A 57,671-nucleotide genomic window follows, 5' to 3' on the forward strand; every position below is an offset into this window, starting at 1 on the left:
CATCGAGATCTCCTCGCCGCGCACCGCGACCGCGTGCCGCTCCGAGTCGAGGCGCACGCCGAGCTCGTCGAGTACGAGGGCGTCGAAGTCGTCGACGCGTTCCTCTTCGGCGGATCCCGAGCGCCGCAGCGCCGCCCGCACGCGGGCGAGCAGCTCGCGGGTCGAGTACGGCTTCGTGATGTAGTCGTCGGCGCCGAGCTCGAGGCCCACCACGATGTCGATCTCGCTGTCTTTCGCGGTGAGCATGATCACCGGCACCTGCGAGGTCTGGCGGATCGCGCGGCAGACTTCCGTGCCGGGCAGGCTGGGCAGCATCAGGTCGAGCAGCACGAGGTCGGGCTGTGCGGCTGCGAAGGTCGTGACCGCTTCGGCGCCGTCGTCGACGACCGTGACCCGGTATCCCTCGCGCTCGAGCAAGAAGGAGAGCGGCCGGGAGATCGACTCCTCGTCTTCGACGAGCAGGATGTGTTGTGCCACTACTGTGGTCCCTTCTCATGGTCCGGCTCCGTGGGAACCGGTGGAATGGTGCGAGCCGCCTCGTTCGCGCGCACGGCCGTCTTGAACGCGCGCTTCGCCTTCTTGACGCGCTTCGCGCTCTTCGTCGGATCGTTCTCGAGCTGCAGCGGGAAGGTCAGCGTGAAGCTCGAGCCGACGCCCTGCTGCGACCACACGTCGACGTCGCCACCGTGCGCCCGCATGGTGTGCCGCGCGATGCTGAGGCCCAGACCCGTGCCGCCGTCGACGCGGGTGCGCGCCCCGTCGACCCGGTAGAAGCGTTCGAAGATGCGGGGGAGGTGCTCTGACGGGATTCCCTCGCCCTGGTCGGTCACCGTGACGATGAAGCGGTTCTTCTCCCGTGCCATGCCGACGCCGACGCGTCCGCCCTCGGGGGAGTGCCGAATGGCGTTGCTGAGCAGATTGGCGACGGCCGAGCTGAGCGAGGTCGGGCGGCCGAGGATCACCGCATCGCGATCCTTCGAGTTGTCCGCCGTGATGACGAGGTCGACCCGGTGCTGCTCCGCGAAGGCGCGGTGGGTCTCGACCTCCGCGCGCACGAGGTCGATCAACGAGACCGACTCGCGATCCTCCGGACGCAGCGTCGACTGGGCTTCGGAGAGCTGGATGATGTCGCGGGAGAGCTCGCCGAGCCGGCGGGACTCCTTCACCAGGCTCTTCGCGAAGTCTCGCACCAGCACCGGCTCGTCGGCGGCCTCCTGCACCGCTTCGGAGAGGAGCCCGATCGCCGCGATCGGCGTCTTCAGCTCGTGACTCACGTTCGCGATGAAATCGCGGCGCATCGCGTTGACGCGCTGCTCCTCGCCCATGTCCTCGGCGAGGATCACCACGAAGCGCTGCTGCAGGCGCACGATGTGGATGCGCACGGTGTCCGACGGATCGCTGGGATCGGGATCGTGCGTGTCGGGGATGCCCGACGACATCACCCGGCGCACGCGAGCGAGGAACTCGGTGTCCATCAGCTCGTCGTCGCTCAGGTGCCGCTCCTGGCGGGCGACCGGGTTGACGTAGACCGGCGCGAGGGCCGAGTCGAGTACCACGGCGAAGGTGTCGACTTCGTCGAGGATGGCGGTCGCCACCTCCGGCAGTTCCGGCCGCATCTCCTTGGCCCGCCGAACCCCTGCCGCGCGAGCCCCCACGATTGCTAGGGTGGTGCCTACGCCGATGAGTATGCCGAGTGCTGTCGCAGCGAGTACGAGCAGGGTCGGGTCCATGTCTCTCATCGTAGATGCGCGCACAGAGTCGGGACCCCAGAGTTCAACTGTTGTTTACCTGTTGGTGCGCCGTGGTTCATCGGTCCCGCACAAACTGGTTGAGGTTGCGCGTCTGCGCAGACAGAGAGGAAACCCCATGCGTGAGGTCTTTCAGCAGTCGCTTCGCGATGTGCAAGATCGCCTGGTACTGATCGCCGAACTGGTCGAGCAGGCCATCACCGAGGCGACTACCGCCTTCGGCAGCTCGGACGTCGCGATCGCCGAGAAGGTCATCGACCGCGTCGACGAGATCGAGATCCTGGCCGCCGAGCTCGATCAGCTGACCATCGACATCCTGGCCCGCCAGCAGCCGGTCGCCTCCGATCTGCGCCTGATGGTGGGGTCGTTGCGCATGAGTGCGTCGCTCGAGCGCATGGCCGACCTGGCGCAGCACATCGCCCAGCTCGCCCGCTACCGGTACCCCGAGAGCGCGATCCCCGCGGGGCTCACCAAGACGTTCGCCCGCATGGGAGAGCTCGATGTGGAGATGGCGAGGAAGATCGTCGATCTGCTGCGCACGCAGGAGCCCCGCATCATCGCCGAGGTGCGCGACCTGGACGATGATCTCGACGAGCTCCACGCGAAGGTGTTCGAGAAGGTGCTCAGCGACAACCTCGCCGAGACCCCGGCGAACGTGGTCGATTCGACGCTCGCGAGCCGGTATCACGAGCGCTTCGGCGATCATGCCGTCGGTATCGCACGTCAGATCCAGTACTTCATCAGCGGCTCGCTCGACTGAGACCCGCTATCATCCGTGCCCCGTTCGGCTCTGCGCCGGACGGGGCGCAGTCGCTTCTGCGGCGGGCCCAGCATACGGCCGCCGTGCGACGGCAGCGGGCCGCTCGCGAGCACCGGCGGTAGGCTGATACCCGTGACTCAACGCATCTACGACTCGCGCGCGCAGGCGATCGTCGACTTCATCCCGCTCGAAGCCGGCAGGGTCGGTCTCTACGTGTGCGGCCCGACCGTGCAGTCCGCGCCCCACATCGGGCACCTCCGCAGCGCACTGGTCTACGACCAGATGCGGCGGTGGTTCGCCGCGACCGGGCACGACGTCACCCTCATACGCAACGTCACCGACATCGACGACAAGATTCTCGACAATGCGCGGCTCGCACAGGCGGAGCAGGGCTCGAGCGAGGAGTGGTGGGCGCTGGCCTACCGCGTCGAGCGGGTCTTCTCCGCAGCGTACGACGCGATCGGCGTGCAGGCCCCCACCTACGAACCGCGCGCGACGGCCAACATTCGCGAGATGGTCGAGCTCATCGAGCTGCTGATCGAGCGCGGTCACGCATACGCGGCAGCGGACGGCTCTGCGAGCGTCTACTTCGACACGGCGAGTTGGCCCGACTACGGCGCCCTCACACGGCAGCAGAGCGATCAGATGGAGGACGCCGCAGACTCCGAGCCGGTCGGCAAGCGCGACCCCCGGGACTTCGCGCTGTGGAAGGCGCACCGCGACGGCGAACCGCTGACGGCGGCGTGGCCGTCGCCGTGGGGTCTCGGACGGCCGGGCTGGCACATCGAGTGCTCGGCGATGGCGACGCGCTACCTGGGTGAGGAATTCGACATCCACGGCGGCGGGCTCGACCTGCGCTTCCCGCATCACGAGAACGAGCTCGCGCAGTCGCAGGCAGCGGGCCACCCCTTCGCGCGGCACTGGATTCACAACGGCCTCGTGAACACGGGCGGCCAGAAGATGTCGAAGTCGCTCGGCAACTCGCTGTTCGCCGAAGACCTGCTCGCGCAGGCGCGCCCCATCGTGCTGCGCTATTTCCTCGGCTCGGCGCATTATCGCTCGGTGCTCGAATTCTCGGAGACGTCACTCGCCGAAGCCGAAACGGCGTTCTCGCGCATCGAGGGATTCCTCGAGCGGGTGGCGGAGCTGCCCGGCTTCGACACGACGACCGGGGACTCCGACGCGGGCGGCGCCGCCGACCGCCTTCCCGCTGCGTTCGTCGCTGCGATGCTCGACGACTTCGCGATCCCGCAGGCCCTCGCCGCAGTGCATGACGCGGTGCGCGCCGGCAACTCGGCGCTGGCGGAGGGCGATGCTCAGCTCGCGGCACACCACGGCGGCGAAGTCTCGCGTATGCTTGACGTTCTCGGCTTGCATCCGCGCGACCCGCACTGGGCTGCGAGCAACGCCGACACGAGCAACGCCGAGTCCGCACTCGGCACCCTGGTCGATGACCTCCTCGCACAGCGCACCCGGGCGCGCGCCGATAAAGACTTCGCTACGAGCGACGCGATCCGCGACCGGTTGCTGTCAGCCGGCATCGCGCTCGAAGACACCCCGAACGGACCCCGCTGGAGCCTGACATGACGAATAAGAAGAGCCGCACTGGCGCCGTACGCAAGAAGGGCCTCGGCAAGGCCGTCGGTTCGGGTGGTCAAGGGCGCCAGGCGCTCGAGGGTCGCGGCCCCACGCCGCGCGCCGAAGACCGCGAGTACCACGCCAAGTACAAAGAGAAGAAGGCCCGCGAGCGCTACGACGCCGCGAAGGCCCGGTACACCGAGCGCACCGGCCGCCCGGCCGAGCGCGGGGGCCGTAACAAGAAGGATGAGAGCGAACTCGTCACCGGCCGCAACGCCGTGCTCGAGGCGCTGCGGGCGAAGATTCCTGCCACCACGCTCTACATCGCGGCGCGCGTCGAGATGGACGATCGCATGCGCGAGATCCTGCGCAACGCGACGAACCGCGGCCTCGCCGTGCTCGAGATCATGCGCCCCGAGATGGACCGCATGGTCGAGCGCGACACCGTGCACCAGGGCGTCGTGCTCAAGGTGCCGCCGCTGGAGCACGCGCACCCGATGGAGGTGCTCGACGAGGTGATCGATCGCGGCGAGACACCGCTGTTCGTCGCCCTCGACGGTGTGACCGACCCCCGCAACCTCGGCGCCATTATTCGTTCGGTCGCCGCGTTCGGCGGACACGCGGTCATCGTGCCGCAGCGGCGTTCGGCGAGTCTGAACTCGGCGGCGTGGAAGACGTCGGCCGGCGCGGCAGCGCGCGTGCCCGTCGCGATGGCGTCGAACCTGACGCAGACGCTCAAGGAGTTCAAGAAGCAGGGCGTGTTCGTCGTCGGGCTCGACGGCGACGGCGAGGTGTCGCTGCCCGGTCTCGAGCTGGCGGATCGCCCGGTCGTCGTCGTCGTCGGCAGCGAAGGCAAGGGGCTCTCCCGTCTGGTCACCGAGACGTGCGACGCGGTCGTGTCGATCCCCATCTCGTCGGCAACCGAATCGTTGAACGCGGGCATCGCGGCGAGCGTCTCGCTCTACGAGATCGCTCGTCTCCGCGCCGAGCGCGCCGGAGCGTAAGCCGCGTCGCGCCCCCGTGAGCGGTCACTTTCGCCCGGGCGCCTCGTGCCGCCGGTGAGCGGTCAGTAACGTGCACGATTCGCGGGTTTGGTGCACGTTACTGACCGGTCGCGCGTCATTGGGGTCCAACCGCGTTCGCGCAGCGCCGATTCCACGCGCGAACGGAGCACGGGCGCGCGACCGTACTGCAGCGATCCCGTGATTCGGATCGCCCGCCAACCCGCGCTCTCATACGCGTGGTACTTGTCGATATCGCGGTTCCACTGCGCTGCGTGCACGCGATGGTGCGACCCCTCGTATTCGAGGGCGATCTTGTACTGCGGATACGCGAGTTCGCTGGCGCCGAGTAGGCGACCGGCCGCGTTGTACACGTCGACGTCGAGCTCGGGTTGCGGCAGGCCCCACTCGTGCAGCTTGAGGCGCAGGTGGCTCTCGGGGGCTGAGGCGCTGCCCGTGACCAGGAGCGGAAGCGCCTGGCGCAGTGCCGCGTTGCCGCGGCGGCGCATCGCGGTGATGACCGCCTCGAGGTCGGCGAGCGTCGCGAGCGGTGCACGCTCGAGTCGCTGCGTTCCGGGAATGCGCGGGCGGCGGATCACGGCGTCGCCGAGGGCGACGAGGTCGGGGAGCGAAAGCTCGTCGCCGAGCATTGCCCAGACGTCTGCGGGCGACGCGGTCGGAAGGCCGCGAGCGATACCCACGCGCACGAGGCCCGGCGCGAGACGATGACTGCGCACCCCGGGGGCCCGCGACACCCACCGGTCGGCGCTGCAGGCCGCATCGATGTCGTTGTCCGCACGGTGCGGCACGGGCAGCCCGAGGATCACGGCAGCGGTGGCGTGACTGAAGTACTGGCCGTGGGAAAGCGCCCTCAACACGGCGCAAGCTTTCGTGAACTGCAGCTGGCGCCAGCGCTCCGCAGGATGGAGGTCTGATGCATCGCCGGCACCGAAGTCGATGCGGCGGTACACGCCGCGCACGACTCGTTCGATATCGGGACCGGCCAGACGCCGCGACGAGACACCGGCAGCGCGCGCTTCCGAGGTGGTGAACGTCGCCCCCAAACACCCGGGAAGCGGTGCGTGGGGCCGTGCCATGCATTCAGTCTGCCGTTCGGTGTTCGCTCAATCAGGAGTGGTGCTCGATCTCTGAAGAACCCGGCGCCCAAGGCGTTCGCGGGCCCCTGTGAGCGAAGCAAACGCGCTGCCATGCCCTGCCCTTCCCTTCCCGTGCGGTTGTCGGAGCCCGTGCACCCGCTCCCCGCGTGAGCGGTCATTAAAGTGCACGATCCGCGGGTTTGGTGCACCTTACTGACCGCTCACGGGGGTGGAGGGAAGGGAGCAAGGGGAGCAGGAGGAGCAAGGGGCAGGGCCCGGGGCCAGGGGCCCGGTGAACGCCGCGCGCTAGGGTGGATAACGTGCCGACCGCCGATTTCTCCCTGCTCCTTCCGGTGTACGCCGGTGACGATCCCGCATTCGTGCGAACCGCGTTCCGAAGCTCGGTGGGGGAGCAGACGCTGAGTCCGGCCGAGGCCGTGATCGTGCAAGACGGGCCGGTGCCCGACGCGCTCGCGGCCGAACTCGACCGCATCGTGGCCGAGAGCCCCATTCCCGTTCGGCTCGTGCGCCTCCCCGAGAACCTCGGCCTTGCCGAAGCGCTCAATCGCGGGCTCGACGCCGTCAGTCATCCGGTCATCGCCCGCATGGACGCCGACGACGTCTCCGTGCCCGAGCGCTTCGCCCGGCAGTGGGAGCTGATCGAGGCGGGATTCGACCTGGTGGGCACGGGGATGGCGGAGTTCGAGTCCGATCCGGATCGCCCGGCCTCCGTCCGCACCCCGCCCGTCGGTGCCGCCCGCATCCGGGAGCACGCGCGCACCCACAACCCGTTCAACCACCCGACGATGATGTACCGCGTCTCCGCGCTGGAGCGGATCGGTCGGTACGAGCCCTTCGGGCGAATGGAAGACTATTGGCTCGGTGTGCGCCTCATCGACTCGGGGGCGCGCGTCGAGAACATCGCGGAGCCGCTGCTGCGGTATCGCGTCGGCTCCGGCTCGTTCGCGCGCCGCGGCGGATGGCGCGAAGCCCGCACCGAGTGGAAGTTGCAGCGGGAGCTGCTGCGCATGGGCTTCGTGACCGTGCCGCAGTACGCGCGCAACGTCGCGATGAAGGGCGCGTACCGCCTGCTGCCCGCGGGAGTGAAGCGCGTGCTGTTCAGGCGCCTGATCAGCCGAGGGCTTCCCGGGGATCGCGCGTAGCGTCTAGTCGCTCTCGAAGATCTGCCCGGCCGCGTTGCGCTTTTCTGCCTGGAAGCCGTCCTCAGCGCGGCCGAGGGCCCAATACGCGGAGAGTGACAGCGCGCGTCGTTCGATGCCCCAGGTGTCGTGCAAGAGAACGCGAAGTTCTTTCATCGCTCCTCGTTCACCGTGGGCGAAGACCTCGGGAGTGACCTCGGGGGCCGGCAGCTCACATGCCGCTGCAACCAGCGTCGTACCGTGCACTGCGCTGCTGCCATCGGCGTGTTCGCGGAACAGCCATCTCACCTCGATCCCTGCGGGGCGACGCAATTCGATCCGATCTGCTTCGCTTCCCACTTCGAGGAGCACGAGTCCGTGCGCGCTCGCGGGCGTGGCTTCCAGTGCTGCCGCGATCGCGGGGAGCGCTGATTCGTCCCCGAGGTACAACCTGGGCACGAGGGAGTTCATGGAAGGTTCGAACACTCCGCCCGGGCCCGAGAAGCAAAGAAGATCACCCGGTTTCGCAGATGCCGCCCAGGGCCCTGCGATGCCCTCGTCGCCGTGCACGACGAACTCGATAGCGAGCGTCTGGGTCGCCGCGTCAATCGAGCGGATCGTGTAGGTGCGTCGTACCGGCAGGTCTGCGAGCGGCAGCCGCTCCCGGAGCGCTTCGAGATCATACGGAGGCTCGAGACCGAGTTCGGGCTTCGCGAACAGCAGCTTCACGTACTTGTCGGTCTTCGTAAGGCGGGCGGGATCGGCTTCGCCTATGAACGCGGCGAAGTCCTCGCCACCGAGGTGAACGCGCACGAGGTGCGGGCTGACGCGTTCGGTGCGTTCGACGGTCAGGACGCGCGGTGGGCCGACCCGTCGACGGGCAGTGGTTTCATTCATCCCTTCACCGTATCCCTGCTGAGCTGCTCTGCTCTAGCTTCGTCGGACGAATCACAGGCTCGACCGTGCACGCGCAGTCACGAGTACGATGAAGATCGATGATTGAAATATTGAACGACGACCAGTTGAGCCGCGCGCGACGCGCGGGGGCCCTTGTCGGTGCTATTCTCCAGACGCTCCGGGAGCGCGCAGCCGTTGGTACCAACCTGCTCGAGCTCGACCAACTGACGGGGGAGATGATTCGCGACGGAGGCGGCGTCTCCTGCTACGTCGACTACGCGCCCTCGTTCGGCAATGGGCCGTTCGGTCACTACGTCTGCACGGCGGTCAACGATGCTGTCCTGCACGGCATGCCACACGACTATGCTCTGGTCGATGGCGACTTGCTCACCCTCGATCTCGCGCTCACGGTCGACGGCATCGCCGCCGACTCAGCCATCAGCTTCATCGTCGGTGAGACGCGCGACCCCGCCGATGTCGCCCTCATCGAGACGACCGAGGAGGCGCTGCGCGCTGGTATCGCTGCGGCGCGACCCGATGCACGCTTGGGCGACATCTCGAACGCGATCGGCAGGGTGCTCAAGGGCGCCGGGTACTCCGTCAACATGGAGTTCGGCGGTCACGGCATCGGGTCCACGATGCATCAGGATCCGCACATCGCGAACAACGGTCGCGCCGGCCGCGGTTACCGGCTGCGACCGGGCCTGCTGCTCGCGATCGAGCCGTGGGTGATGGCGGACACCGACAAGCTCGTCTTCGATGCCGACGGGTGGACGCTGCGCAGCGCGACGGGAAGCCGCACGGCTCACTCCGAGCACACGGTTGCGATCACCGAGAACGGCGCTGAGATTCTGACGCTTCCGCCGAAGTAGCCTCGAGATCGTCGAGCGCCGCGACGAGGTCGCGGCCGATGACGGGTTCGAGGGTGTCGAGATAGAACGTGCTCAGATGGTTCTTGTCGATGTAGACGACCACATTGCCGATCACCGCAGGGCAGCGATCGGGGCAGTAGTATGCGCTGAAGTCGAGTGCGGCGACGTGCCCTGACTTCAGCTCGTCGAGTGGATTCGTTCGAGCCAGTGTCTGGTGCGCCTGAATCCCGCATTCGGCGTTGACATCGCGGTTTCCCTCTTCGGCCTCCTCAACGCACTGGTAAACGTTGTACGTGAAACGCGGATTGTCGCGCACCAAGATCGTCGGAATCCCCATGCGTCCGAGGCGCTTGACGGCGCGCTCGAGCCCGTCGGGCACCGATTCGCTCTCCCCGGCTGTGCTCGGACTCTCGGAGTTAGCCGCCACGGTCCGCGTACCGATGGTGAAGACAACGTCGGGGTCGATCTCCTCGATGAGGTCCATGACATCTTCGTTCCAATCCCGGCATTCCTGCCGGGAGTACCCGTCGGTGTCCGGCTGCACGTCTCGCAGGCCGAACGCGCATGCGCCGAGGAGAAATGAGACGACGCGCCAGTTCTCACGTTTCCCGATGGTGTCGATTGGTGCGAGCATCTGCTGTGCGTGCGAATCGCCGACGACGACGATGGTGCGATCGGCCTCGCGCTCGGAGATCTCGTTGTCGAGGCAAGCGGGCACGCTCGAAGGAATATCGACGATGCTTCCGTCTCCGCAGTTACGGGACAGTGTGCCCCACTGGTCGGCTACTTCAGCTGGGCGGGGGCGCAGCGGGACGTTCGTCGCTATCCTGCCCGTCCAATCGTCAAAGAGCACGCGGGCGCCCGGGTTGCGGTACGTGCGCTGCTCCTTCGCCCGCTGTTCAGCCTCCGCGAGCGCGGTCGCTTCAGTTTCTGCTAAACTGCGCGCCTCCAACTGCGCGGGCGCGATGATTGCAGCGACGAGCGCGATGGAGAGGACGATGACTCCAGCACCTCGCCAGTTCGAACGATTGACCCACTCGAGTCGGCGCAGTGGAGTATCGACGATTGCGGTGAGTAGGCGAGCGACGGCGATAGCGCAGAGGATCACGATCAGGCCCTCGATGAGATTGAGCGGTGCACCGTCTCGGGCCGCCAGGATGAAGACGAGTGCTGGCCAATGCACAAGATACAGCGCATATGAACTCCTTCCGAGTGCCAGAACGAGCGGCTTCTCGAGGAGCATCGCGGGCCCATAACGACGGTCCTCGTCGTTTCCGGAGACAATGACTGCGGCAACGCTCACCACGGGCCATAGGGCGAGATACCCCGGAAACCCACCCTGCACGTCGAGCACGAGGCCACAGGCGATGAGGGCGGCGAGTCCCATCCAGCCGATGACCGCGCGTGCGATCACGGGGAGCCGCAGTCGGTGGATCGTGAGGGCGAGGATCGAGCCGGCCGCGAACTCCCACAGCCGCGCACCTGTGTTGAAGTACGCCAGGGTCTGGTCGGCGGCCGTGCTCAGGATCGAGTACGTCAGCGAGATCGCGAAGATCGCCCCGAAGACAGCGAGGGCGATGCGGCGCGCAGGGATCCTGCCGCGCGCGAACCTCGCGATCAGCGCGATCAGCACGAACAGCAACGGCCACACGATGAAGACCTGCCCCTGCACGGAAAGGGACCAGAAGTGCTGGAGGGGGCTCGCCTGGGAGTGGTCGGCGTAGTAGTCGGCGCTCTCGAAGGCGAGCAACCAGTTCTCCGAATAGAAGAGCGACGCCCAGGCATGGTGCCAGAGCGACTCGTGCGTCGAACCGGGCAAGATCTGTACGCCGATGGTGACCGTCGCCGCGATGACGATTGACGCAGCAGGCAACATGCGTTTGAAGTTGCGGATCCACTGCGTCGGGGCCCGCACACCGCCGGTCGACTCCAACCGGCGCATGAGCGAACCTGTCAGCAGGAACGCTGAGATCATGAGAAAAGCGTCAACGCCTCCCGAGACCCGCCCGAGCCAGACGTGGTACACCACGACGAGCAGCACCGCGATGGCGCGGAGGCCGTCAATGTCGTCGCGGTATGCTGGCACGCCCAGGCCGCGCGATACTTCCACTGCGGGTGGCGCGCCCGCTCGGCCCATCGCGGTCGGTGAGTCTGATCGCCGCTGCACGGGCTGCGATCCGGTCAGTTCTTGGTGAACCGCAGACCGCCCTCGATGGCGAACCCTGCCGTTCCGTTCTGGAATTCCATGGTGCGCACTTCGAAGTTCTCCAGGATGCCGGTCGGCGCGCCCGCCATGAACCCCCATGGGCCAGCGGGTCCGCCCGCCCTGCGGTATGCGGCGAGGAAGACGCCGTTGCCGAGACCGACGGTGCCGTCTTCGATGCCTCGTCGCGACGCAAGCGCGTGCGAGGTCGTGATCATGCCGTGGTCGAACTCTTGCACGAAGCCACCGCCGTTCTCCGAGATCTCGATACGAGGTCCGGTCGGGCGACCCCATCTTCGCGGGTCGCGCTGATAGAGGTCGTAGATCGCGCCGGTGATTTCGTGAACATTCTGCTCGTTGTCATCGCGAGGCTTCACGAACTCGACGGCCTCGTCGATCGGGCCGTCGAAGATCATGCGACCGTGCTCGAGGACGATGCCGCGTTCGCACAGCTCCTGCACTTGACTCGCGTTGTGGCTCACGACAAACATCGTCTTGCCCTGATCTTGCAACTCGAGCATCCGAGTCGTGCACTTCTTGCGGAACTGCGCATCGCCGACTGAGAGGATCTCGTCGACGAGCAGAACATCGAGCTCGGTGTGGATCGCAACCGAGAATCCAAGACGCGAATACATGCCGGACGAGTAATGCTTGACTTCTGTGTCGATGAAGTCGCCGATCTCGGAGAAGTCGAGTATGGACTGAAAATGGTCGTCGGTTTCTTGCTTGTTCATGCCGAGAATCGCGGCGTTGAGATAGACGTTGTCTCGACCCGTGAGGTCGGGATGAAAACCGGCTCCGACTTCGAGGAGACCCGCAACGCGCCCGCGCGTCCGCACCCAACCCTGGTCCGGCGCCATAACTCCGGAGAGCAGCTTCAGCGTCGTCGACTTGCCAGACCCGTTCCGGCCGAGCAATGCAACCGATTGTCCTTCCCCGACGGTGAAAGAAATACCGTCGAGTGCATTGAAAGCGCTCGAGAGCGGCTTGCGGCGTATCGAAGCGATGAAGGTCTCTTTGAACGAGTGCGTGTGCTTGATCGTGAAGGTCTTGCGCACGTCTTCGAGTACGATCGCAGGCTTAGTAGTGACTTCAGAGGCTCTGGGCAAAGGAACCCTCCATTTTGCGGAAGACGATCTGACCAATCATGAGAGTGACAAGCGAGATTGCGAAGCCGATCAGCACGTATACGAGGAAGTTGTCGGGCCGGGCAATCGATGGCTCCAGCGGCAGCCAGAAGGCATCGTGGAAGAGTTCAACGGCGCCCGTGATGGGGTTCGACATATAGACGTGATAGAGCCACAGCGGGGCCCGGTCATACACGAGGTTCCAGACGTACAGCACGGGAGAAGCCCAGGTGGAGAACATCAGGATCAGATCCACGAAGTTGCGCGCGTCGCGGTAGGCAACGTTGATCGCGCCGAAGAACAAACCGAGTCCGAGCGCGAATAAGACGATGATGAGCGTGCCGATGACGAAGGCGACGATCTGCAACCAGCCGAAGGTCCATCCGCACAACAGCGCGACGATGAAGAGCAGTGCCGCCTGCGGCAGGAAATGCACCAGTGCGACCCCAGTCGCTGCGACCGGGAAAAGCTCGCGCGGCAGATAGATCTTCTTGATCAGCGACGCATTGTCGACGACAGCGTTCGTCGTGTTGCGCAGCGTCTCGCTGAAAAGGTTCACCGCGACGATACCCGCAAAGAGATACACCGGGAAGAACGACATCCCGTGATCGGCCTGCAGAATAACCCCGATCACGAGGTAGTACATCAAGAACTGCGCTCCGGGCCGCACATACGACCAGACCCAGCCCAACACCGAGCCGTGGTAGCGGGTGGCGACTCCCTTCTTCAGCAGAAGCGTGAGCAGATACCGGTGCCGGAAGACGTCGAAGAGACCTCGACTCGCGCCTGGCACGCGAAAATCGGGGTCATTCAGCAGGGAAGCTTCGCTCACAACGAGATTCTATCTGCGACAGCTGAAGGAACGAGCGCACCGTGCGAGCGCCACCATGCTACTGGGGCGGCGAGCGGTTCGAGGGCCTCCGGGATAGCGCCGCTCACGAGCTGATCATTCCCGCGATAAGCGAGCAGCAGTGCGTCGAGAACGTCCGCAGAGAATCCGGCGCGCTCCAAGCCGACTGCATTGATGCCGGTGATGCGTGGCGGTGTGCCGTACACCTTCGAAAACGGTGGTACGTCGCGGGTAACCGGGGTGCCCATTCCGATCATCGCCCCGTCCGCGATGATGCGACGCTGGTGCACGACGGCGTTCATGCCGATGTTGACTCGATCGCCGATTGCGCAGTGCCCACCGACGCTCACGCCCGCGGAGACTGTGGAATCTGCTCCGAGGAGCACGTCGTGCGCGAGGTAAGCACGGTTGAGCACCCAGCTGCGGGCACCGACGGTGGTCGCACGGTAGCTTCCCTGATGGATCACCGCGCCTTCTCGTATGACGGCGCCGGAGCAGATACGCACTCCCGCGTGCGCCAGCTCCCCGGTCCATGCAGGGTTCTGTCGGAGGTTGCTCATCTCGGGAGGTGCACCGATCAGGGCGCCCGCTCCGATCCACACCCCGTCCTCGATCACGGTGGGACCGAGAATCACTGCGCCGGGGCCGACCGAGACGCCCGCGCCGAGCTCGACGCCCTCGCCGATGAAAGCGTGGGAGCTGATCGCGGTGTCGGGGCCGCTCACGATCCGGGCCTCAGGTTCACGGCAGCACCCGCCTGCGCCGACTCGATCACGGCCTCAGCGACACGGAGGGTCTCAGTCCCCTCTCGCAGTGTGACCGCATCTTCACGGGTGCCGAGAATGGCATCGCGGAACGCCTCGTGCTCACTGCGCAAGGGTTCGCGTTTCTCGAGCGAGAACCGCGTCACCGTGCCCTCGCTCACGCCCCTGAATGCGGCGACGGTGTCCCACGATCCAGCGTGGGTGCCATTCTCGAAGAACGTGAGATCTGCCGTGATCGTGTCGGCGACGAACGCGCCGAACTCTCCCGTGACAACTGTCAGGCGCTCCTTGAACGGGGTGAGCCAGTTCACAAGGTGATTGATCATGATGCCGTTCTCGAGCTTGCCGGTGATCGAAACCATGTCTTCATGCTCACGTCCGGAGCGATGAGCCGTCTGCGCGGAGAGGGTCGCATAGGGAGATTGTGCGAGCCAGGAGGTGAGGTCGATATCGTGGCTGCCGAGATCCTTGACCACACCGACATCCGCGATGCGCGCTGGGAAGGGCCCCTGCCGGCGCGTCTGAATCTGGTACACGTCGCCGAGATCACCGTTCTCGATGCGCTCGCGGAGGCTGATGAGCGCCGGATTGAAGCGCTCGACGTGCCCGACTGCCGCGACTCGCCCGGCCGATTCGAACGCCTCGACGAGGCGTTCGGCAGCGGGCAACTCGTGAGCCACCGGCTTCTCTATCAGCGCGTGGATGCCGGCTTCTGCGAGTGCGAGACCGACCTCCTCATGGTATTTCGTCGGAACGGCGACGACTGCCGCGTCCACCCCTGCGCGGATGAGGCCCTGCACCGAGTCGAACATGGGCGTTCTCCCCGATACACCGTGCGGGTCTCCCATGGCGTCAGCAACAGCGATGAGCTCGATCCCCTCGACCTCTCGGATCACCCGCGCATGGTGGCGGCCCATCATTCCGAGGCCGATCAGGCCGTACTTGATTGTCACTTCTTCTCCAATCGGTTCAGGCGTCGATCGCGATCGACGAATCTGTTCAGTCCGCACGGCACCCGGTGATGCGATACAGCACTGCGCCACCCTCACGGTCGACCTCGGTGAGCGTAGCGGAATCCTCGACGCCAGAAATTCCGAAGTACGGCTCGGCGCGCGGTGTCTCCGGGAAGACGAACTCCCGGCCGAAATCGAGCACGTACTCGACTTCGAGAGCGGCGGCGGCGGCACAAGCCTCGGGGGTGCCCCGGTCAATACCACTCGTGATGTCGGTGATGCGCGGGTCATAGTTTCCGCCTGTGTGCGGCACGAGCACCTCTTGACCCGTCAGCGCGTAGACGAGTGCGCCGCCGTTCCACGGGTTGTCAGCCACCACGGAGTCGGCTGGCACGTGCTCGGGGAGGCGTTCGATCAGCGCCCTCTCATCGGGGCTCAGCAGGGGCGACCAACGGTCGAACTCGTATTTCGAGCTGACGTAGTTCACTCCGGCGAACGCGCCGGCGCCCTGCGTCGCGGCGAGGAGGAAAAGCGCGGCGATCGCGCCCAGGGAGAGACGGCGTGCACGGGCGTTCCGTCCGGGGAACATCCGGGAAGCGCGACGTATCGCTGGCCCGGCAACGGCAGCAACCGTCGAGGCTCCGAAGACCGCGAGTGGCAGGGCGCCTAGGGGGACGAGCGCCGCGAGCCGCCAAGGATCGTTGTACCAGGGGGAGAGGAAGAAGGTGCGCCATTCAGACGTCGGAAAGCCATCGGCGATGACGTAGAACGTGATCAGCACCAGCGAGACGCCGAGGAGCCAACGCTGCCTCTTACGCAACGCGACGAGTGCGGCGCCCAAGATCACGAGCACGGCGATCGGCCAGTTGTGCCCTTCGATACGAGGGGTCGTTCCGACTGCGTCGAGTATGGCTCCAAATGGGGTGGGATGTCCGCCTTCCCATGGGTTCGTGCTTGTGCGCCCGATGTGCCACGCGGCGATGACGATGGCCCCGAATGCACCGAGCCCGGCTGCCGCGAAGACACCGCGGAGTGCGCGACTGCGGCTCGGCAGCACGAGCAGGCCGGAGTCGTTGGCAATCCGGCCCCCGCGCAATGCGCGCATAGCGGCCGTCAAGACGGGTACCGCGAGCCACAGGCAGAGCACATGAATCGCGTTCGGGTGCGCGAGCACTGCGGCTCCGAGCGCGCCGATGCCGAGCAGCCATCGCCCGCCAGAGCTGAGTGGAAGAGCTCGCCTGGCCCATCCGAGGTCGAGCAGTTGCAGCGCCGGGACGAGCACAAACGGAAGGAGTGCCAGCGAGAGCAGATTCGGGTACAGCACACCGAAGCCGGCGAGCGAGAGTGGAAAGTTCGGAAACGCGGCGGCGACGACACCTGAGACGATCGCGACGCGCGTCGCCGGCCCAGCAATAGCCTGCCCGAGAGCCACGACGCCGATCGGCCAGATTACGGCGCAGACGGTGAACAGCACGGCGTTGGTTGCAACGGGGATCGAAGCGCCTGAGAGTTGCGCGACGAGAGCGACGAAGCCGTGCCACAGGGTGGGATAGAACGCAGGGTTTCCGGGTGACGCGAGATCCATCGCGAATGGGGATGCATTCCCACTATCGAGAATGAGCCGCACCGCGTTGAGATGGAAAATCGCGTCATACGTCTGTGAAATCGCATCGGCAGATTTCAGGCTGAGCATGAGCGTCGTCGCCGTGGCGGCGCCCCCGATCGCGGCGGCGCCGAGGGGGAGCCAGAATCGCTGCGCCGGAAGCAATCGGCCGAACTCACGGAACGCACGGGGGTGCCCGACCCATTTGCGCACACTGAAGAGCACGAGGGCGAGCGCTGCAGCTACGGCGACCGGAGACAGGAAGCTCCATGGGATACCGATCGCTCCCGAAATGATCGGTGCAATGGCAAGCACCGCAAATGCTGCGGGAACGGCGACGATCGCGAGAGCGAAGCCGCGAAGCCGGAGTGCGAAGGCGGTCGGGAGACCGAGCACCGCGATGATACCGACCGCGAGAAGAGCCGGCAGGATCAACGGAAGCCAAGCGCTCACGCTTCGCCGCCCCTGTCTCGTCCGGTCTCGTCACGATGCTCAGTGAGGCGCGCCTCCATGAGTGCCACGGCGCGTGCCAACTGGGTCACGCGGGCGTCGCTTCGGGCTTTCGCTCGGATGACGGCCACGGCAAACGCGAGTACGGCGACGATGAAGATGTAGAGCAGGAGGTCGGTACCACGGCCGATTCCGAGCACATTCGCAACGGCGGTAAGCGCATTCGGAAACAGGATGGCGAAAGCCGCGGCTATGACGAAGAGAATCGCGAAGATGCGCTTGAGGGCGAGCGACCGCTCTCCGGGCAGGAAGCGCACGGCGAGAGTCGCGATGCACACGATGCCGAGAATGAGCAGTAACTGAAAGATCGACATGGCCGCCTACCGGATGATGAGGTCGATGAGGATGTTGACCGAGTTGAGCAGAGACTGACCCTTCGCCTTGGAGTATTCGCTGTAGATGACCTCGACGGGCTCCTCTGCGTACGGAAGGCCGGTGCGCCCGAGTTGCACGACGATCTCGGTGCCGTGCGCCATACGGTCTTGTCGCAGATGGATGCGACGAAGCGCGTCCTCTCGAATTACTCGCAATCCGTTGTGCGCGTCGGTGAGGCGGGTGCGAGTCGTCCAATTCGTCACGATGACCGCCGTCTTCAGGACGATTTTCTTCAATACGCCGGCCTGCGTGCGGTCATCGAGGAATCGGGATCCGAAGACAATGGCGAGGTCATCGTTCTGGGCTCGCTCTAGCATGAGCGCCGCGTCGACGACGCGATGCTGTCCGTCGGCGTCGAATGTAACGACGTACTTCGCCCCGCGCTCGAGCGCGTACTGGAACCCGGTCTGGAGCGCCGCGCCCTGACCGAGGTTGATGGGGTGGTTGACGACATGTGCTCCGGCCGCTCGAGCGACAGTGCCTGAACCGTCCCGTGAACCATCATCGATGCAGACCGTCTGAGGGAATACGGGCAAGAGCTCCGCGAGTACACCGCCGATCACGGTCGCCTCGTTGTAGAGAGGGATCACCACCCAGACATCGTCAGCGAACCGCTTCGAGGCGGTCGGGGCAGCGTTCATAGCACCTATTCTGGCAGACGAGCGAGTGACCGCTTATTCTTAACGACTAAGAGTACGTCGAAGCTGAGGCTTCACAACGGGGAGCCTCCATGCGATCGAGTATGAAGAAGTGGGAAGGCGTGCGCGCTGCGATGTTGGGCGCGTTGACGATCATCGCTCTCGCAGCCGCGATGATCGTACCCGGAGTGGGCGCGAGCCCCGCGCAGGCTGCGAACGTGACGGACGGCTTCAGCCCCGGCAATATCGTGTCGGACGCGAATTTCTATGACGGCCGAGCTCTCGACGCGGGACAGATCCAAACCTTCCTCAATCAGCGCGTGCCGCGCTGCACAATCGGAGACCCGGGTCGAACCGCCGGCATGAAATGGGGAGAAACGAGAATCGCCTCTCAATGTCTGCGAAACTTCTCGATGAACACTCAGAGCCGTCCCGCGAATGCGTACTGCGCCGCGTATAGCGGACGAAGCGGCGAAAGCGCGGCCGAGATCATCGCGAAGGTCGGCCAGGCGTGCGGCATCAGCCAGCGAGTTCTGTTGATCATGTTGGAGAAGGAGCAGAGCCTCGTCACTGATTCGTGGCCGACGGTACGCCAGTTCGACGTCGCGATGGGGTATGCCTGCCCAGATTCAGGGCCGGGCAACAGTGCGAACTGCGATCCGACACAGACGGGTTTCTTCCAGCAGGTGTATCGCGCCGCCTGGCAGTTGAAGGTGTACCGTGCGAACCCGAACAGCTACAACTACAAGCCGTTCCAGAACAACCGTATCCAGTGGCATCCGAATGCTGGCTGCGGAACCTCGAATGTCTACATCGAGAACTGGGCCACCGCCGCTCTTTACATTTACACGCCGTATCGCCCGAACCAGGCCGCCCTCAACGCGGGTTGGGGCACCGGCGATGGCTGCTCGAGCTACGGCAATCGCAACTTTCACAATTTCTACAAGACCTGGTTCGGCGATCCGCAGCTTCCGTTCCCTGTCGATGGTCGGATCGCAACCTATTGGCAGAGCAATCGCTCCTGGTTGGGGAATCCGAAGGCTGCGGCGGTAACGAATAACGCGAACGGTGGTGGCCGTACTCAGCAGTTCTCAGGGGGAATCGTATTCGAACCCAAATCCGGGCAGGTGTCTGGAATGCAGCGGACGAGCCCGATTTACATCGCCTATTCACAAGCCGGCGGCATTGCGGGGCCTTGGGGTTGGCCTGCAGCTCCCGCTGTAAATCAAGGGGTGTCCGGAAACAACGTCATGCGTTTCCAAGGCGGCATTGTCGCAGAGGCGAAGGGGTACGGTGCCTACCTCGTGCCGACGAGGCTCCAGGCTCTTTGGGAAAAGGAGGGTGGATTTGGAGGGAGGATTGGTTTCCCGATAGCCAGCGCATTCACGGGTCCCGGAGATATTGTCTCCCAGTCCTATCGGTCGGGTGAACTCGTATACAGTCCGGCCGGCGGCTCTTTGCAAGTCGATCCTGACTTCCTAACTGCTTGGCGTGCGCTCGGCGCAGGCGGAGGGTCCATCGGAGTTCCAATTGGTCCTTCAGTGAGTAGTACTGCGAATGGCGGGGGCAAAACGTACCCAATGCTGCGAGGAACGATGTACCAGAGCCGTGCCGGGGTCTACGCGATCGGTACAGGTCCGTTTGGCGATGCTTATCGTGCTGCGGGTGGGCATACGGGATCGCTCGGCTGGCCTATCGCCCCTGCGGAATGTGGTTTGCACGACGGCGGTTGCGCCATGCCGTTCCAAAACGGAGTAGGTCTTTGGAACCAGGCAACGGGAATGGTTAAAGTCTCACCACAGACATACGAAGCGTGGAAACGACATGACGCGAAACTTGGCTATCCGGAAGTTACAGCCTCTGCGGTCGGTACGGGTGCGAACGGCGGGTTTGTCCATCGTTTCGCCACTGGTGAGGCTTATCAATCGACCGCCGGAACCTACGTGTTGTTCGATGGTCCTCTACGAGACGCTTACCGTTCTGCCGGTGGCCCGCTCGGAGGTTGGGGCTGGCCGACAAGCGATCTGACATGCGCAACGGACGGCTCGAAGTGCGTAATGTCTTTCGCTGAAGGAACGGCGACCACGACACCGAACGGCGGTTTGGAATTCGTTCGAGCCCTAGGAGACTTTCCGAAACAACGCCTCAGCGGTTCCGACCGCTTCTCGACGGCAGTCGAGGCCGTAAGGAACGCCTATCCGAGTCCCGTCGACACGGTGATAATTGCAAACGGTATGGACTATCCTGACGCCCTCAGTGCGGGCGCCTTAGGTGCGAAGTGGAAAGCTCCCCTACTTCTAACCACGTCATCGAATCTGCCTGAGGCAACGCGAATCGAGCTTGCACGCCTCCAACCGAAACGAATTGTCGTTGCTGGCGGACCGGGGGTCGTCAATGCCAACGTGATGGCACAGCTGGGCGAACTCGCCCCGCGCGTCGATCGTGTCTCTGGAGCAGATCGGTACGAGACGTCGCGGGCGATCGCTCAGGCCGGATGGCCGAATGGAACTTCTTCTCAGGTATTTATAGCAACGGGGGCAGAATTCGCAGATGCGCTCGCTGCAGGAGCCGCAGCCGGTGCGACCGGTGCTCCGGTTGTGCTTGTGCCAGGTGCGGCGAGCGCGGCACCCGTGGCTTTGACGGCTGAGTTAGATCGGCTAGGAGCGAAGCAGGTGCGTATTGCAGGTGGTGTCGGGGCCGTTTCAAGCGGCGTCGAACGTTCGCTTGCGCAAGGCCGCGTGGTAGAGCGGTTCGCTGGCGCGGACCGCTACGAGACGTCGTCTCTCATAGCGGAGGCTTTGTTCCCGCAGAACGGAAGCAACCCGTACTGGGCGAATGGTTCGGATTTTGCTGATGCTCTCGCCGGGAACGCGGTCGCTGGTGCACAGCGCTCGCCCTTGTTGCTCTCTAGAGCCTCTTGTGTTCCACCGAGCGTCTATGACTCCACGGCGCGTCTTGCTCGAGACAGGATCCTTATACTTGGCGGGACCGGTGTTCTCTCAGATGCCGTTTATATGGCGAAACGATGTGGAATATGAAAAGTGCTGGCCAGCGCCCGATCCAGATGGCCAGTGCCGGGCGCCGTTGCCAAGTCGGCAACGCGATTCGAACCCGAATTTGGAGTGCGCTTACAATTCGGCAACTCAAGAAAGCGGGAATTCCGCTACCAGCATCTGCCCCAAAGGAACGCGCTGAAGAACGAGTACTTATTGGTCCGGTGAACAGTGCGGGACAGGGGTATCTGTGGGCTCGATCACTTGAGCGGATCCGCCCGGAGATCTCAGCTTCCAACATGAAGATTGCCGCCAGTTCGGACCGCTACGGGTATCCCGCGGATCTGACGGTGCCGAGTGGGTACGCCGCGCACTCGAGAACTTGGCAGAAAGATCAATTTGCTGCGCTCCGTCACTATCAAGGAGTGCTCATCGAATCCGCTGCGCTCGTCCTTGGCGGGGCTTTCAAGTCCGATTGTCTTGCACAAATAGAGGCTTTACGACGAGCTAACCCAAAACTTGCGTTGATCTTCCATGGTAGTGATTTGCGCGACCCCGACTCTCATCTCGCCCGAGAACCCGAGTCCTACTTTCGTGTTGATAGCGACTTCACGGAAGAAATGCGCAGGAAGTCAAGGCGCAGCAAGGAACTTATAGCGAAAAGCGGAACCCGCGTGTTCGTTTCCACGCCAGATCTACTTCGAGAATCCGGCGGCGCGACGTTGTTGCCAGTCGTGGTGAAATCTGAGGCGTGGGAGACAAGGGAGCGACCCCTATCCAGAGGTCGACGTCCTCGCGTTGTTCACGCCCCTTCCAGCTCGCACATTAAAGGCACCGACCTCATCGATGGAAGGATGCAGCGACTGAACGATGCGGGTCTGATCGAGTACCAACGAATATCAGGGATCCGTCATTCTGAAATGCGGAATGTTTACCGTGAAGCGGATATCGTATTGGACCAGTTTCGCGGCGGACCATACGGGGTGGCGGCCTGTGAAGCCCTTGCCGCGGGTCGAATTGTTGTTTCGCATGTCCCCGAGTGGGATCGCAAGTTAACTCGCGAGTTGAGCGGAAAAGAACTACCAATCGTGCAATCCGCGGCTTCTGAACTTGAGGACGTCATAGCCGAGATCCTGTCGGACCCGCAAAAAGCGCGCGAGAACGCGCTGAAGGGTCCCGAGTTTGTTCGTCACTGGCACGACGGTCGTGAGAGCGGCAGAGTCCTCGCGGAGTGGCTTGATTCCGTCACGTAAGCAAAACGAGGGAGAAAAGCTAGGAGCAGCTCCGAAACCCGTCGCAGCTCGCCTTTGGCTGCAGTCTCAGTCAAGTCGACTATTCTTGAAGGAACTGTGCTGGAAATGGCTGGCGCACTGCGCGAGAGGTCGATATAACCATGGCATCTGAGTTCATTCCCCCGGCCAGGCCGATCATCGGCGATGAAGAGCGGGAAGCAGTCGACCGTGTCCTGCGGTCCGGAATGATCGCCCAAGGGCCAGAGGTCGCCGCCTTCGAGCAGGAGTTCGGTGCGCATTTCGCTGAGGGTCGCGCCACGGTTGCGGTGAACTCAGGCACGAGCGGCCAGCATCTCGGCCTGCTCGCCGCCGGCGTCGGGGCGGGCGACGAAGTCATCGTCCCGTCCTTCACGTTCGCGGCCACTGGCAACTCCGTCGCGCTGACCGGGGCGACCCCGGTGTTCGTGGACATCGAGCCCGACTACTTCACACTCGACCCCGAAGCCGTGCGTGCGGCGATCACTCCGCGCACCAAGGGAATCATGCCGGTGCACCTGTACGGGCACCCGTTCCTCGTCGATCAGATCGAATCGATCGCTCGCGAACATGGAATCGCGATCTATGAGGATGCCGCGCAGGCGCACGGTGCGAGCTGGGACGGCCGGCAGGTGGGTGCCATCGGCGACTTCGCGATGTTCAGCCTCTATCCCACGAAGAACATGACCTCGGGCGAGGGCGGAATGGTGACGTGCGCGACCGAGCAGATCGCGCGGAACGTTCGCCTGCTCCGCAACCAGGGAATGGAGACGCAGTACGCCAACGAAGTCATCGGGTTCAATGCCAGGATGACCGATGTGCACGCGGCGATCGGTCGGGTGCAGCTCACCAAGGTTGACGGATGGACGGGGCAGCGTCAGCGCAACGCTGCGGCGCTCGATGAGGGTCTCGCCAGAGTTGCCGGCGTGCAGACGCCGAAGGTACACCAGGCGGCTTCGCACGTGTACCACCAGTACACCGTGCGCCTCGATGCCGGCGAGCGCGACCGTATCCGCGAGGCGCTGAAGCAGGAGCACAACGTCGGCTCCGGGGTGTACTACCCGATTCCGAATCATCGTCTGCCATCTCTCGCGAAGTATGCGCCCGGTCTTTACCTCCCCGAGACCGAGCGCGCCGCCGCCGAGGTCCTGTCGCTGCCGGTGCACCCCTCACTGAGTGAAGCGGATATCGAGCGCATTATCGCCGCGGTGACCCAGGTCGCCGGGGCCGGTGCTTAGGACGCCGTGCGTGTAGCGATCGTCTCGCGCATCTTCCCACCCGAGCCGGCCGCAGCCTCATTTCGGCTTTCCGCACTCGCGGACGCGCTGAAGGACGCCGGGCACGATGTCACTGTGCTCACCGTGAAGCCGCCGAAGTGGCTCGAGGCGACGGTGAAGAGCGGTCGGCCGAAGTACGACGTGCGACGCTTCCCCGTCGTTCGCGATAAGTCGGGGTACGTACGCGGGTATGTGCCCTACCTCAGCTTCGACGTTCCCCTGTTCTTTCGGCTGCTGCTCGGGCGCCAGTACGACCTCATCGTTTCGGAACCGCCGCCGACAACGGGCTTCTTCGTGAGGCTCGCTACGATGCTGCGTCGCATGCCATACGCGTACTATGCAGCGGATATCTGGTCGGAGGCATCGACGCAGACGACCGCGCCGGGCTGGATGGTAAACGCGGTCCGTTGGATTGAACGCTTCGCCATGAAGGGTGCGAGGGTAGCGCTTTCAGTCTCTGACGATGTCACGACGCGCATCGCGGCAATGGGCGTGACTCGCGCTACGACGGTGGGAAACGGCGGCGATATCGAAATATTCCGATCCGCGCTCGCGCAAGCGCATGGCCGAGACCACCGTGTCGCCGTGCCGACGTTCGTCTACGCGGGGACAGCATCCGAATGGCATGGTGCAGAGGTGTTCGTCGACGCCATGCCCGAGCTCCTGGCAGCGGTGCCCACGGCGCGTTTGCGGTTCATCGGGGGAGGATCTGAACGCGATGCCCTGAAGCAGCGTGCTGATGACCTCGGGGTACGCACTTCGGTGACGTTTGAGGACGCGATGGCTCCGGCGCTCCTCGCCCCGATTCTGCATGGCGCCACGGCGGCAGTTGCAAGTGTGCGTCCGGGATCGAGCTATGAGTTCGCCTTTCCGACGAAGCTCTACAGTGCGATTGCGTGCGGTGCTCCGATCATCTACTCCGGGAGAGGGCCGACGAGTGACTTCGTCGAAACGCTCATCGATGGACTGCCCATCGGTGCGTGCGTCGATGCGGATCGTCACCACCTCGCGCAGACCATGATTCGTTATTCGGCGGAAACGAACTCGGATGCACGCCGCGACGCGGTCTCGAAATGGGCGGAGCAGAATGTGAGCCTCCGTGCGGTGTCGAAGCGAGCCGTTCGTCGACTGGAGGAAGCGCTGCGCGTCGACGGGAAAGATCAGATATGAAAAGCCTTTGGCGAACTTTGCGCCAGTTGTTCGACGTCATGCCCTCGGGAGCGAAGCCGTTCTACGTCTGGTACTCGATCGTGACCGGTGCGCTCGCGATTCTCGACACCGCAGCACTTGGTCTCATTGTGCTTGTGGTGACACCGCTCGCGACGGGCGGGCCGGTTACACTTCCATTGATTGGGGAGCTGCCTGAAGAGGCGACAGTTTGGATCGTACTTCTGGTGTGCTTCCTTTTCGTTCTCAAGGGAGTACTCGCGATTCTGCTTCACTGGGTGGCGACGCGACGATTCGCGCGGTACGAGCTCGAAATCGGCAACCGGCTCTTCCACTCGTATGCGCACGCGCAGTGGGAGGATCGCTCGAAGCTCAGCACGGCGGAAGTCACCCGCATCGTTGATATTTCGATGGCCAATACGAACCTCGGCTTCATTTTGCCGCTCTCGCAGGTGCCCGGCAATCTGCTGACGTTTATATCCGTTCTCGCCGTGCTCGTTGCTTCACAACCGCTAACCGCGTTGATTGCTTTGGTCTACCTCCTCCTAATCTCCTTCCTTCTTCTCGTCGTCGTGACGAAGCGCGTGCGTACCGCAGGCGCGCACAATCGGAAGTTCGGCTATCTCGTCGCTCGGATTATGACAGAAATGGTCGATGCTTTGAAGGAAATTACGCTTCGAGGCAAAATCGATGAGGTCGGGAAGGTCATCTCACAGAATCGCCAACGTGCGACGCGAGCGCGCGCCAATATGGCATTTCTGAGTGTCATCCCGAAGTACGCGTTCGAGGCGGCGTTGATCGGCGGTTTTCTGCTCGTCGGGGGTGCGGCGTACTTGTTCAACGGACCTGAAGCTGCGATCGTCTCTGTGAGCCTCTTCGCTGCCACAGGCTTTCGCATGATTCCCGCAATGAACGCGGTGCAGAGCGCTTTCAACTCCGCGTCGGCGAACGAGGTGTATGCGAGAGACGTCGTCCGCTTCCTTAAGGAAGCGGAAGCGAGCCAAGCCGCGGCCGACGAGACAACGGAGGATAGCGCGGTGTTGCCCGACAATCCGCGTGCGCTTAATTTGAAAAGCGTCGACTTCGTCTATCCAGGTTCAGAAGAAGCGGTGCTGAGGGGCGCCAACCTCGAGATTCCTTTCGGGTCGAGTCTCGCTGTCGTCGGTCCCTCCGGTGCGGGAAAGTCGACGCTGATCGACATGGTGCTAGGACTCAGCCGACCGTCCGAAGGGAAGATTGAGATCGATGGACTGGAGTTGGAATCCGTCGTGCGCCAGTGGAGAAGTCGCGTCGGGTACGTGCCGCAGCGTGTGACCCTATTCGACGCATCCATTGCACAGAATGTTGCTCTGACGTGGTCCGATGACTTCGATGCCGAACGTGTCACCTGGGCTCTCGAACGAGCTCAGCTAGGCGAATTGCTCGAGCGCCCGCAGGGCATTCATGCAGTCGTTGGCGAACGGGGAAGCTCGATCTCGGGCGGACAGCAGCAGCGTCTGGGTATCGCGCGCGCTCTGTATACGGATCCGCTGGTGCTTGTGCTCGACGAAGCCACGAGTGCTCTGGACACCGCAACCGAGAACCGAGTGAGTCAGGCCATGCGTTCGCTCCAGGGCGAAGTCACCTTCGTGACGATCGCGCACCGTCTGGCAACGATCCGTGACTACGACCAAGTCTGTTACATGGAGTCCGGGATGATCCGCGGACTCGGATCATTCGATGAGCTTGTCGCCACGGTTCCCGAATTCGCGCATCAGGCGAGGCTTGCAGGCCTCGTGGAAAGGAAGTAGATCCACACATGGTGTCCGGGAAATCGCCTTCGCTCCTGGTCCTATCGTTCTCAGAGATCGAATCGGACGCGCGAGTATTGAAGCAGGTCAGGCTCTTTGCCGAACGGGGCTTCGACGTGTACACATGCGGGTTTGGCGACGCTCCGCCGGAAGCGACCCGGCACTTCCGGCTTTCTCCGCAGGTGCCCCGAAAGCTCGTGCTCGTGCAAGCCGCCCTCTATCGATTGCATCTGTATCGCTCGGCGTACTGGGTGAACCCGTATGTTCGCGCCGCGAGGAAGGTCCTACGTGAGCTGAAGGTTGAAAGAGTGATCGCCAACGACCTCGACACGGCGGCCCTCGCACTTGCCATCGCGCCAGCACAACGTGTGCACCTTGACCTCCACGAATACTGGCCGGGCCGCGATGATAACAATGCGGCTTGGGTCCGCCTGCGACAGCCATTCATGAAGTGGCAGTTGCGAACGTTCGCTTCGAAGATTGCATCCGTGACAACGGTCAGCACGACGATTGCCCGCCGGTACGCCGACGAGTTCGGAATCGCCGCGGGCACCGTCACGAACGCGAGCCCATATCGCAATCTTGTGCCCCGGCAGGTCTCCGCACCGATCAGGCTCGTTCACAGTGGAGCGAGCCGGGCGAACCGACGCATTGAGGTAATGATGCGCGCGGTCGCTGCCAGCAAGAATGACGTGCTGTTCGACCTGTACCTTACCGGTATGGGCACGCCATACCATGACCAGTTGCTTCAGCTGGCCGATGAGCTCGGTGAGCGGATCCAGGTTCTCCCACCAGTGCCCCACGAGAGCCTGGTCGACAAATTGAACGAATACGACATCGGTATTCATCTGCTGCCGCCGACGAACTCCAACAACATGCTTGCACTGCCGAACAAATTTTTCGACTACGTGCAGGCGCGTTTGGGTCTGATCATCGGGCCAACTGCCTCGATGGCGGATCTCCTGCATGAGTATTCGCTCGGAGTGGTGGCCTCTGATTTCACGACCGAGTCGCTCACCGCAGCGATCGACGATCTCGACGTGGCATCGGTGCAAGCGTACAAGTCGCGCTCAGATGCAGCTGCACATGAACTCTCAGCGGAGGCGCAAAACGGTGTGTGGTCGGAAGCGATCGCGAGGTTGGACCGCTCCTAGCTCTTCCTAGCGGCTCCCGCATTCTCTCTGCGTGGCGCGACTATATGCTCAAGCGACTGACGATCGCTTCAACGGCGCGCTGGGCAGCGTGACCGTCGCCGTAGGGCGCTGCATCGGTGGGGCTCGGTGCGGGCCGCGTGAGAGCAGCGAGAATGTCGTCCGGAGTGTTCGCGAGAACATTCCATCCGAGATCGACAGTCTCGACCCACTCGGTCTCGAACCGGACGGTCGTGCATGGAACGCGAAGCAGGAACGCTTCCTTCTGCAGGCCCCCTGAGTCGGTGACCACTCCTGCGCTATCGATTGCTGCAGCAATAAGCTCAGGATAGGGGAGCGGATCTCGCACGATCACTGAGCCCTGCTCGAGTTCTACACCGTGGCTCGCGGCCCTGGCCCGCACCCGGGGATGTGCAAGCAAGACGACGGGCTTGTCGGCTGCGCCGAGCGACGCGATCACTTCGCACAATCGCTGGGGATCGTCAGTGTTCTCAGCGCGGTGGATCGTGGCGAGGTAGTAGCCTTCCGGCGAGAGCTCGGGCAGGAGCGGGTTGGCTGTCTGCTGGTCACCAATGCGATCTCGGACCGTGAAGAGCACATCCGTCATGACATCGCCCACGAGAGCCGATCGCGCGGCGAGGCCTTCCGATGCGAGATGCTCCATCGCCACCTGCGTCGGAGCGAGACAGAGATCAGCCGCATGATCGGTGAGCACCCGGTTGTGCTCTTCTGGCATCCCCCTGTTGAAAGAACGAAGTCCGGCTTCGAGGTGAGCAACGGGGTAGTGCAACTTCACCGCGCTCACCGCAGCCGCGAGCGTGGAATTGGTGTCACCGTACACGAGAACGCAGTCCGGTGCGAAACGCTCGAGCTCCTCATCCATCTGCGCGAGAATGCTCCCGGTTTGGACGCCGTGTGACCCTGAACCCACGCCGAGGTGCGCATCAGGTTCCGGGATGCCGAGATCGCGAAAGAAGACGTCGGAAAGCATGGGGTCGTAGTGTTGACCCGTGTGCACAATGACGTGCTCGTGTCCCAGATCACTGAGCGCAGTCGCGATAGGCGCGAGCTTAACAAACTGGGGTCGAGCGCCAACCACGCTCATGATCTTCATGCTTCTATTCTACGGTCGCAGTGGTGGGGCGCTGAAACGCCGCATATTTCCGCAAGGGTAGTGCGCCGGTAACGTCAACGCGAGTGCAGTAGTCTAGCGCGGGAAAGTGAGCGCGCGGCAGCGAGCCGCGTAATCTGACAAGAGGGGCTCTTCTGAAGCATGGGGACGTCTGACATACATCGGCCGGCGATGATCTTTCACGTCGCCTACCGGTTGGCCTCCGACCCGAAGAATGCGAGCGCGCTGCGGCCAGTTCGCATGCGCCGGGCGTTTGAGGCCATCGGCTATAACGTTCACGAGATATCGGGAACGCACGCCGAAAGGCGCAAGCAAATGCAGCGACTCAAGAGTGAGATTCGCGCGGGATTAAGAATCGACTTCGTCTACAGCGAAGCAGCGACAACGCCCACTGGGTTGGGTGAGCCGGTGACGAAGGCAACGAGTCTCACTCGAGATATCGCGTTTCTCCGCTTCTGTCAGCGAGCCGATATTCCCGTCGGTCTCTTTTACCGAGATATCTACTGGCGGTTCCCGATCTACACCGAAACGGTGAAGTGGCCGCTCTCCGCCATTCTTCGAGCCTTCTACCGGTGGGACCTGCGACGGTATCGCAGGGGCGGCTTCAGGATCTATCTGCCGTCCTTGGAAATGGCGGAGTGGCTGCCGATGATTCCCCGAGAGCGTATTCGAGCGCTTCCTCCCGGGGGAGACGCTCGCGAGATTGACTCAACGGTGGAACATGGCGGAATCCGAATTCTCTACGTTGGAGGTCTCGGTAGCAACTATCGACTGCGCGAGACGATCGCCGAGATATCGCAGACTCCAGAAGTGTCACTCACCCTTTGCATTCCCGAGGCGCATTGGCGGGCCCGATCTGCCGAGTACGCTGACGTCATGGCTGCAAACGTCAAGCTTGTGCATCAGAGCGGTTCCCAGCTCGATGCCCTTTATCGTGATGCTGACGTGTGTCTGCTTGCCGTGGAGCCGATCAAATACTGGGGTTTCGCTGCGCCGGTGAAGCTCTTCGAATATGTGAGTCATGGAAAACCGATCCTGGCGTCCACAGGCACCTACTCGGGACGTTTCGTCGTCGCCAACGATCTCGGATGGTCCGTCGACTACGGATCCGGGGCACTGCGAGACAAGCTCGACGAACTGCTCGCGCAGCCCGATGAGCTGCAGGACGTTGCGCAGCGCGTTCGGACGGCCAGCCGTCAGCACACCTGGGAGGCGAGGGCCCTCCAGGTCGCGAAGGATCTCGCTGGCGCCTCCTGGTCAGCGTCGCGGGCCTCGGACGGGAAGCGGTCGACGTGAGCGGTGTGATCAATACGTTGCTGCGGTTCGCGCCCGAGTGGCTGCTGACGCTCGTGGATGCGATGGTGCAGCGAGACAGCTTCCTGCTCCGTTGGGTCAAACGTCATGCGGCCGCAGGACTCGCAGTTCCCGTTCCCGGACGACCCGACAAGGACGCCCAAGTCCGCGTGTTCTTCGGCCCGTTCAACTACGCAGGTCAGGCCTGGCGGTGGAGCCGAAGTTTGGAGCATGCGAATGCGGGCATCAATGCGCGGAACTTGACGGTCACGTTCCCAAACGATCTGGGGTTCGAGAGTAGCGACCGCGTGCTAGCCCCCGTGTTCGTGGGGTCGCGCGAGTGGAGGAGGCTGCAGCGGGATGCGTTCGACGCGTACACGCACGTGGTCATCGAGTCGTTCACGTCCACACTCGGTATGGGGCGCGGGCGGGGACTCGAAGCGGAAATCGAGTGGCATCAGTCCCAGGGTCGTCGCGTGGCCTTGCTCTGTCATGGAACGGACATTCGCTCTCCCCGCGCTCATAGCGCCCGCAGCGTACACTCCCCGTTTCTGCAGATGGATCGAGCGGATGAAAGGCTCGAGAAGCGGGCTCGACAGAATCAGGGCGTTCTGGATCGTTTTGATGGTCCGGTATTCTTCTCGACCCCGGATCTCGTGCACGATGTGCCGAACGGACAGTGGCTTCCCTTGGTGGTCGATGCCGAGAAGTGGTCGCGAGCCGGAAGCGCGGGCGGAGTTGCCGCCGGTGAGCGCCGAATCCCCGCAGTGCTGCACGCCCCTACGGCTCCTCGGATCAAAGGCACCGCTGCCGTCGAACGCGCTGTTCACCGTCTAAGTGATGCGATCGAGTACCGGGCACTTGCAGGAGTACCCGCATCGCAGATGCCCAAACACGTCGCGGAGGCCGACATCGTCATCGATCAGCTGCTACTCGGATCGTACGGGGCCGCAGCTTGTGAAGCCATGGCCGCAGGTCGTGCCGTGGTGGGAAATATCGACCCGGAAGTTCGCGAAACGGTGGAGCGAGCCTGTGGGCTTGCGCTGCCCATCATTCAGGCTGATCCAGACACGATTGAAGAGGTGTTGCGGCGACTGGCTGCCAACCGCGAAGAGATTCGCGAATCCGCGGCTCTCGGGCCCGCCTTTGTGAAGGCAATTCACTCCGGTCGGCGCACGCTCCCCGTGATGAACGATTTTCTGGGATTCGAGCGGGTGCGCTAAGCGAAAGACGATAGCACTTCTGCGGGCTCCCGACCCGCGGTAGCCGATCAGGAACTCTCACAAGCAGGTGGCGATCTCCCGCCGACCGATCAGTCAGCTAGACTCGACGGCGTGAAGATTGCAGTCGTCGCCACCGGAAAGATCGGGCTCCCGCTCGCCACGCAGTACGCCTCGATGGGGCACGAAGTCGTGGGGGTCGATGTCAATCAGGCTCTGGTCGATTGCATCAATCGCGGCGAAGAGCCGTTCCCCGGGGAGACCGGCCTCGCCGAGAAGCTCGCCGAGCAGGTGCCGGCGGGCAAGCTGCGTGCGACGAGCGACTACGCTGACGCCATTCCCGGGGCGGACGCCGTGGTGCTCGTCGTGCCGTTGCTCGTCGACGAGGAGACCTGGCAGCCCGACTTCAAGTGGATGGACGCCGCGACGCGGTCCCTGGCCGAGCACCTGACGCCCGGAACTCTCGTTTCTTACGAAACCACCCTTCCCGTCGGCACGACGCGCAGTCGTTGGAAGCCGCTCATCGAGGAGGTCTCCGGTCTTTCCGAGGGTACGGATTTCCATCTCGTGTTCTCGCCGGAGCGCGTGCTCACCGGCCGCGTGTACGCCGACCTGAAGAAGTACCCGAAGCTCGTCGGCGGCTTGAACGAGGCCGGTACGCAGAGGGCAATCGAGTTCTACGAGTCGGTGCTCACCTTCGACGAGCGCACCGATCTGCCTCGCCCGAACGGGGTCTGGGACATGGGCACCGCCGAGGCCTCCGAGATGGCGAAGCTCGCCGAGACGACCTACCGCGACGTGAACATCGGCCTCGCGAATCAGTTCGCTCGGTTCGCCGACACCGCGGGCATCGACGTCTACAAAGTGATCGAGGCCTGTAACTCGCAGCCGTTCAGCCACATTCACCGGCCGGGCATTGCCGTCGGTGGGCACTGCATTCCGGTGTACCCGCGCCTGTACCTGTCGACCGACCCCGATGCCGACATCGTGCGCACTGCTCGCAACTACAATGCGACGATGCCCGCGTACGTGGTCGACCGCGTCGAGCAGACGATCGGCGATCTGTCGGGTCAGCGCGTTGTCGTGCTCGGTGCCGCGTATCGCGGAGGTGTGAAGGAGACGGCGGTTTCCGGAGTCTTCCCGACGGTCGAAGAGCTCGTCAAGCGCGGAGCGATCGTAACGGTGCACGACCCCCTGTTCTCCGACGCGGAACTGGCGGGCTACGGTTTCACCGCGCACACGATCGGCGATCCGGTCGATGTGGCGATCCTGCAGGCGGATCACGTCGACTACCTCGAGCTCGTCCCAGCGGATTTCCCGGAGATCAAGCTCTTCGCAGACGGACGCAACGCGACGAGTCCCGCGAAGTGGACGGGAGTGCCGCGCATCGTCATCGGTGCTTGACGGGCTGAGGCACCGTGGCCGGGAGGGGAGTAGCGGTTCGCGACCCCTTCTTCGCACACCGCCCCGGCTATGGGAGGTCGGCGACCGCCTGCTCAAGTTGGGGCTGAAGTACGCCCCAGCCTCCGACGAGGGTGACCCGTTGGGACCCTTGTCCGCTCTGCAGCGCTGAAATGGTCTGCGGGGTCAGAGTTGTAGGCCGTGCGAGGAGAAGCGGGGCCCCGGCTCGACCGGCAAGTACACCGGCTGTAAGCCCGTCAGGGAAATCCAGACCCGGCGCAATGTAGGCGCCGGTCGTGGACACAAAGTAGCTGGAGGCGATCTGACTCGCAGTGTCGAAGCGATCGGATCCGATGATCGTGCGATTCGGCTTCATGCTGGCTTTACGTAAGGCCGTTGCCGCTGGCCCTCCGAGCGCATCGAAGGAGCGGCCGGCGATGTACAACTTTGCCGTGCGTGCCTGGACGGTGTCATCGTAGAGCACAATGGAGCGCCCCTCCGCGATCGCCGCAGGAACTGCCGAGATCGCGTCCGCGAAATCTCGTCCAGTCGCCACAAAGACGTCACGTTTTCCTCCGCCCAGCGTAGCTTCGAGGCGTTTAGCGACCGCCACGGAAGTTTCGTACCGATTCGCGCCTTGAGGACGGTCCCGATCAAGCGAGACCCCCCTCGGCAGCTGGAGCGCAATGGACTCGGGAATCACCCCAGTGCCTCCAACCGGCACGGCTCTGGTTGCGCCGAGCCTGCCAATCTCCGCGATGGTATCGGGCGTGAGCGTGCCGCCCGGTTGGACGAGCAGTATCGGTGCGTCCAGCGCGGCGGCAAGAGGTCCCGCGGAGAGCGCATCAGCGAAATCGTCACCCCGAGCAAGCACTACGGTGCTTGCTCGGTAATAGGATTGTCGAGATATCGCTACGGCTGTCGCATAGCGATTGGCCCCGTCGACACGCGACGGAACGCGCGGCGTTTGCTGCGCAGCGACTCCGGCTACCCCGTTCGCGCCTGCCGAGACATACGCGATGCGCTGCGCAGTTCGCGGCGTATCGGAAAGCGAGATGAAGGAAGGGACGATGCTGGATCCAAAATTTCGGACGTTCGTAAGGGTAACTCCAGAGCGCGTCACTCCGACCTGCTGGACAGTTGACGAGAGATACATCGCAAGATAATCGTTCGATCCCTGCATTGAACGGATGGGGCCGTTCACCTGCTGTTGCCAGAGCACCTCGCCGGTGTCGGGGTCGAGCCCGAGTACCCAACCACGCGCCCCGGTCGCCGGATCAGCCGCGACAATGAGCTGGCTACCTGCTTCGTCATCGACGAGGTGCATTCCGTTGACCTTCGCCACATTTGTGGGAAGTGTCGTGCTCCACACGGTGGTGCCCGTGACTGCATCGCCCCTGGCCTGCCAACGGACCACCTTAGCGCGTTCTCCTGGCAGTGCTGGCTGCGCTTCTCCGATCGTCGAAGTGCCGAGAAAGAAGTCGTCTTCGACAGGCCGGATCACCGAGACCTGATGGCGTCCGACGGGTAACGTGAACACCTGCGGTTTGGAATCGGGTTTAGGAGAAACGAGGCTCAAACCGCCGCCGTATTGACCGTAAGCCGGCGCGGTCGCGACCGCAAGCTTCTGTAAGGTCGAACTGTAGGTGATTGCTGCGGGTCGCATTTGACCATGCCCGAGCGCCGCTACTTTCCGCACGGCAAGCGTGGAATCGAGCTCATAGACCGTCGCTGACGGGTACATTGCCGCGTACATCTTGTCGCCGACGACGACTTGCGCCTTAGGCTCCCCGGGCACGCGTATCTGCTGCACCGAAGGATCGCCGTGCACCTGGTAGCGCCAGTGACCGCCGATCAGCAGGCGATCTCCGAACTCGACCACCCCCTGCGGAATTGTGTCGCGCAGCTCTTGGCTGACTGAGATGAGGTTGCGCCGGGGGAGCGTGCTTTCAGTTGATGGGTTAAAGGTCCAGGCCTCGCTAGTACCGGTCACGCCCCGGACTTTGTCGTCGATCACCTGGAGCGAGCGAGTCTCACTGCCTGGTTCGGGCGAGCCGTGAGCGATCGGTTTCGATGCGGGGTCGGTGAGATCGAGCGAATAGAGTCTCGCATCTGGCCGGACGGCAAACCACGCCTTAGTGTTCGACGGGTCGATCGTAATTCGATCCACGGTGTTGCCGTCGAGCGAATATATCGGTCGCTGTGCAGAAGCGGGAGTGGTGCCCGGAGGTGAACCCACGAAAAGGGAGGCGCCGGCTTCCGAACCGAGGACGACTACGGGTGCTGTCCCATCAGTCCGGTTTGTCGCCGCTGCAGAGTAAGCGAGGGAACGTCCACCAAATGCTTGTGTGGCCTCCGGCCAGTTGCTTATTTGTTGAGACGCCCCGTCGAATCGCCAGACTGAGGCTGGATTCCCCAATCCGACAGTGAGACCGGCCGCATCGGCCGCGAGGGAACGCACGTAGCGGAGAGTTTTCCACTCTCCGGCGGGCGTGTAATCGATTGCGGTACCCGCTGTGAGGTCGACCCGGAAGAGCTTCGCGCCTGCTGCGTGGTAGGTGCCGACCCAGAACCAGCGACCGTTCCCTGGAGCGGCAAGAACGGTGTCCTCGACGACGCTCATGACCATCAACGATCTTGGAAGGACCACCGATGAGCTGAAACTGGCCGTTTGCGTGTTGAAGCCGAGCAAGCGGGTCGATGACTGACCAGACGGCGCATTGGTGCCGACCGCGAGCGTGGTGCCGCTGAGCGCCAAATCCCAGGACCCGGTGCCGAACGGCAAGTCTTTCGTGATGGTCGCGACGGCGGAAGTCGTCGGAGCGATATAGAGTCGGGCCGGTGTTGCCGAGCGAGTCACAACGTAGCTATGCCCGGAGGATGGGTCGGTGATCGCAGCGGTCACGGCGTCGGTCTTGACCGGAATATCTGGGAGCGCCATGCGTGCGTCGCTGCTGAGGGGCGCGGAGTCCATGGGCTCGATCATTCCCTCGAGCAGTGGATCGCCGACGGGTGCTTCACTTTGCGCAAGATTGCCGGGGTCGGAAGTTCCGGGCGTCTGCTGCGGTAATTCGGCATTTCCCTCGACGGCTACGGCTGGTGACAGTGCACCGGCGAGTAGCGCGAGGGCCGCAAATGCTGCCCCGAGCCCGGATAAACGGACAGCACGACGCGCGGAATGAGGGGCAGATGACACCAAGAAGACTCCAAGCGCATCCGCTGCCGACCGGGCGTCGGTGTTGCGACGATGCTAGGTGGAGCCTATGCGACGATCAGCCGAAACTTCAAACTCGGATCCGCGGGGGCGTTACTCGTGTGGGTGATCGTTCAGCGCTGATAGCGCGGATCGTTCGGGAAGCGCGGCTGCGGGTCGAACGCGCGAGCCGCCTTCAGTGCCCGGAACATCCGCTTGCGCACCGGCTTCGCGACCCCACCCTCGCGCATCTCGAGGAAGATCCGCCGGTAGTACAACAGATACGAGACCCGCCCCTCCCGGTGCAGGCGGTACGAGGCTTGGTTGCGTGCGCCCTTCTCGAACTTCCAGACATTGCTCTCGTCGATGAAGCGGTAGTTCACGCCGGCGTTCACGCCCATGTCGTGCACCACTTCGCTGTCGAGCGCGATGATGCCGGGGCCGTACGCGTGGGTCAGACGCTTCGTGTACTCCTTGTCATCGAACCAGATGAAGTACTCGCCGAGGGGCAGCCCCTGTTCTTCGATCGCCCAGCGCGGAACGAGCACCGAGACGAAGGTGCACTCGACGACGAGCAGCGACTTGACCCCGGCCAGGTAGGCGCGCGGCCAATCCCAGGTGGTGATCGGGTTGTTCATCTCGCAGAGGGAGCCGTCGATGTACTTGACGAGCGAGCACGCGAAGGGCACTTCGCGCCCGAGTGCTCGCGATGACGCATCGCGCTGCTCGAGCAGCGTCGCCAGGGCGCCCGGATCGGGGTAGCAGTCGTCGTCCATGATCCAGACGAAGTCTGCCCCGAGGTTCACGCCGTGCGCCATGCCGTGCTCGAAGCCGCCGGCGCCGCCCAGATTCTCATCGAGGTGGAGCACGACGAGGCGCGGGTCGTCCAACCCGTCGAGGTACTCACGCGTGCCGTCCGTCGAGGCGTTGTTGACGACGACGATCCAGTCGCAGCCGTGCGTTTGCGCTCCCACCGTCGCGAGCGTCTGCGGAAGCTTCGGCAGGCGGTTGAACGTCACGATGACGGCAGCGACGCGAGCGCGTTCTGCGTCCGCTGAGAGCGCGGCGCCGACCACCGGAATCGGGTGGGTGCCCGGATGTACTTCGGATTCGGATTCGGTCATGCTTCCGCCTTCGGTGTGTGACTGGTGCCTAATTCGGGCGACGCCGGGCCGGCGTGATCGTCATCGCCCGGCTCGGGAGTGAGACGCTGTTCGGCGAGGTCGAGCAGTTCGGCGACGCGCAGGCTGTCCCGACGATACTCGTCGAGCTCGTTCTCCAGCTGATGCACGCGCTCCGTGAGCGCTTCGAGCTGGGCGCGAGCGCCCGTGGGGCGGGCGCGCATCACGAGACGCTTGATCTGTTGCTTCATCGAGATCTCCTTGCGATGTGGCGGCGGTACTCCGAGTGTGAACCGAACCCCGTACGGTTGTCGATCCCGTTCGTGCGGCTCCGGGGCGATGGCCTCGGTCTCGATGGCGAGGCCGTAGGCCCGGGCCTCCCGAGCGAGATCGATGGTGCTGAGGTGCCAGGTCGTCGGGTCATCGAACGACACGTCGGTGGCATGCTCGCGGTAGATCGTGGCGACGGCGGTGCCGCCCGTGCGCAGCGCCATCCGCATGAGCCGCAGGATGTTCGCGCGCGCAATGTGCCCCACCTGCTCGAGCAGGTGGTTGGCGACGATGTCGACCGGCCCGGCAATGCGCAGTTGGCGGAAGATGTCGAGCGACAGCGTGCGATAGAGATTCAGGTGCGCGGTTTCGAAGCCGCCTCCATCCAGGCTCGCGGCGCGGGATCGCGCGACGGCGAGCGCGTTCGTCGAGTAATCGGTCGCCACGACGCGGGTCTGCCGGCCGCCGCCGGGAACGCCGCTGCGAGCGTCGCTGAATGCGTCGCGAAGCCGCGCGCTGAGGGCGCCGCTGCCCGACCCGAGTTCGATGACGGTCGGCGCGTTCAGCGAATCGCGCTGCCGCAGAATCCAATCGGCGCCGGTTCGCCACCTCGCGTCAGCGTCAGTGTCGGTGTCGTCGCCGCCGTCACCGTCGTGGCTGTGCGCGGCATCCCCGTAGAACTCGTTCCAGTAGTCGCGCTTGAAGTGGAACGAGCCGAACCAGCTCTGGAAGCGTCGCGAGGTGCTGCGAGGTGTTCCGAGGTGGTAGCCGGGAATCGGCGTGCGCCAGTTCTCGTCGTAATTGATGACGAGCCATGCATCTGGATCGGCTGGCGCGGGGAACGGCCGACCCCCGATCAGCACCGAGCCGAACGGTAGCATCTGGTCTACGCGCAGTGGCCCACGCACGTGAAATGGCTGATTGATGTTGCCATCGTCGGTGAAGAACGCGGTGAAGACGTCGACGTAGTGGTCGACCGACCCTGATGCGCTTCGAAAATAGAGCTGCATGTGGGTGGCGCTGTGGCGCACCACTTCATAGCCGAGCTGCTGCAGCCGATGTCCGACCGCGAAGCCCTCGCGCGCGACGTCGGCGGGATTCGTGAGTTGCGATAGGTACGCGACGTCGGCGTCATCGTCGTGCGGGAGCAACGCACCCTCTCGCACGCCGCCGAGTAGCGTGCCCCCCACCACAAAGGGTCGCAAGCCCATCTCGGTGAGGTGCGCGATGATCTCCTCGGTACGGTCGAGAATTCGTTCCTGCACTCCGGCGTTCGCGGCCCCGAGTGTCTTGCCGAGACGGCCCCACTTGTTGATTGACAGCGGAATGCCTTCCGCATCGACGATCTGCGTCTCGTGCGGGTCTTCAGTGAAGGCGACGCGCGATGCGCCGAGTACCTCGTCATCTCCCGAACGCCGCAGCACCACTTCGGCGGAACCGGTGAGATGGGGGTGCAGCGCGGGGGGCCAAGGGAGGGCCTTGGTCGGGGCTTCGTTACGGTCGCGAAGATCGATCGACCACACCCGATGTTCGCCGATGTGGACGTCGACGGAACGCACGTCATCGGAGAGGTCGGGGAGGGTCAGTCCACGCGGGGTCGCTATGAAGGGCATGGCCGAAAGTGCTGCTCATTTCTGCGCCGTTCATCTGACGCTCGCTGAAAGTTTACGCGTATCTCGCACTCGTTGCGGTGGGTGCAGAACGTCGGCGGGTGCCGCCGGTATGCTCGTTGCTATGGATCTTCTTGTCGTCGGATCAGGTTTCTTCGGACTCACCATCGCCGAGCGCGCTGCGAGCGCCGGCAAGCGAGTCGTGGTGATCGATCGCCGCTCGCACATCGGCGGCAACGCCTACTCGGAGGCGGAGCCGGAGACCGGCATCGAGGTCCACCGATACGGCGCGCATCTCTTCCACACCTCGAACGAGACGGTGTGGGAGTACGTCAACCGCTTCACCACGTTCACGAACTACGTGCACAAGGTCTACTCGAACTTCAAAGACGAGGTGTACCCGCTGCCGATCAACCTCGGCACCATCAACCAGTTCTTCCGCGCAGCGTACGGCCCGCAGCAGGCGCGCGAGGTCATCGCCAAGCAGGCGGAGGAGTTCGACACGAAGTCGGCTCAGAATCTCGAGGAGAAGGGCATCTCGCTCATCGGCCGACCGCTCTACGAGGCGTTCATCCGCGACTACACCGCGAAGCAGTGGCAGACGCCGACGACCGACCTGCCGGCCGAGATCATCAGCCGCCTGCCGGTGCGGTACACCTACGACAACCGCTACTTCAACGATACGCACGAGGGCCTGCCCACCGACGGCTACACGGCATGGCTCGAGCGCATGGCCGATCACCCGAACATCGAGGTGCGCCTCAACACCGACTTCTTCGACGAGAGCCAGCCGCTGAACAAGCGGGCCGTCGTCGGCACCGTTCCCGTCGTGTACACGGGTCCGGTCGACCGCTACTTCGACTACGCGGAAGGCGAGCTCGGGTGGCGCACGCTCGACTTCGAGCAGGAGGTGCTGCCCGTCGGCGACTTCCAGGGGACGAGCGTCATGAACTACGCGGGAGCGGACGTTCCGTACACGCGCATCCACGAGTTCCGCCACTTCCATCCCGAGCGCGAGTACCCGACCGACAAGACCGTCATCATGCGCGAGTTCTCGCGCTTCGCGACGCGCGAAGACGAGCCCTACTACCCGGTCAACACCCCGGAGGATCGGGATCGCCTCCTCAAGTACCGTCAGCTCACCGAAGGCGAGAACGGCGTGCTCTTCGGCGGCCGACTCGGCACGTACCAGTACCTCGACATGCACATGGCGATCGGTTCGGCCCTCACCATGTACAACAACAAGCTCGCGGACGTGCTCTAAACGCTCTCCTGATACACGTCGGGCACGCCGTCGCGGTCCGCATCGATCCGATCGCGGCGCTGCACGCGCCCGTAGTGGCGGTTGCGCACGCCGAGGAGCACGGCCGCGAGTGCTGCGGCGACGACCGACGCTGCGAGAATCGCCACCTTGGCCGTGTCATGGGCGACCGAACCCGCCTCGAAGCTGAGCTCGGCGACGAGCAGCGACACGGTGAAGCCGATGCCGGCGAGGAGCCCGACTCCCGCGATGTCGATCCAACGAAGTGCTGGGTCGAGCGCCGTGCGCGTGACCTTCGTCACCAACCAGGTGGTGACGAGAATGCCGATGGGCTTTCCGAGCACGAGGGCCGCGACGATGCCGAACGTGACGGGATTGAGGGCTGCTGCTCGCACCCCGTCCCAGCCGCCGACTGAGACTCCCGCCGCGAAGAACGCGAAGACGGGCACCGCGAACCCCGCCGAGATCGGGCGGAACCGATGCTCGAAGCCCTCGGCGAGACCCGGGGTGGAGCGCTGCTCGTGCTTCCGCGCGTGCAGCACGGGGATGGTGAAGCCGAGCAGTACCCCGGCGATCGTCGCGTGGATGCCGGAGGCGTGCATGAGCGCCCACGCGGTGACGCCGATCGGAAGCAGCACGACCCACGCGGCGAACGGCCGCGTGCTGAAGAACCCGCGGAAGACCTGCGCGATCACCCCGTAGACGGCGATCGCGAGCAGCGCGAAGAGCAGCGGCGCGACGGCGATCGTGTCAGTGTAGAAGATCGCGATGATGCTGATGGCGAGCAGATCATCGACGACCGCGAGCGTCAGCAGGAAGATGCGCAGTGCGGCCGGAAGTTTCGAGCCGATGATCGCGAGCACCGCCACGGCGAACGCGATGTCGGTCGCGGTGGGTATCGCCCAGCCGGCCCGGAGTTCCGGGTTCTGCCAGACGATCGCCGCGTAGATGCCGGCGGGAACGACGACGCCGCCGATTGCGGCCGCGATCGGCAGCATCGCCGTGCGGAAGTGCTTGAGATCGCCGGCGACGAATTCCCGCTTGAGCTCCAACCCGACCAAGAAGAAGAAGACGGCGAGCAGCCCGTCTGCTGCCCAAGCGCCCAGGCTGAGCCGCAAGTGCCACGGCTCGTAACCGATCTCCCAATCGCGGAGGGCGAAGTAGGAATCGGCGGCGGGCGAGTTCGCCCAGATGATGGCGATGGCGGCTGCGCAGACGAGCAGGACGCCTCCGACGGTCTCCTTGCGCAGGATCGTCGTGATCCTGCGAGCTTCGGAGAAGGTTCCGTAGCGGGGTACGGTCTGGTCGTGTGTTGGGGGCGTGGATTCCACAGCGTCTCCGTTGGTTCGTTCGCAGTCTGGACCGTTTCTGAACGGCAGAACGCGACGTCGAGGTGTGCGGTGCAGACCACGTCGACCGCGCGCCGTTCAGGCTGCGACGAATGTGGGAGTGGTGCCCGAGAGCATCGCTCCCCAAGAGGAGACGTATCCGTTGGTGCCGGGGTGCGACAGCATCCACTCCATCGGAGTGAAGGTTCGCGGGAGCCCCTGGGAAGTCATCCCTCCCAGGATATCAAACCTCACGCCTTGAGCGATGCGAGGCTCCTACGCGTCCGCGAGGTAGGCGACGAGCGCGGTTTCGGCGTCTCGTGGCTCGAAGCCGGTCGCCGTGATCTTGTCGAGGGAGAGCGTGCTGCGGAGCGGGCGTGGCGCCGCTTCTTTCCCTGCGAAGTAGTCGGCGGTGCTCACGCCGGAGACCCGGTGCGGATCGTGCCCCGCGAGTTCGAAGACGCGTCGCGCGATGTCAGCCCACGAGACTGAGGGCCCGGCGTTCGTGAGGTTGTACGTGCCGTAGTCGGGTCGCGTGCGGAGCAGGTGCGCGATCCCCGCGGCGATGTCTTGCGTGAAGCTCAGGCGTCCGATCTGATCGTCTACGACGCTCGGATCGATGCTGCGCTCAGCGAGGCTGCGCATGGTGCGCACGAAATTGCCGCCCTCCCCGATGACCCAACTGGTGCGCACGACGTAGTGGCGCGGCACCGTCGCCACGACCGCATCGCCGGCGGCCTTCGTCTGCCCGTATACGCCGAGCGGCGAGAACGGCTGGAGCTCCGAGGCGCTCTCGTGCGTGCCATCGAAGACGTAGTCGCTCGACACGTGCACGAGGGTGAGCCCGTGCTCCGTCGCCGCGCGCGCGAGGCGGCTCACTCCCGCGACGTTCGCCGCCCAGGCGTCGGTGCGCCCCGATTCCGTCTCCGCCTCGTCGACCTTCGTGTACGCCGCAGCATTGATCACCGTGTCGTAGTCGGCCCATCGCACGCCGTCGAACGCAGTGGGGTCGGCGAGGTCGATGCGATCCCGTGCCGCGAAGTCCGCGTCAGGAATCACCTCGCGCAGTGCGCGTCCCAGCTGTCCGTTCGCGCCGAGCACGAGGGTGCGCTTCGGCGCCATCGGCACCACATCGGGGAGCTCGGGGTGCGCGAGATCCTTCCCCGAGCGTTCTGCTTGCTCCAGCGGTATCGGCCACGGGATCGCCGCGGTCGGGTCGGCCAGATTCAAGAATGTGTACTCGCTCTGCGCCTCGGCGCTCCAGTGCGCGTTGACGAGGTACACGTAAGCAGTGTCGTCTTCGAGTGTCTGGTATGAGTTGCCGACGCCGCGGGGCACGAAGATGGCGGTGTCGGGGCCGAGCTCGGCGGTGAATACCGTCCCGAAGGTGTTGCCCTGCCGAAGGTCGACCCATGCGCCGAAAATGCGACCCGTGGCCACCGAGACGTACTTGTCCCAGGGCTCGGCGTGGATGCCGCGCGTCGCGCCGGCCGCGTCGTTGAAGGAGATGTTGTTCTGCACCGGGCCGAAGTCGGGCAACCCGAGCCCCACCATCTTCTCGCGCTGCCAGTTCTCCTTGAACCAACCGCGGTTGTCGCCGTGCACGGGCAGGTCGAGCAGCACCAGGCCCGGGATGGAGGTCTCCTGGATGTTGAGCGGTTTCGTCGCCATGCTCACTGCCCCTGTTCGCGGTACTTGGCCTCGGTTGCGGCCTTCTGCGGGCGCCACCAGTCCTCGTTCCCGCGATACCAGTCGATCGTCGCGGCGAGGCCTCGCTCGAAATCGGGGAATGAAGGTCGCCAACCGAGCTCGGTGCGGAGCTTTGTCGAATCGATGGCGTAGCGCAGGTCGTGGCCCGGCCGGTCGACGACGTGATCGTAGGCGTCGCTCGGCTGACCCATTCCAGTGAGAATCAGCTCGAGCACCTGCCGGTTGTTCTTCTCGCCGTCTGCGCCGATGAGGTACGTGTCGCCGATCCGGCCCGCCTCGACGATGCGCAGCACAGCCGAGGAGTGGTCATCGGCGTGGATCCAGTCGCGCACGTTGAGCCCTTCGCCGTAGAGCTTCGGGCGCTCCCCGACGATGATGTTCGTGATCTGGCGGGGGATGAATTTCTCGACATGCTGCCGGGGGCCGTAGTTGTTCGAGCAGTTGGAGATCGTCGCTTCGACGCCGAAGGAGCGCACCCAGGCGCGAACCAGCAGGTCGGACCCGGCCTTCGTCGACGAGTACGGGCTCGATGGGTTGTACGGCGTCGACTCGGTGAAGCGCTGCGGATCGTCGAGTTCGAGATCGCCGTAGACCTCGTCGGTGGAGATGTGGTGGTATCGCGTGCCGTGGCGACGCACGGCCTCGAGCAAGGTGTACGTGCCGATGATGTTCGTATCGAGGAACGGTTTCGGGTCATGCAGCGAGTTGTCGTTGTGTGACTCCGCGGCGAAGTGCACGAGTACGTCGCTCACCGCGACGAGGTCGTCGACCAGCTCGGCGTCGCAGATGTCGCCGTGCACGACGGAGACGCGATTCTCTGGCAGGCCGGCGAGCGAAGCCGCGTTACCGGCGTACGTGAACTTGTCGAGCACGGTCACCGTGTCGTCGGTGTTCGCGACAAGAAAATGCACGAAGTTCGATCCGATGAAGCCGGCAGCGCCGGTCACGAGAATCTTGCGGGCCACGGAGTTCCTCCAGGGATCGGTTCGTCAGACGGTGCGGGCACCCGCTCACGGCGTGCGCGTAGTTCAGTCTAGCTTCAGGTTATGGGCCGAAGGCATGACGCAACATGCGGCCAACGGCGGCGAGCTTGCCACGCAGCAGCGCACCGGGCGCGAGACTGAGCGCGTGTGCACGTGAGGTGAGATGCAGGCGAGCGGCTCGCCGCGTACGGGGCCACCGGTGTCTCTGCGCGAGCGAAGCCGCCAGCCTGAAGAACGAGCGTTCGCCGGCGAAACGGCTGCCGTCGAGCAGCAGCAGCGATGACGCGCTCTCGTCGTGCCGGCGGTAGGCGAACACCTCGTCGGGAACGACGAGCAGCCGTTTGCCGGCGAAGAACATGTCCATGAGCAACGCGAGGTCTTGAATGACCGCGAACTCGTCGCGGAAGGAGAACGCGCGGATCGCTTCGGTGCGGAACGTGAGCGATGGCCAGTAGAGCCAGTCGCCGTGCATGAGTCCGGCCCCGAGCCGGTCGCCAGCAAGCAGCACCGGCCTCGTGGCGCGCGGTCGCAGCAACCGTTGCTTCACGGAGTCGACAAGGGTGGCCGCGGGGGCGCCCTCCGCGTCGATCACGCGGACGCCAGGCTGAATGATATCCGCCTCCGGGGCGACCGCTGAGGCGCGCAGGATCGTCGCAACGTATTCGGGCAGAAGTTGGTCGTCATTCCCCATGACGGTAACGAGTCCCGTCGACGCTGCGGCGACGCAGCTGCGGAAGTTCGCCGTGATGCCCTCGTTGTGCTCTTTCTTCACGTACGCGATGCGCGAATCGTCGAATGACGCGACGAGCTCGCGCGCCGCGTCGCCCGGGTATGCGTCATCGATGATCGTGAGGTGCCAACGCGGGTCAGTCTGCGCGATGACGCTCGCGATTGCTTCCCGGAGGTAGTCGGGCTCGCCCCAATGGGGAATGCAGATGTCGATCGCGGGGGACACTGCGCCTGGAGTCGTACTCATCAGTCGCACCCGACGACGCGGTACAGTTTGGCCTCGCCCTCATGGTCGATGAGTTGCACAGCAGACGAGTCTTCGAGATCTTCGAGCCCGGGCATCTCGTGCACCTTGTCGTGAACCTCGCGTTCGCCGAAGTCGAGCACGAATTCGATGTTCTCGTCCGCGATCGCCTGGCACAACTCGCTACCGGGCTCGGCGTCGCGCAGCTCTTGGTTGACGAGCAGCGTGTTTTCCGTGAAATCGATCATCACGTGCGGCATGGTCACCCACCGGTCGGCAAACGCGTACGCCATTCCAGCTCCGGTCCAGCCGTTGCCTGCGATGGTCGCATCTTCCGGCACCTGTTCTGGCAGGCGTTGGAGGAGGGCAAGTTCATCGGAGGAGATGAGATCTGAGTCTTCGGCGTAGGCGAAGTTCTCGCGGATGTAATCGGTCGCCTTCTGGATCGCCGGGTCGAGCTGGGTGGCAGCGAGCACCCCGAACGCGATGCCGAGCGTCAGCCCTCCGGCGATGACGCGGCGGTCACCCGCGAGTTTCGCGACGGCGCGAATGATCGTGCTCAACCCCAATACGGCAAGTGGGAGCGTCGCAAGGACGGTGATCGATTCGATGCGCGGAATGTTCTGGTACCAGATACCCGTGATCCAGAATCGCAAGCCCCAATGCGGAATGCCGGCCGCAACGACGTAGAGAATCAGTGCGAGGCCGTACGCGCCGAGCATCGCGATCGACACCCGGTCGTGCCGCACGATCGCGACGACGACCCCGACGAGCACGAGAGCCCCGACCACGTACGGGGTCTCGCCGCGCATGAGCTCCGAGGTGACGAACTGCAGCACCGCACGCATCGGGCTGACCTCGCTCTGCCAGAAGGCCTGCTCGCGCGGTGGCCGTACGATCAGGAACATCGCGAATCCGCCGACGAGATACGCCAGCGACGCTGTGACGACAGGCCACCGAGGCCGGCCGTCTCGTCGGCGATCGCGAATCGCGTTGAACGACCAGACCAGCACGAAGGGAACTGTGCACGCGAGCAATGCCATGAGCGCGCCCGGGTGCGTGATCGCGAGGCCCGGCACCAGTCCGGCGAGCAGCAACCAGCGGGTGGGGAGCGCGAGTGTTGTGGGGATCCGCTCGAACCCGATCAACCCGACGACGACGGCGAGGGCAGCGGGGATGAGAGAGAACCCGAGGAACATCGGGTACAGCACCCCGTACGCGATCATCAGCATCGGGAACGCCGGGAACGCGGCCGAGAGTACGGCAGCGGAGAGCGCAACCGCTATCCCGCGCCCCAACAGGGTGCGTGTGAGGAGCACGATTCCGGCACCCCAGATGAAGGCTGCGACGGCCAGGGTGGCCGCGTTGGTCGCGACGGGAACGCTGGCGCCGCTCAGATCGACGACGAGCGAGACGACGGCGTGCCACCCCGAGGGATAGAAGCCGAGGTTGCCCATCGGTGAGTTCATGAGTCCGATCTTCAGCGGGGAGGCGTCGCCCTGGTCGAGCACGAACTGCACCGCGTTGAGATGGAAGATGTTGTCGAATGTTTGCGAGATGTTGTCGGGAGCCCCGATCGCGCGCCCGATCCGCCCCACCATAATGACGCTCACGAGGACGAGGGTTCCGACGAGCGAGATCTTGGCTCCGCGCGACAGGCCGAGCGGGGCGCCGGCCGGCACATAGTCGGCGATCCGCATCACCGGTTGTTTGAAGACGAAGCGCACGAGCATGCCGATCAGCACCGCGAAGACGAGACTGACAGCGAGCACCGAGAGTGCCCCCCAGCGCACACCGATGAGTGACAGGATGACCGACGACATCGCGATGACGCTCACGGCGATGGGGCCGGCCGCGGCCCACAACCAGAGCCCGCGCAGGCGAAGCGCAACGCCGATCAGTAGCCCTGGGATGAGAATCACCGCGGAAGCGGCGAGGAAGGCGGGGACGATGGAGAACCACTCTGTCATCAGCTGAGCTTTCGCTGGTTCGGAGATGCGCCACGGCGCCGAAGAGCCGTCGCGATCATGCGGAGTACGAGCAGACGCGAGCGGAGCACCTGCGGAATCGCCCGGGGCCGGGCTGAAGACGCGTTGCGGTCGTGCAGACGGCGCAGCGTGGTGACGTCATCGATGTGGGCGATGCGGCCGGCCAGATTCCCCGTGAGCGCGAGCCAGAGATCGTGCGATTCGGTGAGCCACGACGGGAAGGGCAGTACCCGATGTGCGAAGGATCGCCGAAACCCCATGGCGCACCCGAAGTACGGCATCATGCCGCCGAGCACGCCGAGCGTATTGCGCACCGGAGCCCGGCGGCCGACACGCGGCAGCCGCCACTCGCGAATGCCGAAGGGCCCCGAAATGGGGCGGTGCTCACCGAGCAGGTCGAGGTTGCTCGCCACGACGTCGGCGTGCTCGAGCGCTGCGCGCATTGCATCGACGCGACCGGGCGCCCATACGTCGTCCTGGTCGGAGAGCAGCACCAAGTCGCCGCGCGCCTCCGCGAGGGCATGCTCGAAGGTGCGCACGTACCCACGATTTACCGGCTGCTCGATGACTCGAATGCGGTCGTCGCCGATGGCGCGGATCACGGAGACGCTGTCGTCGGGCGACGCGTCGTCGACGACGACGACCTCGTCGTACGGCCCGAGTTGACCGAGAATGCTCTCGAGCTGCTCGCGGACGAAAGCGGCGCCGCGATAGCTCGCCAGGCATACCGACACCCCCGGTACGGGGTCGGGTGATGCTGGGTCTCTCGGCTGCACTTGCGTATCGTCTCCTCGTGACCGGGCGGCGGCCGCTGGTCGTGTCCCGGGCTCCGGAAGCCGGAGCACCCTCCAGGATAGAGTAAACGCATCATGAATGATGCGAAGCACCTGGATGCGGAACGACGGCCCACGGCACAGCGAGTGGCAGCCATCGTCACCTCCTTTCGGCCTGATGCGTCGCTCGTCGAGCACTGCGCCCTCCTCGCGGAGCAGGTCCACCGCGTCGTCGTCATCGACGACGGCAGCGGCGCCGCTGCAGATGAGGTGCTGACCGCGCTCGCCGACGCCGGCGTGCGGGTCGAACGGCAGCCGCAGAATGCCGGCATCGCGAATGCCATCAATCGCGGGTACGCAGCGATGGAGGCCTTCGACCCCGAGCTCGTGATCACCTTCGACCAGGATTCGAGGGTGACCCCTGGCTTCGTCGAGGCACTCGTCGCGCAGTACGATCGCAGCCTCGAGGCGGGGATCCGGGTCGGTATGGTCGCTCCGGAGTACTTCGCGGGGTTCAAGCAGACGCAGATGCCACAGCGCAACGGGTACCTCGAGGCGTATCAGCCCATTCAGTCGGGGTTGCTCATGCCATTGGCGGTGATCCGAGTGCTCGGGCCGCAGCGCGGCGACTTCTTCATCGACTCGGTCGACACCGAGTACTACCTGCGCGCCATCCGGGCGGGTTACGCCTCGGTCTGCGCGCCGAAGCTTGACATGCCGCACAGCCTCGGACACAAGTTGCACGTGCGCGTGCTCGGCCGCACGCTCAAGAACAAGCGGGGCAATCCGCGTTCCATCTCCGTGAGCAGCCCATTCCGGTACTACTACCGTATCCGCAACCGCATGGTGCTCAACCGCGAGTACCTCTCACTCCAATCGCATCGCGCGCTCATGCTGCGCGACACGTTCCGCGAGTATCTGCACTACTGCTTCGCGCTGTACTGCTGCCGTGGCAAGGCAGCGCTCGTGAGCGTGCTCTGGGCGGGCTGCCGTGCCGGTAGGAAGCGCCGCATGGGCAAGATTCCTGATGCCGTGGCCGCTCGCTCGCGCAAGGTCACCTGGCGCAACCCCGCCTGACCCGAGCTACTCCGCTCCCCTCGGAGGCTGAGTGCGCGCAACCTTGCGCAGCTCGACGATCGCCGGCGGCAGCAGCACGGCGAAGATCAGAAACTCGGAGGCTGCGAGGCCTGCCGCGATTCCGGCGGACGATCCGGCGATGCCGAGCGAGATCATCAGCGCGAGGCCGATCACCGCCGCTACGACGGTCGCCACGAAAACCTGACGGAAGCGCGCAGCCGGGATCATGATATTGCGTATCAGCGGCGTCGTTGCCGAGATGAAGAACAGCGACACCCCGAAGAAGAACGACTGGGCGTGCGTAGCGGCAACTGCTTCGCCGAACACGAAGCCCGTCACCGGAGGGCCGAGGATCGCGATGAGCGTACCGCCGACAAGTCCGAGGGCGGAGTGCGCAGTGATGGCCGCGAGGTGCCGTTTGATTGGGCTAGTCGCCGCCGGCTCGAGCACCCACCCCTGAAACGCGTCTCCGAGAGCGGTGACCGCCATGATGGAGATGCGGTAGAGGCGCTCCGCGGAGCTGAAAGAACTCGCATCAGCGGGACGGAGCGTCGCCGTCGAGATCGGAACGGGCGTCGATCCGTAGGAGTTGCCGGTGAAATCGATCAGCGCCGTTGGCATCAGCGAGCGAAGCTCGGAGCGCACGAGCCTCAAAGAATAGCGCTCGCGCTCAGAGCCGCGCAGCACCATGCGCGTGAATGCCCATACGGAGCCGATGCTCACGGCGATGAGCGTGACCGGATAAAACCACACCCACCCAGTTGCGAGTAGTACGGGCACTGCCGCAAGCGAGACGATGAGACGCGGAATGGCGTCGTACTTACCCATGAGCATCGGGCGGCCAACCCCGATGCAGAACCAGTTGGGGCTCAGTCCGACGAGGACTCCGCCCACCGCCATCAGGATCGACTCCAGCCGATAGGCTTCGCTCGTGACGAGCAGCGTCGCGATGACCGCTGCGGGCAGCACCAAGCCGATGATGCTCAGGCGCGTGTGCAGACTGACGCGGTAGATGCGCTGCCGCTCAGCGGCGCCGGTGGCCTTCGCGATCCGAACCGGGCCGATCACCCCCCAGCCGAAGAGTACGCCGATCGCGCCGAGCGTGCCGATCGCCTGACCGGCCGTATAGTTCGCCCAGCCTCCATCTCCCAGGATGCGGGAGATGATCGGCAGGAGGAGGAACGGCGCGATGAGGGCGAGGAGCGGAAAACCGGTGAAGCCCGCGAGCCGCTTGAGTACGGTCTTCATCGCTGCAGCTCAGACGAAGGGCGGCCCTCGTCGTCGCCGGGGGCGTCGTGCGCATCGTCCAAGCGCGGCGCGCGATCTCCGACCCGCTCGAGCGCTGCGACTCGTTCGGCGAGCTGCTCGCACTCGATCCGGTTGATGGCGCCTTCCTCGGCGAGGCGCCGGATCTCGGCTTCGGCCCGCGAGAGCTCCCAGGAGAGGTGCAGCGCGACGCCCACGAGCAGCACGATGGCGCCCCCGAAGATGAGATTGGACGGCAGCTGCACGCGAAGTGCGTCAGTGAGCCGCTCGAGTAAGCCGGGAACCACCGTGACGATGATGGCGGCGATACCGATCACGAGCCACATGACCGCGTACTTCTCGCTCAGCTGGCGCTTTGAGAGCAGTACGAGAACGATCGCGACCATGACAATCGCGAGTGCGGCGCCGAAGGCGATCATGCCTGGTGCTCCTTGACGTTCGAGGAGGCCGGTCGCGTGACGGCCATGAGCAGCGCGAACGCCGAGCGCAGCAGGTAGACCGTCGAACCGACGGCTCCTTGGCTGGGCTGGCCGAAACGGCGCGGTCGCATCGCGACTGGCACCTGAGTGACTGTAAGGCCGGCGCGCAGGGCGCCGACGAGCGAGTCGACGGTGTCGCCCAGGTACTCGGCCGGGTAGTAGGCGACGTATTGCTGAATCGCGCGGGGGCCTGCGGCGCGGAATCCTGAGGTGACGTCGGTGAGGCGCGTACGGGCGATCCGGGAGAGCACCCGCCCGAGCAGCACCATCGCCCACTTACGCGGGCCTCGTGCCGTGTACGTCCCGACGTCGGCGAAGCGCGCGCCGATCGCGATGTCAGCCGAGGCGAGCGCAGCGACGATCTGAGCGATGTCGGCCGGATTGTGCTGCCCGTCGGCGTCGACCTGGATCGCGGCGCTGTACCCGCGACGGAGGGCGTAGTGGAAGCCGGCGCGCATGGCGCCGCCGACACCGAGGTTGAAGGGGAGTACGAGCACGCTCGCCCCGGCGCCTCGCGCCGCGCTCGCCGTGTCGTCGACCGAACCGTCGTCGACGACCAGCACGTCGTAGCGGGCGTCAGCGGCGCGGATCTCGTGTACCGTTTCAGCGACGTTCTCGCCCTCGTTCCACGCCGGAACAATGACGAGTACTCGCGGAGCCTGCTCGTTCATCGGGTTCGGTCGGCCTCGGACGGCGCCGTGGTGCAGGGGCCGTCCGTTCACTGTTCGAGCAGGCGTTTCAGATACGAGCCGTAGCCGCTCTTGACCAGCGGCCCAGCGAGCTCCTCGAGCTGCGCGTCATCGATCCAACCGTTGCGCCATGCGAGCTCCTCGACGCACCCGATCTTGAATCCCTGGCGCTCTTCGATGATGCGCACGTATTCACCCGCCTGCATCATCGACTCAAAGGTGCCGGTGTCGAGCCATGCCGTGCCGCGGTCCAACACCTGCACGCTCAACTCACCGGCGACGAGGTACTGCTCGTTCACCGACGAGATCTCCAGTTCGCCACGCGCGCTCGGCTCGATCGTCTTCGATATCTCGACCACCCGGTTGTCGTAGAAGTAGAGCCCTGGCACCGCGTAATTGCTCTTCGGATGCGCTGGCTTTTCCTCGATCGAGAGCGCCGTGCCCTGCTCGTCGAACTCGACGACGCCGTACGCCCGTGGGTTCGAGACTGGGTAGGCGAAGACGCGGGCGCCCTCGATGTCGCTGTTGTGACGCAACGCGGTGCCGAGGCCGGTGCCGTGGAAGAGGTTGTCGCCCAGCACGAGAGCTACGCTTTCGTCTCCGATGAACTCCTCGCCGATGATGAACGCCTGCGCGAGGCCGTCCGGGGAAGGCTGTACCGCGTACTCGAGCCGCATGCCCCACGCGCTGCCGTCACCCAGGAGCGCCCGGAACTGCTCGTTGTACTCGGGGGTGGTGATCACGAGCACCTCACGAATTCCGGCGGCCATCAGCGTCGCGAGAGGATAGTAGACCATCGGCTTGTCATAGATGGGCATCAGCTGCTTGGAGATGCCCTTGGTGATCGGCCACAACCGGGTGCCCGAGCCGCCGGCCAGAATGATTCCGCGCATGTCTACCTGATTCGTTCTGTCGATGGATGAGAGAATTGCACTGATTGTAGCCGGAGGCGACTGTGCGGCCGCGCCCAGTGACCGGCATCCGGCGGAATTTCAGCGTCCCTCGAAGGTGCGCTTCCACTCCGCGACCGAGGTGATCTCGGGGAGCGCGGCGCGGTACTCGTCGGCGAGGCGATCCCAGTTCTTCTCGATCTCACGCACGAGCGCACGCGACTCTTTGAGGAGTCGACGGAACTTCTCGCGGTCATGCCGGTACCACATCTTGCCGCTGCCGTCGGCGGCGCCGATGAGTACGCTCGAGTGCCTCGGAATGCGCCACCAGAGCGCATCGACCTTCGCGTACTCGAGCTCCGGGGTCTGCGCGTCGTCTTCGCTCACGGTGCGACGCCAGTGCGTCGGAACCATGCGAGCCGTGTAGGCCCCGAGCCGCAGCCCCGTGGGGTAGTCCTTCGGCTTCTTCAGTAACGGCAGGGCGCGGCCGCCACGCGCGTACGGAGTGTCGGCGTCGCCCGACCGAAACACATGCGTCTCCGGGAAATCCGCGGCCGTGGCGCGGGCCGCGGGCATCGCCTTCGGGAGATCAGCGTGGAGATTCTTCGGCCCGCGCAGCACCGAGCGCATACCGTCGACCGCGAGCTGCGTCGCATAGTACTGCATGTTCAGCAGCTTCTTGATGTCCTGTCGACCGCTGTTCTGCAGCAGCTTGCCGCCTTGCGGCTGTCCGGAATGGAGCAGGCCTGCGATGATGCGATTGCGCGTGTGGAAGAACGCCTGCCAGTCCTGCGAATCGTCTTTGTCGATCCAGGAGACGTGCCAGAGCGCGACGCCGGGCATCGAGACGGTGCGATAGCCGGCGTTCCTGGCGCGCAGTCCGTACTCCGCGTCGTCCCATTTGATGAACACCGGAAGTGACAACCCGATGTCGGCAATGATCTTCTTCGGGATCATGCACATCCACCAGCCGTTGTAGTCGGAGTCGAGGCGGGCGTGCATCCATGGCGTCTGGCGCAGATTGCGCTTGCGGAAGTCGTGGCGGTGCTGCTCTTCGAACGACGGGCCCCAGAGGAACGGACCCGGTCGCACGACCTCGGCCCATGCGTGCAGCACGGGCTTGTCGAGCAGATCGAACATGTGCCCGCCCACGATCACGGGAGTGCGGCTGAAGCGGCCGAACTGCAGCGCGCGCAGTGCGCTCTCAGCCTCGAACTCCACATCGTCGTCGAGCAGGAGCAGGAAGTCGGTATCCTCGCGTTCGAGTGTCTCCGACATGGAACGAGCGAACCCGCCCGAGCCGCCGAGGTTGCCCTGTTCGATGACCTGCAGCTTCTCGCCGAGCGCCGCGGCGACATCGTCGAAGCCGGCTTCGTCGCGCACCTTCTGCGTGCCCTGATCGACGAGGAAGATGCGGTCGATGCCCTCCAGCAACCCCGGGTTCTCGGCGACGTTGCGGAGCGTGCCGACGCAGTAGTCGGGCTTATTGTACGTGGTCATCCCGAGGCTGAGCTTGCCGGTCTCGACCGGCTGCGCCTCCGTCGACCAACGACCGCCCTGAAGCTCGAGGTCTTCGGTGCTCGCGATGAGATCGAACCAGTACCAGCCGCCATCGCTGAAGGATCGCAGCGGAAGATCGAAGGCGGAGGTGGCGTCGCCCGTCACGGCCCGCGAATCGACGCGCTGCTGCACGCCCGACGCGTTCGAGCGGTAGACGATGATCGTGCCGGGCCCCTGGGTGCGCAGCTCGAGCTGCACCCGATCGACCACGGTCCAGCGCTGCCAGTACGCGGCCGGGAAGGCGTTGAAGTAGCTGGCGAACGAGACGCGATTGCCGGAGCGCACGCGCATGCTCTCGCGCGAGATCACGTTGTCGATGTGCGCGTTCTCGCTCAGCCGGACGGGCCGGTTCCGCACCGTGGTCCAGGTCTCGGCGTCCGCGTAGAGCGGCAGCACGTCTGGGTCTTTGGCAACGGGGAACACGACGTTCTGCAGGATGGTCGGCATCGGGAACGAGCCTCTCTGGGCGTGCGGCGGGCAGAATACCGGATCAGTCTACTGGCGAGGAGATGAGAGCCGGGTTGAGCCGCCGCGTCATAGAGTGGCAGGGAGCGCCCCCGTTCCGGGGCGCTGATCCTCGTCTCGAACTGGAGCACCCCGTGGCCGCACCCGATCTCGCCCCCGCTTCTGGCTCGACTTCCGAGCTGGCCCGCACGATCGATCACACGTTCTTGAAGCCCGAGGGGCGCCGCGCAGATGTCGAGCGGACCGTCGCTGAAGCAGCCGAGCTCGGCGTCTACAGCGTGTGCGTCTCCCCGAGCGAGCTTCCCCTGACCCTGCCGGAGGGAAGCGACCTGAAAGTGACCGCGGTGTGCGGATTTCCGAGCGGGAAGCACGCGTCATCCGTGAAAGCCGCCGAGGCCGCGCTTGCCGTAGCCCAAGGCGCCGACGAGATCGACATGGTGATCGACTTCGGAGCGGCCATCGACGGCCGGATCGCCGCGGTCGAGGCCGACATTCGTGCCGTCCGCGCCGCGGTGCCTGCACCGACGGTGCTGAAGGTGATCATCGAATCGGCGGCACTCGACGATGACACCGTCACCGCGGTCTGCGGCGCCGCGGAGGCCGCCGGTGCGGATTTCGTCAAGACGTCGACCGGCTTCCATCCGGCAGGCGGGGCGACCGTGCACGCCGTCGAGGTGATGCGGCGAGCGGTGGGGGATCGCGTGGCGATCAAGGCGTCGGGCGGCATCCGCAACCGCGAGGACGCGGAAGCGATGCTGCGGGCCGGTGCGAGCCGGCTCGGTCTCTCGTCGAGCCGTACCGTGCTCGAGGGCGGAACGGGTGCGGCCGGCTACTGAGCGAGGTGCTGGGGTCGGCTGGGGTGGAGCGGCTGGGTTGGAGCACTCTGTTTGTAGGTTCCTCAATAATCTGCGCCGGGAATCTTTGGATCCGCAGCGTCCTTCGGGCCGCGATGAATGTCGGCGGCCGCCGGCAGAGTTGATGCATGGAGGCCTCACCGCACATTCGCGAAGCGCAGAGCAGCGAGCTCGATGCGCTCGTGAACGAGCTGGCCTCGGTCGAGCAGCAACTTCGAGGGCTCGAGGCGCGGAAGCGGGCGCTGCTGTCGCGCGTCCGTGCAGTGTCCGACACGGTCTGCGCTGAGGAACGGCGTACCGGTCGATCCGCGGAACTGGTCCATCGGGCTGCTGCGGCCGAAGTGGGCTTCGCGCTCGGAATCGCGGACCGGAGCGCCGAGGGGTTGATCGAGCGCTCCTTCGACCTGTGCACGAAGTTCCCGCCGGCCCATGCCTCGCTGGCTGCTGGCCGCATATCAGCGGCTCACGCGGCCGCAGTGGCGGAGGCGGGGCTGCTCGTCACGGATAGCGCGGCTCGGCGCGCGTACACGCGGGCGGCCGTGGATATCGCGGAGGCCGAGACACCGAATCGGGCACGGCGAGCCGCGAAGGTGCTGGCTGAGCGCTTCGCTGGACGTGCGTTCGCGGAGCGGTGCGAGCGGGCCGCGGCGGAGCGGCGGGTGTGGGTGACCCCGCTCGACGACGGCATGGCGGAACTGCACGCGGTGGTCGACGCGGTGCTCGCGTCGGCGTTGCACGATCGGTTGACGCGCGTGGGGCAGGCGCAGGTCGTCGCCGACCGCGAGCAGGCCGATAGGTTCACGAGCGGGCGGGGCGCCGGTGTCGGTGCTGGAGATGCTGATGCTGGGGGCGCTGGTGCTGGAGGTGCTGATGCTGGGGGTGCCGGTGCTGGTGCTGGAGGTGCTGGTGCTGGAGGTGCTGGTGCTGGAGGCGCTGATGCCGTCGCGGCCCGCGCCGATGACGCGGTGGTCGTGCGCACACTCGACCAGGCGCGGGCAGACCTGTTCGTCGACGTGCTCCTCAACGGCGATCCTTCCGAGTTGTGGCGTTCGCGAGGAGGGGTGAGCGGGGAGCGGATCGACGCACGGGTCCAGGTGATCGTCCCGGTGAGTGCGCTGGTTGGTGATCGTGCGGGTGCCGGTGCCGGTACGAGTCGCGTTGCTGGTGTCAGTCCAGGAGTCGAGGCCCCAGGCTCCGGCGGCTCCGACGGCTCCGGGGGTTCAGGCGGCTCCGACGGCTCCGCGCCCGCGATGCTCGCCGGATACGGCGTGATCGGAACGGATCGGGCGCGATTGCTCGCGGGGCTCGCGCGCGGGTGGGATCGGGTAGCGGTCGATGACGCGTCGGGCGCCGTGCTGGCGGTCGATCGGTATCGACCGTCGGAGGAACTGCTCCGATATCTGCGAGCGCGAGATCAGCATTGTCGATTCCCGGGGTGTCAGGTCGTGCCGTTTCGGGCAGATGTCGACCACACGCATGATGCTGCCCGTGGAGGGGCGACGTCGGTCGTCAATCTTGCGGTCCTGTGCCGGAGGCACCACACGATGAAGCACCATGCCGGGATGACGATGACGCAGCATCCCGACGGAGACATCGAATGGGTGACGGCGCTCGGTCGACGAAAACGCGAGCGGCCACCATCTCGAGTGATGTTCGCTCCCGCGCCTGCGCACGAGCGATCGCATCAGTCCCCGTGAACCTGCAGCTCCTGTCCCGCCCGCCACACCGCGACGGTGAGCGGGGGAGCGCTGGCGGCGATCTCGCGGAGAAGCTCGAACTCGACGCGATCCGCGTTCTGCTGGTGGATCCGGGCGTCGGAGCCGCCCGCCCGAGCGGCGAGTCGCGCGAGGCCGAACTCGGCGAGGAGCCCGCGATCCTCGAGCATCTCGTCGCGCAGCGCGCGCACCACGAAGTCGTCGACCTCTGGAGTCTCGGCGTAGGCGATGGCGGGGTCTTCGCCGTCGCGCACGAGATGCTCCATGATCGTCTCGCGTTCAAGGCGGGCGTCGGAGCGCAGCTGCACGAGCCGCTCGGTGGTGAGATGCAGGGCGTTCATCGCCTCAGTCCAATGGTGTCGGTGTCGTGCGTGATGGGGATCCGTCGCCACGGCAACTGCGTCGGCTCGGCTTCGAGCGAGGGCAACTGAAAGTCGAATCGCGACTTGACCGCGAGCAGTACCAGGAGCAACCAGTTGCCTTCGATGATGAGGCGGCTCTCCGTCAGCGACTGCACGAGGAGCGCGATCATCACGAGGAACGGCCAGAGCGCGCTGGTCGCGTAGGTCAGCGGAGGGCCGTACCCGCGTCGCGGCGGGTCGACCGCGCGGAACCAGACGCGCCACGTGGTGAGCACGATCAACGGTGCGAACGCGAGC

General features: G+C 64.7%; 48 protein-coding genes (2 of these 48 running past the window's edge). 18 read left to right on the forward strand and 30 right to left on the reverse strand.

All coding sequences use genetic code 11. The annotated features are described in order from the left end of the window. Together ABFX18_RS08910 and ABFX18_RS08915 are read right to left on the reverse strand one after the other, a co-directional pair. Positions 1-477: the 5' portion of a response regulator gene (locus ABFX18_RS08910; RefSeq protein WP_090151872.1), read on the reverse strand. Its footprint begins 219 nt before the window's first position; 477 of the gene's 696 nt are visible here — the first part of the coding sequence; its start codon is at positions 475-477; the stop codon falls past the left edge of the window. Next, positions 477-1,730, reverse strand: a complete 1,254-nt coding sequence (locus ABFX18_RS08915) for a sensor histidine kinase (protein WP_346058069.1) — start codon at positions 1,728-1,730, stop codon at positions 477-479. Before ABFX18_RS08915 ends, ABFX18_RS08910 begins: the two co-directional genes overlap by 1 nt. A 136-nt stretch (positions 1,731-1,866) precedes the next feature. Between ABFX18_RS08915 and phoU the strand changes: the two genes are divergently transcribed. The 3 genes from phoU (at position 1,867) to rlmB (ending at position 5,090) form a co-directional block, all read left to right on the forward strand. Further along, the gene (phoU, locus tag ABFX18_RS08920) at positions 1,867-2,508 is read left to right on the forward strand and encodes a phosphate signaling complex protein PhoU (RefSeq protein ID WP_346058070.1); all 642 of its coding nucleotides are present in this window, start codon (positions 1,867-1,869) and stop codon (positions 2,506-2,508) included. A 132-nt stretch (positions 2,509-2,640) separates the two neighbouring features. Next, positions 2,641-4,095 (forward strand): cysteine--tRNA ligase, encoded by a 1,455-nt coding sequence (cysS, locus tag ABFX18_RS08925; RefSeq protein WP_346058071.1) that lies wholly within the window; start codon positions 2,641-2,643, stop codon positions 4,093-4,095. Then, the gene (gene rlmB / locus ABFX18_RS08930; RefSeq protein ID WP_090151861.1) at positions 4,092-5,090 is read left to right on the forward strand and encodes a 23S rRNA (guanosine(2251)-2'-O)-methyltransferase RlmB; all 999 of its coding nucleotides are present in this window, start codon (positions 4,092-4,094) and stop codon (positions 5,088-5,090) included. Before cysS ends, rlmB begins: the two co-directional genes overlap by 4 nt. 62 nt (positions 5,091-5,152) lie before the next feature. On the opposite strand, the gene ABFX18_RS08935 is transcribed toward rlmB, so the two are convergent. Further along, positions 5,153-6,184 (reverse strand): hypothetical protein, encoded by a 1,032-nt coding sequence (locus ABFX18_RS08935; RefSeq protein ID WP_346058072.1) that lies wholly within the window; start codon positions 6,182-6,184, stop codon positions 5,153-5,155. Between the two features lie 320 nt (positions 6,185-6,504). On the opposite strand from ABFX18_RS08935, the gene ABFX18_RS08940 reads away from it, so the two are divergent. Next, positions 6,505-7,347: a glycosyltransferase gene (locus ABFX18_RS08940; protein WP_336661741.1), complete on the forward strand. Its 843-nt coding sequence runs from the start codon at positions 6,505-6,507 to the stop codon at positions 7,345-7,347. A 3-nt stretch (positions 7,348-7,350) separates the two neighbouring features. Here ABFX18_RS08940 and ABFX18_RS08945 read toward each other — a convergent pair whose 3' ends face one another. After that, positions 7,351-8,220 (reverse strand): siderophore-interacting protein, encoded by an 870-nt coding sequence (locus ABFX18_RS08945; protein ID WP_346058073.1) that lies wholly within the window; start codon positions 8,218-8,220, stop codon positions 7,351-7,353. Positions 8,221-8,318: 98 nt separating this feature from the next. Between ABFX18_RS08945 and map the strand changes: the two genes are divergently transcribed. Then, positions 8,319-9,092, forward strand: coding sequence for a type I methionyl aminopeptidase (gene map, locus ABFX18_RS08950; RefSeq protein WP_346058074.1), 774 nt, complete (start codon positions 8,319-8,321; stop codon positions 9,090-9,092). Here map and ABFX18_RS08955 read toward each other — a convergent pair. The 8 genes from ABFX18_RS08955 to ABFX18_RS08990 all read right to left on the reverse strand — a co-directional run bounded on the left by ABFX18_RS08955 (position 9,049) and on the right by ABFX18_RS08990 (position 18,118). Then, a complete protein-coding gene (locus tag ABFX18_RS08955; RefSeq protein WP_346058075.1) occupies positions 9,049-11,178 on the reverse strand; it encodes an acyltransferase family protein in 2,130 nt (709 codons plus the stop codon). The genes map and ABFX18_RS08955 overlap by 44 nt on opposite strands. A 95-nt stretch (positions 11,179-11,273) precedes the next feature. After that, positions 11,274-12,404 (reverse strand): ATP-binding cassette domain-containing protein, encoded by a 1,131-nt coding sequence (locus ABFX18_RS08960; protein ID WP_211649079.1) that lies wholly within the window; start codon positions 12,402-12,404, stop codon positions 11,274-11,276. Beyond that, positions 12,388-13,254, reverse strand: coding sequence for an ABC transporter permease (locus ABFX18_RS08965; protein WP_211649078.1), 867 nt, complete (start codon positions 13,252-13,254; stop codon positions 12,388-12,390). The genes ABFX18_RS08960 and ABFX18_RS08965 overlap by 17 nt, the downstream gene beginning before the upstream one ends. Then, positions 13,251-13,997: a DapH/DapD/GlmU-related protein gene (locus ABFX18_RS08970; RefSeq protein ID WP_346058076.1), complete on the reverse strand. Its 747-nt coding sequence runs from the start codon at positions 13,995-13,997 to the stop codon at positions 13,251-13,253. Before ABFX18_RS08970 ends, ABFX18_RS08965 begins: the two co-directional genes overlap by 4 nt. Further along, positions 13,994-14,989 carry a Gfo/Idh/MocA family oxidoreductase gene (locus ABFX18_RS08975; RefSeq protein WP_211649075.1) on the reverse strand — a complete coding sequence of 332 codons (996 nt, stop codon included), beginning with the start codon at positions 14,987-14,989 and terminating at the stop codon, positions 13,994-13,996. The genes ABFX18_RS08970 and ABFX18_RS08975 overlap by 4 nt, the downstream gene beginning before the upstream one ends. A 46-nt stretch (positions 14,990-15,035) precedes the next feature. Further along, positions 15,036-17,045, reverse strand: a complete 2,010-nt coding sequence (locus ABFX18_RS08980) for a DUF6541 family protein (protein ID WP_346058077.1) — start codon at positions 17,043-17,045, stop codon at positions 15,036-15,038. Continuing rightward, positions 17,042-17,416 carry a DUF2304 domain-containing protein gene (locus ABFX18_RS08985; RefSeq protein WP_346058078.1) on the reverse strand — a complete coding sequence of 125 codons (375 nt, stop codon included), beginning with the start codon at positions 17,414-17,416 and terminating at the stop codon, positions 17,042-17,044. Before ABFX18_RS08985 ends, ABFX18_RS08980 begins: the two co-directional genes overlap by 4 nt. A 6-nt stretch (positions 17,417-17,422) precedes the next feature. Next, on the reverse strand, positions 17,423-18,118 hold the full coding sequence (locus tag ABFX18_RS08990) for a glycosyltransferase family 2 protein (RefSeq protein ID WP_090151793.1): 696 nt from the start codon (positions 18,116-18,118) through the stop codon (positions 17,423-17,425). Positions 18,119-18,219: 101 nt separating this feature from the next. Between ABFX18_RS08990 and ABFX18_RS08995 the strand changes: the two genes are divergently transcribed. The 6 genes from ABFX18_RS08995 (at position 18,220) to ABFX18_RS09020 (ending at position 27,764) form a co-directional block, all read left to right on the forward strand. Next, a complete protein-coding gene (locus ABFX18_RS08995; protein WP_346058079.1) occupies positions 18,220-21,153 on the forward strand; it encodes a cell wall-binding repeat-containing protein in 2,934 nt (977 codons plus the stop codon). Continuing rightward, the gene (locus tag ABFX18_RS09000) at positions 21,150-22,361 is read left to right on the forward strand and encodes a glycosyltransferase family protein (RefSeq protein WP_346058080.1); all 1,212 of its coding nucleotides are present in this window, start codon (positions 21,150-21,152) and stop codon (positions 22,359-22,361) included. Before ABFX18_RS08995 ends, ABFX18_RS09000 begins: the two co-directional genes overlap by 4 nt. 140 nt (positions 22,362-22,501) lie before the next feature. After that, positions 22,502-23,614, forward strand: a complete 1,113-nt coding sequence (locus ABFX18_RS09005) for a DegT/DnrJ/EryC1/StrS family aminotransferase (RefSeq protein WP_346058081.1) — start codon at positions 22,502-22,504, stop codon at positions 23,612-23,614. A gap of 6 nt (positions 23,615-23,620) precedes the next feature. After that, positions 23,621-24,823 (forward strand): glycosyltransferase family 4 protein, encoded by a 1,203-nt coding sequence (locus tag ABFX18_RS09010; protein ID WP_346058082.1) that lies wholly within the window; start codon positions 23,621-23,623, stop codon positions 24,821-24,823. After that, a complete protein-coding gene (locus tag ABFX18_RS09015; protein WP_346058083.1) occupies positions 24,820-26,610 on the forward strand; it encodes an ABC transporter ATP-binding protein in 1,791 nt (596 codons plus the stop codon). The genes ABFX18_RS09010 and ABFX18_RS09015 overlap by 4 nt, the downstream gene beginning before the upstream one ends. A gap of 8 nt (positions 26,611-26,618) precedes the next feature. Further along, complete coding sequence (locus ABFX18_RS09020) at positions 26,619-27,764, forward strand: glycosyltransferase (RefSeq protein WP_346058084.1); 1,146 nt, start codon at positions 26,619-26,621, stop codon at positions 27,762-27,764. A gap of 40 nt (positions 27,765-27,804) precedes the next feature. Here the strand turns inward: ABFX18_RS09020 and wecB are convergent, their stop codons facing one another. After that, complete coding sequence (wecB, locus tag ABFX18_RS09025) at positions 27,805-28,875, reverse strand: non-hydrolyzing UDP-N-acetylglucosamine 2-epimerase (RefSeq protein WP_346058085.1); 1,071 nt, start codon at positions 28,873-28,875, stop codon at positions 27,805-27,807. A gap of 189 nt (positions 28,876-29,064) precedes the next feature. Between wecB and ABFX18_RS09030 the strand changes: the two genes are divergently transcribed. The 3 genes from ABFX18_RS09030 (at position 29,065) to ABFX18_RS09040 (ending at position 32,810) form a co-directional block, all read left to right on the forward strand. Then, positions 29,065-30,189, forward strand: a complete 1,125-nt coding sequence (locus ABFX18_RS09030; protein WP_346058086.1) for a glycosyltransferase family protein — start codon at positions 29,065-29,067, stop codon at positions 30,187-30,189. Further along, positions 30,186-31,409, forward strand: a complete 1,224-nt coding sequence (locus tag ABFX18_RS09035; RefSeq protein WP_346058087.1) for a hypothetical protein — start codon at positions 30,186-30,188, stop codon at positions 31,407-31,409. Before ABFX18_RS09030 ends, ABFX18_RS09035 begins: the two co-directional genes overlap by 4 nt. 111 nt (positions 31,410-31,520) lie before the next feature. Beyond that, complete coding sequence (locus ABFX18_RS09040) at positions 31,521-32,810, forward strand: nucleotide sugar dehydrogenase (protein ID WP_346058088.1); 1,290 nt, start codon at positions 31,521-31,523, stop codon at positions 32,808-32,810. 67 nt (positions 32,811-32,877) lie between these two features. Here ABFX18_RS09040 and ABFX18_RS09045 read toward each other — a convergent pair whose 3' ends face one another. From ABFX18_RS09045 to ABFX18_RS09055, 3 genes are all read right to left on the reverse strand, one after another. Beyond that, on the reverse strand, positions 32,878-35,748 hold the full coding sequence (locus ABFX18_RS09045; protein WP_346058089.1) for a cell wall-binding repeat-containing protein: 2,871 nt from the start codon (positions 35,746-35,748) through the stop codon (positions 32,878-32,880). Positions 35,749-36,134: 386 nt separating this feature from the next. Next, positions 36,135-37,124, reverse strand: a complete 990-nt coding sequence (locus ABFX18_RS09050) for a glycosyltransferase family 2 protein (protein ID WP_346058090.1) — start codon at positions 37,122-37,124, stop codon at positions 36,135-36,137. Further along, positions 37,121-39,004: a class I SAM-dependent methyltransferase gene (locus tag ABFX18_RS09055; protein WP_346058091.1), complete on the reverse strand. Its 1,884-nt coding sequence runs from the start codon at positions 39,002-39,004 to the stop codon at positions 37,121-37,123. The genes ABFX18_RS09050 and ABFX18_RS09055 overlap by 4 nt, the downstream gene beginning before the upstream one ends. Before the next feature lie 121 nt (positions 39,005-39,125). On the opposite strand from ABFX18_RS09055, the gene glf reads away from it, so the two are divergent. Then, positions 39,126-40,265: a UDP-galactopyranose mutase gene (glf, locus tag ABFX18_RS09060; protein WP_336661714.1), complete on the forward strand. Its 1,140-nt coding sequence runs from the start codon at positions 39,126-39,128 to the stop codon at positions 40,263-40,265. Here the strand turns inward: glf and nhaA are convergent. The 7 genes from nhaA to ABFX18_RS09095 form a co-directional block, all read right to left on the reverse strand. Beyond that, positions 40,262-41,593 carry a Na+/H+ antiporter NhaA gene (gene nhaA, locus ABFX18_RS09065; RefSeq protein ID WP_200332455.1) on the reverse strand — a complete coding sequence of 444 codons (1,332 nt, stop codon included), beginning with the start codon at positions 41,591-41,593 and terminating at the stop codon, positions 40,262-40,264. The two genes, glf and nhaA, sit on opposite strands and share 4 nt — an antisense overlap. 96 nt (positions 41,594-41,689) lie before the next feature. After that, complete coding sequence (locus tag ABFX18_RS09070) at positions 41,690-41,821, reverse strand: hypothetical protein (RefSeq protein ID WP_255537064.1); 132 nt, start codon at positions 41,819-41,821, stop codon at positions 41,690-41,692. A 45-nt stretch (positions 41,822-41,866) separates the two neighbouring features. After that, the gene (locus ABFX18_RS09075; RefSeq protein WP_346058092.1) at positions 41,867-43,261 is read right to left on the reverse strand and encodes a sugar nucleotide-binding protein; all 1,395 of its coding nucleotides are present in this window, start codon (positions 43,259-43,261) and stop codon (positions 41,867-41,869) included. A 2-nt stretch (positions 43,262-43,263) separates the two neighbouring features. Next, the gene (gene rfbB, locus ABFX18_RS09080) at positions 43,264-44,265 is read right to left on the reverse strand and encodes a dTDP-glucose 4,6-dehydratase (protein ID WP_090151743.1); all 1,002 of its coding nucleotides are present in this window, start codon (positions 44,263-44,265) and stop codon (positions 43,264-43,266) included. 79 nt (positions 44,266-44,344) lie between these two features. Beyond that, positions 44,345-45,259, reverse strand: coding sequence for a glycosyltransferase family 2 protein (locus ABFX18_RS09085; protein WP_346058093.1), 915 nt, complete (start codon positions 45,257-45,259; stop codon positions 44,345-44,347). Then, positions 45,259-47,226, reverse strand: coding sequence for a DUF6541 family protein (locus ABFX18_RS09090; protein WP_346058094.1), 1,968 nt, complete (start codon positions 47,224-47,226; stop codon positions 45,259-45,261). Before ABFX18_RS09090 ends, ABFX18_RS09085 begins: the two co-directional genes overlap by 1 nt. After that, positions 47,226-48,020 (reverse strand): glycosyltransferase, encoded by a 795-nt coding sequence (locus ABFX18_RS09095; protein ID WP_346058095.1) that lies wholly within the window; start codon positions 48,018-48,020, stop codon positions 47,226-47,228. The genes ABFX18_RS09090 and ABFX18_RS09095 overlap by 1 nt, the downstream gene beginning before the upstream one ends. A 93-nt stretch (positions 48,021-48,113) precedes the next feature. Here ABFX18_RS09095 and ABFX18_RS09100 point away from each other — a divergent pair, with 93 nt between their 5' ends. Continuing rightward, positions 48,114-49,094, forward strand: a complete 981-nt coding sequence (locus ABFX18_RS09100) for a glycosyltransferase (RefSeq protein WP_346058096.1) — start codon at positions 48,114-48,116, stop codon at positions 49,092-49,094. A gap of 6 nt (positions 49,095-49,100) precedes the next feature. On the opposite strand, the gene ABFX18_RS09105 is transcribed toward ABFX18_RS09100, so the two are convergent. The 5 genes from ABFX18_RS09105 to ABFX18_RS09125 form a co-directional block, all read right to left on the reverse strand. After that, complete coding sequence (locus ABFX18_RS09105; protein ID WP_346058097.1) at positions 49,101-50,342, reverse strand: polysaccharide biosynthesis protein; 1,242 nt, start codon at positions 50,340-50,342, stop codon at positions 49,101-49,103. Beyond that, positions 50,339-50,779 (reverse strand): DUF2304 domain-containing protein, encoded by a 441-nt coding sequence (locus ABFX18_RS09110; protein ID WP_346058098.1) that lies wholly within the window; start codon positions 50,777-50,779, stop codon positions 50,339-50,341. The genes ABFX18_RS09105 and ABFX18_RS09110 overlap by 4 nt, the downstream gene beginning before the upstream one ends. Continuing rightward, the gene (locus ABFX18_RS09115) at positions 50,776-51,510 is read right to left on the reverse strand and encodes a glycosyltransferase (protein WP_090151727.1); all 735 of its coding nucleotides are present in this window, start codon (positions 51,508-51,510) and stop codon (positions 50,776-50,778) included. Before ABFX18_RS09115 ends, ABFX18_RS09110 begins: the two co-directional genes overlap by 4 nt. A gap of 47 nt (positions 51,511-51,557) precedes the next feature. Continuing rightward, positions 51,558-52,421 carry a glucose-1-phosphate thymidylyltransferase RfbA gene (rfbA, locus tag ABFX18_RS09120; protein WP_211649045.1) on the reverse strand — a complete coding sequence of 288 codons (864 nt, stop codon included), beginning with the start codon at positions 52,419-52,421 and terminating at the stop codon, positions 51,558-51,560. A 99-nt stretch (positions 52,422-52,520) separates the two neighbouring features. Then, positions 52,521-54,425, reverse strand: coding sequence for a glycosyltransferase (locus ABFX18_RS09125; protein WP_090151721.1), 1,905 nt, complete (start codon positions 54,423-54,425; stop codon positions 52,521-52,523). Between the two features lie 152 nt (positions 54,426-54,577). On the opposite strand from ABFX18_RS09125, the gene deoC reads away from it, so the two are divergent. Both deoC and ABFX18_RS09135 read left to right on the forward strand, forming a co-directional pair. Further along, the gene (deoC, locus tag ABFX18_RS09130) at positions 54,578-55,279 is read left to right on the forward strand and encodes a deoxyribose-phosphate aldolase (RefSeq protein WP_346058099.1); all 702 of its coding nucleotides are present in this window, start codon (positions 54,578-54,580) and stop codon (positions 55,277-55,279) included. Positions 55,280-55,425: 146 nt separating this feature from the next. Continuing rightward, positions 55,426-56,994, forward strand: a complete 1,569-nt coding sequence (locus tag ABFX18_RS09135) for an HNH endonuclease signature motif containing protein (RefSeq protein ID WP_346058100.1) — start codon at positions 55,426-55,428, stop codon at positions 56,992-56,994. Here ABFX18_RS09135 and ABFX18_RS09140 read toward each other — a convergent pair. Both ABFX18_RS09140 and ABFX18_RS09145 read right to left on the reverse strand, forming a co-directional pair. After that, on the reverse strand, positions 56,982-57,353 hold the full coding sequence (locus ABFX18_RS09140; protein ID WP_346058101.1) for a hypothetical protein: 372 nt from the start codon (positions 57,351-57,353) through the stop codon (positions 56,982-56,984). The genes ABFX18_RS09135 and ABFX18_RS09140 overlap by 13 nt on opposite strands. Next, positions 57,350-57,671, reverse strand: partial view of an O-antigen ligase family protein gene (locus ABFX18_RS09145; RefSeq protein WP_346058102.1) — the 3' portion only. The gene runs 1,058 nt beyond the window's last position; only the last 322 of its 1,380 coding nucleotides appear in the window; its start codon lies beyond the right edge, outside the window; its stop codon occupies positions 57,350-57,352. The genes ABFX18_RS09140 and ABFX18_RS09145 overlap by 4 nt, the downstream gene beginning before the upstream one ends.

The sequence above is a fragment of the Leucobacter alluvii genome (assembly GCF_039530485.1).
GTDB classification, from domain to species: domain Bacteria; phylum Actinomycetota; class Actinomycetes; order Actinomycetales; family Microbacteriaceae; genus Leucobacter; species Leucobacter alluvii.

What these genes read in the sequence shown, in the direction of transcription:
- glf (WP_336661714.1), top strand. Translation starts at nt 39,126, where the DNA reads ATGGATCTTCTTGTCGTCGGATCAGGTTTCTTCGGACTCACCATCGCC.
- ABFX18_RS08990 (WP_090151793.1), bottom strand. Translation starts at nt 18,118, where the DNA reads ATGAACGCTGCCCCGACCGCCTCGAAGCGGTTCGCTGACGATGTCTGG.
- ABFX18_RS08915 (WP_346058069.1), bottom strand. Translation starts at nt 1,730, where the DNA reads ATGGACCCGACCCTGCTCGTACTCGCTGCGACAGCACTCGGCATACTC.
- ABFX18_RS09110 (WP_346058098.1), bottom strand. Translation starts at nt 50,779, where the DNA reads ATGATCGCCTTCGGCGCCGCACTCGCGATTGTCATGGTCGCGATCGTT.
- ABFX18_RS09005 (WP_346058081.1), top strand. Translation starts at nt 22,502, where the DNA reads ATGGCATCTGAGTTCATTCCCCCGGCCAGGCCGATCATCGGCGATGAA.
- wecB (WP_346058085.1), bottom strand. Translation starts at nt 28,875, where the DNA reads ATGAAGATCATGAGCGTGGTTGGCGCTCGACCCCAGTTTGTTAAGCTC.
- ABFX18_RS09140 (WP_346058101.1), bottom strand. Translation starts at nt 57,353, where the DNA reads ATGAACGCCCTGCATCTCACCACCGAGCGGCTCGTGCAGCTGCGCTCC.
- ABFX18_RS09000 (WP_346058080.1), top strand. Translation starts at nt 21,150, where the DNA reads ATGAAAAGTGCTGGCCAGCGCCCGATCCAGATGGCCAGTGCCGGGCGC.
- ABFX18_RS09085 (WP_346058093.1), bottom strand. Translation starts at nt 45,259, where the DNA reads ATGAGTACGACTCCAGGCGCAGTGTCCCCCGCGATCGACATCTGCATT.
- ABFX18_RS09055 (WP_346058091.1), bottom strand. Translation starts at nt 39,004, where the DNA reads ATGCCCTTCATAGCGACCCCGCGTGGACTGACCCTCCCCGACCTCTCC.
- ABFX18_RS09090 (WP_346058094.1), bottom strand. Translation starts at nt 47,226, where the DNA reads ATGACAGAGTGGTTCTCCATCGTCCCCGCCTTCCTCGCCGCTTCCGCG.
- ABFX18_RS08935 (WP_346058072.1), bottom strand. Translation starts at nt 6,184, where the DNA reads ATGGCACGGCCCCACGCACCGCTTCCCGGGTGTTTGGGGGCGACGTTC.
- ABFX18_RS09020 (WP_346058084.1), top strand. Translation starts at nt 26,619, where the DNA reads ATGGTGTCCGGGAAATCGCCTTCGCTCCTGGTCCTATCGTTCTCAGAG.
- ABFX18_RS08985 (WP_346058078.1), bottom strand. Translation starts at nt 17,416, where the DNA reads ATGTCGATCTTTCAGTTACTGCTCATTCTCGGCATCGTGTGCATCGCG.
- ABFX18_RS09125 (WP_090151721.1), bottom strand. Translation starts at nt 54,425, where the DNA reads ATGCCGACCATCCTGCAGAACGTCGTGTTCCCCGTTGCCAAAGACCCA.
- rlmB (WP_090151861.1), top strand. Translation starts at nt 4,092, where the DNA reads ATGACGAATAAGAAGAGCCGCACTGGCGCCGTACGCAAGAAGGGCCTC.
- rfbA (WP_211649045.1), bottom strand. Translation starts at nt 52,421, where the DNA reads ATGCGCGGAATCATTCTGGCCGGCGGCTCGGGCACCCGGTTGTGGCCG.
- ABFX18_RS09045 (WP_346058089.1), bottom strand. Translation starts at nt 35,748, where the DNA reads ATGGCGCTCCCAGATATTCCGGTCAAGACCGACGCCGTGACCGCTGCG.
- phoU (WP_346058070.1), top strand. Translation starts at nt 1,867, where the DNA reads ATGCGTGAGGTCTTTCAGCAGTCGCTTCGCGATGTGCAAGATCGCCTG.
- ABFX18_RS09100 (WP_346058096.1), top strand. Translation starts at nt 48,114, where the DNA reads ATGAATGATGCGAAGCACCTGGATGCGGAACGACGGCCCACGGCACAG.
- ABFX18_RS08945 (WP_346058073.1), bottom strand. Translation starts at nt 8,220, where the DNA reads ATGAATGAAACCACTGCCCGTCGACGGGTCGGCCCACCGCGCGTCCTG.
- ABFX18_RS09105 (WP_346058097.1), bottom strand. Translation starts at nt 50,342, where the DNA reads ATGAAGACCGTACTCAAGCGGCTCGCGGGCTTCACCGGTTTTCCGCTC.
- ABFX18_RS09075 (WP_346058092.1), bottom strand. Translation starts at nt 43,261, where the DNA reads ATGGCGACGAAACCGCTCAACATCCAGGAGACCTCCATCCCGGGCCTG.
- ABFX18_RS09050 (WP_346058090.1), bottom strand. Translation starts at nt 37,124, where the DNA reads ATGACCGAATCCGAATCCGAAGTACATCCGGGCACCCACCCGATTCCG.
- ABFX18_RS09070 (WP_255537064.1), bottom strand. Translation starts at nt 41,821, where the DNA reads ATGACTTCCCAGGGGCTCCCGCGAACCTTCACTCCGATGGAGTGGATG.
- ABFX18_RS09135 (WP_346058100.1), top strand. Translation starts at nt 55,426, where the DNA reads ATGGAGGCCTCACCGCACATTCGCGAAGCGCAGAGCAGCGAGCTCGAT.
- ABFX18_RS09115 (WP_090151727.1), bottom strand. Translation starts at nt 51,510, where the DNA reads ATGAACGAGCAGGCTCCGCGAGTACTCGTCATTGTTCCGGCGTGGAAC.
- ABFX18_RS09030 (WP_346058086.1), top strand. Translation starts at nt 29,065, where the DNA reads ATGATCTTTCACGTCGCCTACCGGTTGGCCTCCGACCCGAAGAATGCG.
- ABFX18_RS08995 (WP_346058079.1), top strand. Translation starts at nt 18,220, where the DNA reads ATGAAGAAGTGGGAAGGCGTGCGCGCTGCGATGTTGGGCGCGTTGACG.
- map (WP_346058074.1), top strand. Translation starts at nt 8,319, where the DNA reads ATGATTGAAATATTGAACGACGACCAGTTGAGCCGCGCGCGACGCGCG.
- ABFX18_RS09015 (WP_346058083.1), top strand. Translation starts at nt 24,820, where the DNA reads ATGAAAAGCCTTTGGCGAACTTTGCGCCAGTTGTTCGACGTCATGCCC.